At 59.5% G+C, this 57,671-nt stretch carries 53 protein-coding genes (1 of these 53 running past the window's edge); 20 read left to right on the top strand and 33 right to left on the bottom strand.

The genetic code is table 11. The features are described from left to right. A protein-coding gene (locus tag UB23_RS11115) for a sigma-54-dependent transcriptional regulator (RefSeq protein ID WP_045059366.1) crosses the window boundary here: on the top strand, positions 1-488 show its 3' portion. It extends 853 nt beyond the left edge of the window; only the last 488 of its 1,341 coding nucleotides appear in the window; its start codon lies off the left edge, out of view; the stop codon is at positions 486-488. A 59-nt stretch (positions 489-547) separates the two neighbouring features. Here UB23_RS11115 and thiO read toward each other — a convergent pair whose 3' ends face one another. Genes thiO through UB23_RS11080 form a run of 7 tightly spaced genes read right to left on the bottom strand, consistent with a single transcriptional unit; the run spans position 548 to position 7,323 of the window. Beyond that, on the bottom strand, positions 548-1,648 hold the full coding sequence (thiO, locus tag UB23_RS11110; protein ID WP_045059365.1) for a glycine oxidase ThiO: 1,101 nt from the start codon (positions 1,646-1,648) through the stop codon (positions 548-550). 53 nt (positions 1,649-1,701) lie between these two features. Then, positions 1,702-2,106: a type IV pilin protein gene (locus UB23_RS11105; protein WP_045059364.1), complete on the bottom strand. Its 405-nt coding sequence runs from the start codon at positions 2,104-2,106 to the stop codon at positions 1,702-1,704. A gap of 14 nt (positions 2,107-2,120) precedes the next feature. Continuing rightward, on the bottom strand, positions 2,121-5,222 hold the full coding sequence (locus UB23_RS11100) for a pilus assembly protein (protein ID WP_045059363.1): 3,102 nt from the start codon (positions 5,220-5,222) through the stop codon (positions 2,121-2,123). Then, positions 5,209-5,691, bottom strand: a complete 483-nt coding sequence (locus tag UB23_RS11095) for a pilus assembly PilX family protein (protein WP_045059362.1) — start codon at positions 5,689-5,691, stop codon at positions 5,209-5,211. The genes UB23_RS11100 and UB23_RS11095 overlap by 14 nt, the downstream gene beginning before the upstream one ends. 11 nt (positions 5,692-5,702) lie before the next feature. Further along, on the bottom strand, positions 5,703-6,416 hold the full coding sequence (locus UB23_RS11090) for a PilW family protein (RefSeq protein WP_045059361.1): 714 nt from the start codon (positions 6,414-6,416) through the stop codon (positions 5,703-5,705). Further along, positions 6,413-6,859 (bottom strand): type IV pilus modification protein PilV, encoded by a 447-nt coding sequence (gene pilV, locus UB23_RS11085; RefSeq protein ID WP_045059360.1) that lies wholly within the window; start codon positions 6,857-6,859, stop codon positions 6,413-6,415. The genes UB23_RS11090 and pilV overlap by 4 nt, the downstream gene beginning before the upstream one ends. Next, positions 6,856-7,323 carry a GspH/FimT family pseudopilin gene (locus tag UB23_RS11080; RefSeq protein ID WP_045059359.1) on the bottom strand — a complete coding sequence of 156 codons (468 nt, stop codon included), beginning with the start codon at positions 7,321-7,323 and terminating at the stop codon, positions 6,856-6,858. Before UB23_RS11080 ends, pilV begins: the two co-directional genes overlap by 4 nt. Positions 7,324-7,451: 128 nt before the next feature. Between UB23_RS11080 and UB23_RS11075 the strand changes: the two genes are divergently transcribed. Then, the gene (locus tag UB23_RS11075) at positions 7,452-7,994 is read left to right on the top strand and encodes a GspH/FimT family pseudopilin (protein ID WP_045059419.1); all 543 of its coding nucleotides are present in this window, start codon (positions 7,452-7,454) and stop codon (positions 7,992-7,994) included. Here the strand turns inward: UB23_RS11075 and ispH are convergent. The 6 genes from ispH to murJ form a co-directional block, all read right to left on the bottom strand. Beyond that, a complete protein-coding gene (ispH, locus tag UB23_RS11070) occupies positions 7,971-8,918 on the bottom strand; it encodes a 4-hydroxy-3-methylbut-2-enyl diphosphate reductase (RefSeq protein WP_045059418.1) in 948 nt (315 codons plus the stop codon). The genes UB23_RS11075 and ispH overlap by 24 nt on opposite strands. Positions 8,919-9,056: 138 nt before the next feature. Further along, positions 9,057-9,509, bottom strand: a complete 453-nt coding sequence (gene fkpB, locus UB23_RS11065; protein ID WP_045059358.1) for an FKBP-type peptidyl-prolyl cis-trans isomerase — start codon at positions 9,507-9,509, stop codon at positions 9,057-9,059. Further along, the gene (gene lspA / locus UB23_RS11060; RefSeq protein WP_045059357.1) at positions 9,502-10,014 is read right to left on the bottom strand and encodes a signal peptidase II; all 513 of its coding nucleotides are present in this window, start codon (positions 10,012-10,014) and stop codon (positions 9,502-9,504) included. Before lspA ends, fkpB begins: the two co-directional genes overlap by 8 nt. Continuing rightward, positions 10,007-12,838: an isoleucine--tRNA ligase gene (gene ileS, locus UB23_RS11055; RefSeq protein WP_045059356.1), complete on the bottom strand. Its 2,832-nt coding sequence runs from the start codon at positions 12,836-12,838 to the stop codon at positions 10,007-10,009. The genes lspA and ileS overlap by 8 nt, the downstream gene beginning before the upstream one ends. After that, positions 12,839-13,789, bottom strand: coding sequence for a bifunctional riboflavin kinase/FAD synthetase (ribF, locus tag UB23_RS11050; protein ID WP_045059355.1), 951 nt, complete (start codon positions 13,787-13,789; stop codon positions 12,839-12,841). 121 nt (positions 13,790-13,910) lie between these two features. Next, positions 13,911-15,449, bottom strand: coding sequence for a murein biosynthesis integral membrane protein MurJ (gene murJ, locus UB23_RS11045; RefSeq protein WP_045059354.1), 1,539 nt, complete (start codon positions 15,447-15,449; stop codon positions 13,911-13,913). 252 nt (positions 15,450-15,701) lie between these two features. Here murJ and rpsT point away from each other — a divergent pair, with 252 nt between their 5' ends. Then, positions 15,702-15,980: a 30S ribosomal protein S20 gene (gene rpsT, locus UB23_RS11040; protein ID WP_008154937.1), complete on the top strand. Its 279-nt coding sequence runs from the start codon at positions 15,702-15,704 to the stop codon at positions 15,978-15,980. Between the two features lie 171 nt (positions 15,981-16,151). Here the strand turns inward: rpsT and UB23_RS11035 are convergent, their stop codons facing one another. From UB23_RS11035 to rplU, 5 genes are all read right to left on the bottom strand, one after another. Beyond that, on the bottom strand, positions 16,152-16,610 hold the full coding sequence (locus UB23_RS11035; RefSeq protein ID WP_045059353.1) for a CreA family protein: 459 nt from the start codon (positions 16,608-16,610) through the stop codon (positions 16,152-16,154). Between the two features lie 12 nt (positions 16,611-16,622). Beyond that, positions 16,623-17,741 carry a glutamate 5-kinase gene (gene proB, locus UB23_RS11030; protein ID WP_045059352.1) on the bottom strand — a complete coding sequence of 373 codons (1,119 nt, stop codon included), beginning with the start codon at positions 17,739-17,741 and terminating at the stop codon, positions 16,623-16,625. Between the two features lie 137 nt (positions 17,742-17,878). Next, entirely contained in the window at positions 17,879-19,102 is a 1,224-nt protein-coding gene (cgtA, locus tag UB23_RS11025) for an Obg family GTPase CgtA (RefSeq protein WP_045059351.1), read from the bottom strand. Between the two features lie 193 nt (positions 19,103-19,295). Then, positions 19,296-19,553, bottom strand: a complete 258-nt coding sequence (gene rpmA, locus UB23_RS11020; RefSeq protein WP_003176049.1) for a 50S ribosomal protein L27 — start codon at positions 19,551-19,553, stop codon at positions 19,296-19,298. 34 nt (positions 19,554-19,587) lie between these two features. Continuing rightward, entirely contained in the window at positions 19,588-19,902 is a 315-nt protein-coding gene (rplU, locus tag UB23_RS11015; protein ID WP_003176051.1) for a 50S ribosomal protein L21, read from the bottom strand. A gap of 240 nt (positions 19,903-20,142) precedes the next feature. On the opposite strand from rplU, the gene UB23_RS11010 reads away from it, so the two are divergent. From UB23_RS11010 to UB23_RS11000, 3 genes are all read left to right on the top strand, one after another. After that, positions 20,143-21,111: a polyprenyl synthetase family protein gene (locus UB23_RS11010; protein ID WP_045059350.1), complete on the top strand. Its 969-nt coding sequence runs from the start codon at positions 20,143-20,145 to the stop codon at positions 21,109-21,111. Between the two features lie 164 nt (positions 21,112-21,275). After that, positions 21,276-21,617 (top strand): zinc ribbon domain-containing protein YjdM, encoded by a 342-nt coding sequence (locus UB23_RS11005; protein WP_045059349.1) that lies wholly within the window; start codon positions 21,276-21,278, stop codon positions 21,615-21,617. Positions 21,618-21,802: 185 nt separating this feature from the next. Further along, positions 21,803-22,060, top strand: a complete 258-nt coding sequence (locus UB23_RS11000; protein WP_045059348.1) for a PA4570 family protein — start codon at positions 21,803-21,805, stop codon at positions 22,058-22,060. A gap of 129 nt (positions 22,061-22,189) precedes the next feature. On the opposite strand, the gene UB23_RS10995 is transcribed toward UB23_RS11000, so the two are convergent. From UB23_RS10995 to UB23_RS10985, 3 genes are all read right to left on the bottom strand, one after another. Further along, positions 22,190-22,807, bottom strand: a complete 618-nt coding sequence (locus UB23_RS10995; protein WP_045059347.1) for an FKBP-type peptidyl-prolyl cis-trans isomerase — start codon at positions 22,805-22,807, stop codon at positions 22,190-22,192. A 121-nt stretch (positions 22,808-22,928) separates the two neighbouring features. After that, entirely contained in the window at positions 22,929-23,240 is a 312-nt protein-coding gene (locus UB23_RS10990) for a DUF6482 family protein (protein ID WP_045059346.1), read from the bottom strand. 229 nt (positions 23,241-23,469) lie between these two features. Beyond that, complete coding sequence (locus UB23_RS10985) at positions 23,470-23,958, bottom strand: TIGR00645 family protein (RefSeq protein WP_045059345.1); 489 nt, start codon at positions 23,956-23,958, stop codon at positions 23,470-23,472. 159 nt (positions 23,959-24,117) lie between these two features. On the opposite strand from UB23_RS10985, the gene UB23_RS10980 reads away from it, so the two are divergent. After that, positions 24,118-25,947, top strand: a complete 1,830-nt coding sequence (locus UB23_RS10980) for a hypothetical protein (RefSeq protein WP_045059344.1) — start codon at positions 24,118-24,120, stop codon at positions 25,945-25,947. Positions 25,948-25,952: 5 nt separating this feature from the next. On the opposite strand, the gene UB23_RS10975 is transcribed toward UB23_RS10980, so the two are convergent. Together UB23_RS10975 and UB23_RS10970 are read right to left on the bottom strand one after the other, a co-directional pair. After that, the gene (locus tag UB23_RS10975) at positions 25,953-26,294 is read right to left on the bottom strand and encodes a PA4575 family protein (RefSeq protein WP_045059343.1); all 342 of its coding nucleotides are present in this window, start codon (positions 26,292-26,294) and stop codon (positions 25,953-25,955) included. A gap of 317 nt (positions 26,295-26,611) precedes the next feature. Beyond that, positions 26,612-29,050 carry a Lon protease family protein gene (locus UB23_RS10970; protein WP_045059342.1) on the bottom strand — a complete coding sequence of 813 codons (2,439 nt, stop codon included), beginning with the start codon at positions 29,048-29,050 and terminating at the stop codon, positions 26,612-26,614. Between the two features lie 273 nt (positions 29,051-29,323). Here UB23_RS10970 and UB23_RS10965 point away from each other — a divergent pair, with 273 nt between their 5' ends. From UB23_RS10965 to UB23_RS10950, 4 genes are all read left to right on the top strand, one after another. Continuing rightward, positions 29,324-29,812 (top strand): DUF3015 domain-containing protein, encoded by a 489-nt coding sequence (locus UB23_RS10965; RefSeq protein WP_045059341.1) that lies wholly within the window; start codon positions 29,324-29,326, stop codon positions 29,810-29,812. Positions 29,813-29,904: 92 nt separating this feature from the next. Further along, complete coding sequence (locus UB23_RS10960) at positions 29,905-31,758, top strand: Lnb N-terminal periplasmic domain-containing protein (protein WP_045059340.1); 1,854 nt, start codon at positions 29,905-29,907, stop codon at positions 31,756-31,758. A 170-nt stretch (positions 31,759-31,928) separates the two neighbouring features. Further along, complete coding sequence (locus tag UB23_RS10955) at positions 31,929-32,285, top strand: hypothetical protein (RefSeq protein WP_045059339.1); 357 nt, start codon at positions 31,929-31,931, stop codon at positions 32,283-32,285. 70 nt (positions 32,286-32,355) lie between these two features. Further along, entirely contained in the window at positions 32,356-32,850 is a 495-nt protein-coding gene (locus UB23_RS10950; protein ID WP_045059338.1) for a GreA/GreB family elongation factor, read from the top strand. Here the strand turns inward: UB23_RS10950 and gdhA are convergent. Continuing rightward, a complete protein-coding gene (gene gdhA, locus UB23_RS10945) occupies positions 32,847-34,184 on the bottom strand; it encodes an NADP-specific glutamate dehydrogenase (RefSeq protein ID WP_045059337.1) in 1,338 nt (445 codons plus the stop codon). The two genes, UB23_RS10950 and gdhA, sit on opposite strands and share 4 nt — an antisense overlap. Before the next feature lie 370 nt (positions 34,185-34,554). Then, positions 34,555-36,219, bottom strand: a complete 1,665-nt coding sequence (gene ettA, locus UB23_RS10940; RefSeq protein ID WP_045059336.1) for an energy-dependent translational throttle protein EttA — start codon at positions 36,217-36,219, stop codon at positions 34,555-34,557. Between the two features lie 288 nt (positions 36,220-36,507). Between ettA and UB23_RS10935 the strand changes: the two genes are divergently transcribed. The 5 genes from UB23_RS10935 to UB23_RS10915 all read left to right on the top strand — a co-directional run bounded on the left by UB23_RS10935 (position 36,508) and on the right by UB23_RS10915 (position 44,909). Further along, on the top strand, positions 36,508-40,356 hold the full coding sequence (locus tag UB23_RS10935) for a sensor domain-containing protein (protein ID WP_045059335.1): 3,849 nt from the start codon (positions 36,508-36,510) through the stop codon (positions 40,354-40,356). A 241-nt stretch (positions 40,357-40,597) separates the two neighbouring features. Beyond that, positions 40,598-41,851 (top strand): serine hydroxymethyltransferase, encoded by a 1,254-nt coding sequence (gene glyA, locus UB23_RS10930; RefSeq protein ID WP_045059334.1) that lies wholly within the window; start codon positions 40,598-40,600, stop codon positions 41,849-41,851. Positions 41,852-42,108: 257 nt separating this feature from the next. Continuing rightward, positions 42,109-43,422: a C4-dicarboxylate transporter DctA gene (locus tag UB23_RS10925; protein WP_045059333.1), complete on the top strand. Its 1,314-nt coding sequence runs from the start codon at positions 42,109-42,111 to the stop codon at positions 43,420-43,422. Between the two features lie 67 nt (positions 43,423-43,489). Continuing rightward, complete coding sequence (locus tag UB23_RS10920) at positions 43,490-44,194, top strand: FadR/GntR family transcriptional regulator (protein WP_045059332.1); 705 nt, start codon at positions 43,490-43,492, stop codon at positions 44,192-44,194. Between the two features lie 25 nt (positions 44,195-44,219). Continuing rightward, a complete protein-coding gene (locus tag UB23_RS10915) occupies positions 44,220-44,909 on the top strand; it encodes a GntR family transcriptional regulator (protein WP_045059331.1) in 690 nt (229 codons plus the stop codon). Between the two features lie 132 nt (positions 44,910-45,041). Here UB23_RS10915 and yjiA read toward each other — a convergent pair whose 3' ends face one another. The 3 genes from yjiA to UB23_RS10900 form a co-directional block, all read right to left on the bottom strand. Beyond that, the gene (yjiA, locus tag UB23_RS10910; RefSeq protein WP_045059330.1) at positions 45,042-46,013 is read right to left on the bottom strand and encodes a GTPase; all 972 of its coding nucleotides are present in this window, start codon (positions 46,011-46,013) and stop codon (positions 45,042-45,044) included. Positions 46,014-46,148: 135 nt separating this feature from the next. Beyond that, positions 46,149-46,346 (bottom strand): YbdD/YjiX family protein, encoded by a 198-nt coding sequence (locus UB23_RS10905; protein WP_028620750.1) that lies wholly within the window; start codon positions 46,344-46,346, stop codon positions 46,149-46,151. A gap of 15 nt (positions 46,347-46,361) precedes the next feature. Then, positions 46,362-48,428 (bottom strand): carbon starvation CstA family protein, encoded by a 2,067-nt coding sequence (locus UB23_RS10900; protein WP_045059329.1) that lies wholly within the window; start codon positions 48,426-48,428, stop codon positions 46,362-46,364. Positions 48,429-48,587: 159 nt separating this feature from the next. Here UB23_RS10900 and UB23_RS10895 point away from each other — a divergent pair, with 159 nt between their 5' ends. After that, positions 48,588-48,956: a PilZ domain-containing protein gene (locus UB23_RS10895; protein WP_045059328.1), complete on the top strand. Its 369-nt coding sequence runs from the start codon at positions 48,588-48,590 to the stop codon at positions 48,954-48,956. Between the two features lie 32 nt (positions 48,957-48,988). On the opposite strand, the gene radA is transcribed toward UB23_RS10895, so the two are convergent. Next, on the bottom strand, positions 48,989-50,356 hold the full coding sequence (gene radA, locus UB23_RS10890) for a DNA repair protein RadA (RefSeq protein WP_045059327.1): 1,368 nt from the start codon (positions 50,354-50,356) through the stop codon (positions 48,989-48,991). A 427-nt stretch (positions 50,357-50,783) separates the two neighbouring features. On the opposite strand from radA, the gene mscL reads away from it, so the two are divergent. Then, positions 50,784-51,209: a large-conductance mechanosensitive channel protein MscL gene (mscL, locus tag UB23_RS10885; protein ID WP_045059326.1), complete on the top strand. Its 426-nt coding sequence runs from the start codon at positions 50,784-50,786 to the stop codon at positions 51,207-51,209. Between the two features lie 33 nt (positions 51,210-51,242). Here the strand turns inward: mscL and UB23_RS10880 are convergent, their stop codons facing one another. Beyond that, positions 51,243-52,019, bottom strand: coding sequence for a ferredoxin--NADP reductase (locus UB23_RS10880; protein WP_045059325.1), 777 nt, complete (start codon positions 52,017-52,019; stop codon positions 51,243-51,245). Between the two features lie 619 nt (positions 52,020-52,638). Between UB23_RS10880 and UB23_RS10875 the strand changes: the two genes are divergently transcribed. Further along, entirely contained in the window at positions 52,639-53,763 is a 1,125-nt protein-coding gene (locus UB23_RS10875) for a methyltransferase (protein WP_045059324.1), read from the top strand. Between the two features lie 49 nt (positions 53,764-53,812). Here UB23_RS10875 and UB23_RS28445 read toward each other — a convergent pair whose 3' ends face one another. From UB23_RS28445 to UB23_RS10865, 3 genes are all read right to left on the bottom strand, one after another. Further along, complete coding sequence (locus UB23_RS28445; protein WP_082069162.1) at positions 53,813-53,980, bottom strand: DUF2474 domain-containing protein; 168 nt, start codon at positions 53,978-53,980, stop codon at positions 53,813-53,815. Positions 53,981-54,073: 93 nt separating this feature from the next. Next, positions 54,074-55,081 carry a cytochrome d ubiquinol oxidase subunit II gene (gene cydB, locus UB23_RS10870; RefSeq protein WP_045059323.1) on the bottom strand — a complete coding sequence of 336 codons (1,008 nt, stop codon included), beginning with the start codon at positions 55,079-55,081 and terminating at the stop codon, positions 54,074-54,076. A gap of 3 nt (positions 55,082-55,084) precedes the next feature. Further along, the gene (locus UB23_RS10865; protein WP_045059322.1) at positions 55,085-56,518 is read right to left on the bottom strand and encodes a cytochrome ubiquinol oxidase subunit I; all 1,434 of its coding nucleotides are present in this window, start codon (positions 56,516-56,518) and stop codon (positions 55,085-55,087) included. Between the two features lie 483 nt (positions 56,519-57,001). Here UB23_RS10865 and UB23_RS10860 point away from each other — a divergent pair. Then, positions 57,002-57,671, top strand: a 670-nt coding sequence (locus UB23_RS10860) for an MFS transporter (RefSeq protein ID WP_045059321.1), incomplete at its 3' end; no start/stop codon positions are given.

Raw genomic sequence — 57,671 nt, 5'->3', positions numbered from 1 at the left:
CCGCTGAACGCTTTCGCCAGGACCTGTATTACCGCCTCAACGTGATCGAATTGCGGGTGCCAGCGCTGCGCGAACGTCGTGACGACATCGAATCCCTGGCGAGCCATATGCTCAAGCGACTGGCCAGCAACAGCGGCGAGCCAGCGGTGAAACTCCACCCCCACGCGCTGGAAGCCTTGAAGAACTATCGCTTTCCGGGCAACGTCAGGGAACTGGAGAATGTTCTTGAGCGCGCTTACACCTTATGCGAAAACCAGCAGATTGAGTCCAGCGACCTTCGGCTCATGGAGGGCAATTGCACAGCGGATGGAGACTTACCGGACCTGACGCAGATCGACAATCTGGAAGATTACCTGGAAAACGTGGAACGCAAACTCATCCTCCAGGCGCTGGAGGAAACCCGCTGGAACCGCACGGCAGCGGCTCAGCGGCTGAATCTGTCATTCCGCTCGATGCGCTACAGGCTCAAGAAATTGGGGCTGGATTAAAGCAGGAAGATCGCACTCCCCGTAGGAGCTGCCGCAGGCTGCGATCTTTTGATCGTCTGTCAGAGCCGCCCAGTTGGCGCATAGGGCGCCGGATCAATGATCGGCTCGCGCCCCAGCATCACATCCGCAAACAACTGACACGACGCCGGCGCCAGTACCAGGCCGTTGCGATAATGTCCGCAATTGAGCCACAGCCCCTCGAACCCGGGCACCTGGCCAATGTACGGAATACCCTCCGGTGAACCCGGACGCAATCCAGCCCAATGCCCGACGACTTCAGCGTCCGCCAATGCCGGAATCAACTCCACCGCTGAAGCTTTCAGGCTCTGCAGCGCGGTCTCGGTCGGCGTCTTGTCGAAGCCCTCGTGCTCCAGGGTACTGCCGATCAGAATATGCCCATCGCGGCGAGGAATCGCGTATCGCCCTTTGGCCAGCACCATGCTCGGCAAAAAATCGGCAGCGCATTTGTACAAAATCATCTGGCCTTTCACCGGCTCCACCGGCAGCTCAAGCCCGAGGGTCTTGAGCAGATCCCCGCTCCACGCCCCCGCAGTCAGTACCACCTGGTCAGCCGCAATCGCGCCCGCCGAAGTCCGCACGCCCACCACCTGCTCGCCTTCACGAATGAACTCGCGCACCTCGCACTGCTCATGAACAGTCACATTCGGCAATGCCAGCAACGCAGCCTTGAGGGACTTCACCAGCCGCGGATTGCGCACGTTGGCGACATCAGCCATGTAGATCGCCCGGGAAAACCCCGGCCCGAGCACAGGCACGGCATCATGAACCGCCGAGAGGTCCACCGCCCGCAGCGGCCGGTGTTCGCGTAGCGCCCAGGCCAGCGCTTCGGCTTCATCGTCCAGGTCCAGCCAGTACAGGCCGGTGGTGTGCACTTCGGGGTCCACACCAGTGGCCGCGAACAGGCGCGCGCCAAGTTGTGGATAAAAATCCTGTGACCAGTGCGCCAGCGCGGTAACCGCCGGGCTATAACGCCACGGGTACAGCGGCGAAACGATACCGCCACCGGCCCAGGACGCTTCCTGGCCGACATTTGATCGATCCAGCAGTACAACGCTTTGTACTTCAGAGGCGAGATTGAATGCCGTCAGCAGGCCAATCACTCCGCCGCCGACGATCACCACGTGCTGTTGCCTGGTCATGTTCTGATCCAACCATTAGATAGACAGGGGCACAAAACGCACCCGAAAAAAACTCAGCGCCCCCAGCAATCCTTGGTGGTCAGCCCGGCTGCGGCATTTTCCATGCCTCTGGCGCCGGTGTTGGTAATCGTGAAATCCCCACACTTGTCAGTGGCCATCGCCGAACCGACTTTCCGGGTGGCCGTCAGTTTGAAAGTCTGATCGGCCAGGGTGGGCACGATGGTGTAGTAGTCGTTGCCCGCGCTCAAGGTCGCGCCGGTGTACACACTGGTTTTCGAGTTGGAATAGAACCGCTCGAGTATCTGCGCCTGCTCGGAGAGCAAACCTGCCACTTCAGCCCGGCGGCCCTTTTTTACATATTCGGTCAGGCTCGGATAGCCAATGGTGATGACGATACCGATGATCGCAATCACGATCATGATCTCGATCAGGGTAAAACCGCGGTTCGATCTACGCATGCCTGCACTCTCGCTTACTGAATTTGTCGCCACATGATGCGCCGGCTGCCTCCGCCGGCCTTTTCAACCAACGAGGTTGGCGTTCCGCTGGAGTCGTTGACGATCTTGCGGGCGCCCCCGTTGACGATAGCGTTGAGCACCGGTATTCCGCCCGTGAACACCACGCCGCTGGAAATCGCATCCGTGCCGTCCACCAGCCCGTCACCGTTGGTGTCGAGCACAGCATAATTAAGCATCTTACCGTTGAACGCATCCAGTTCGACCAGTTTGCCGGTACCAAAACTGGCACAGGGGTCGGTGGTATCGACGCTGGCGGTGGTGAAGACGATCCGCCCCAGCACCAGGGCCGCCTGGTTGATCACTCGTTCACCGGTCAGCGCGCTGTTGTAGACCAGTGGCAGGTACCAGCCCTTCTCTGCCGGGTAGGTCACTTCCTCCTGGCTGGTGGTGATGAATTGTCCGGCGCTGCCCGAGAATACACTCTGCACCGATTGCTGCTGCAGATTGGCCGGGGTGAACTGTCCTGAACCACCGTCGGCGTCCCATACGGCGTAAAAGGCCTGCAGATCCTTGTTGGTCTTGTCTGCGGTCTCATTGAACTTGCCCGTGCCGAAAAATACCACTTTACCGCCCAGGGCATTGTCGGCCAGCAAGGGTTGCGCAGTGATGGGCTGCAACGTGCCGCCGGCGGTGGTAGCGGTAAACAAAGGCTTGCCGGCAAACGCCACGTTCCACGCATCGCTGCTGGTACTGCTGAGGTCAAACTTCCACAGCCGCCCCTTGAGGTCACCGCCATAAGCGGCCTGTACCACATTCTGCGAGTTGACCTTGAGCTTCACCGAGGACAGCCCGTTGTCATTTCCGGTGCTGTCGGCCACGATTTTCCTGATCAGCGAGCCGTTGCTGAGGTCGATGACGTACAACGCCGCAACCCCTGAGTTGCTCCCGTAACCGTTGGAGATAAACGCCGCCCAGCGGCCATCGTCCAGGCGCGCGACTTCAGGACGAGCGTAGGCATAACCCAGGTCATTAAAAGCATTTGCAGGGGTCGGCGTGGCCGGCGCACTGATCTCCCAGGCCGCCTTGGTCACGTTGCCCGCCGTAGCGTCGAACAGCTGCAGCCCGTAAAACGTCCTGCCGCCCGCCCCGGTTCCGCCCACGGCCATGGTTTTCCAGCCGGAGCCGATTTTGGCGTCGAACACGCCGACCTGGCCGTCTACCAGAAACTTGTGGCTGGTGCCGTTGATGTAGGTGGGATCGGCGATATACCGCAGCGACGGCAGGACGCTGGAGGGCATGTAGGCGTAACGCCGGCTGCCATTGCTGGCGTTACTCGTGGGGCTGGCGTTGATGACGCTGACAAAACCGTCGTTGCCGTTGACCACCAGGCTGGCAGTCATATTGGCAGCCTTATTGGCCAGGTAGGTGCTGTAGCTGCTATCACCGGCCAGGTCGGAAGCCGTTTTCTCCGTAGGCGAGGCCAGCACCAGCGGCGAGTTGATGATGTCGCCGAGCAAAGCGCTGCGTACCTTCAACCCGGCCTTGTTGATGCCTTTGCTCCACTCCACCAGATCGGTGCCCTTGATGGTGGTGGGCAGCCCCTGGTTCAGGACCGCCTGTTGCGCCGTCGAGAAGTTGTTGAACCCCAGGGTCACCGGCACATTGTCCTGGGTATTCCAGGACTGGTAAGTCGGTGCAGTCGCGCCGGGAACTATCGTCTTGTCCGTGCTCCACAGCAACGAGCCAGTATCCACCGCACCCGTGGCAGTGAAGCCAAAGGATTTGATAGTGCCGCGCCAGTCCTTGGGGTCGTAGCTGGTCTGGTAGTACGAAGAACCGATCCCGACCACCGCGCTGCTGGTGGTGCCGCTGCCACCCGAACCGGCCTTGGAGGTGATTTCGCTCAAGGCCGACGACAGCGCAGTGGTCAGGTCGGTGCTATCGGTGGCGAGGTAGTACTTGCCCTGGCCGTACCTTGCCGCGTCTTCCAGCATCTGGTTGGCCGTGGTAAATCCTACGGTGTAGGTGTTCATGTTCTGCCTGGGAAAATCTGCCGAATCCCAGGCTTTTTTCGCCAGATCAACCCCGGTGGAACGCATGTCGATATCAAAGGCGAACTTGGCGATGTCATCCAGAAACAGCGAATCACCCTCGTCGTCACCACCCAGCGGATTGTCACCATCATTGTTGATGCCGTCCCAGTTGGGCAGTCTTGGGCCGCCCTTGGCCGTGGCCTGGGGGTCGTCAGTGGGAAAGGTTCGGTCGAAGGTTGGCAAACCATCGGTGATCACCACACCGTAGTTTTTCTGGCACCGGTACTGGATCGGGCTGGTATAGGTCCTGGAGCCGTTGTAGTACGAACCCAGGCCGCGCATGTAGCGGGTGACTTCGTAGTAGGTTTCCGCCAATGGCGTGTTGGCGACAGCCCGCAAGGCGTCGATGGAATCGGTCAGCGCGTTGAATTTGGCATCCGTGGTCAGATCGTCGATGGGGACGGCGATGTAGCCGCCGTTACCCCGGTTGTTGCTGGTTACGGCGTTGAACGTCGCGAGGCCGATGCGTAGCGTGCGGTTGGCGGTAACCAGCGAAGTCGATACGCTGCGCGCCACGCTGATCCGTGATTCGATGGGAATGGGCGAGCTGGACGTGGAAAAATCCGTTCTCTGGCCGTTGGCCAGGCCTACAACGTAGGCGATGTAATTCGCCGAGTAGCGGGTATCGCCGTTGCCTGCGGGGTCTGGCAGTTTGATGCACAGTGGTGAAACGCTGTTGTTGTAAAACGAGGAGTAGCCGTTCGAACAGCCTGACGTGGATAGGCTCGACAGGAATATCGAATCCCCGGTGATGGCCGTCGAGGCGTAACACACCCCCAGGAACGTGTTGCACTCACGGGCCGGTGTGCGATTGATGTTCGGATCGAAAGCGGCGGCATAGATGATGTTGTTCATGCTCCCCGAGTTATCGATCAGCAACATCACGTTCGGCGCCACCGCGGCCGCACTCAGCAGGGGCGAGTCGGACGGGGTGAAGGCATAGGCCGGAGCCGCCAGGTAAAAACTCACCAGCATGCCGCAGAGTATCTGCCACCAGCCGGCGCGCCGCTCAGTACTTCGCATAGATGCTCTCCACCACACTGCGAATGTTGTCACCGACCACGGCCACGGCCGTGACGCGGTAAAGCGTTGCCGAGGTATTGCTCGGCACATTCACCGCATTCACTGTGGTTCCGATGTTCTGTACTCCGTAGAAGCCACTGCCGGCGGCGATCCAGGTCACTCCTGACGTCGTATTGAACCCGGCGCCAGTCATCAAGGTGGACTCTGCGGGCGGCGCACACTGGATGGTCCCACTGCACACGGCCAAGGTATAGGTGGACAGTTGCACCGCATTTTCGCCCATGCGTAATGCCGCTTCTGCATTCTGGAACGACTGATTGCGCAACGACACGCTGGTGGCCATTTTTTCCTGCAGGGTGGCGCTCTGCATCGAGGAAAGACCAATCAGCGTCAGCAGTAGCAGAAATACCAGGCTGACCAACAGCGCCATACCGCGCTGGGAGCGAGGAACCGCATCGGGAATACTCATCGGCCCCTCTCTCATTGCAGGCGATTGCGCAAGGCGGCAACCACGTTGAAGGTTTGATCACGTACCCTTTTTTCAGGGTCGGTAAGGGTCAACGTCAGGCGCACGCTGCGAATACGCGCCGGGTCAGAGGGGTTACTGCTGTAGCTGGAAGCGGCCACTTCGCTGGCAGAGCTGGCGAGGCCGAAGCTGACGTCGAAGGCACTGACATTGTCCACCAGTACGAATTGGGTGGGCGTACCACCATGTACGCCCATCGTCAGCTGTCCGTTTTTCAGGCTGTAGACAAGTCGCCGGATCGGAAACGCCAACTGCCCCGCTACCGGGGCCTTCGCCTGACTGTAGGCCGTGGCGCTGTTTCGACAATCGGAAATCACTGTCCAGGTGGGCGCTCCACCATTTACGCCGACATCGCCAGTCACCAGCGTGAGCTTGAGGTTGGTGCTGTCCCAGCTGATGGGCGTGATCTGGCTGGCACTGAAGTCGCTCGAAGAACTGGAATCCGTGATGATCCCGAGGCAACCGAACATGCCGACCATGCGAATTTCCTGAATCATTTTGCCCAGCACGAACCGGGCGTCTTCCTGCATGTTGGAGGCGTTGTTCTGACTGACGTAAGTGTTCTTGGCGGCGATAAAAATCTGCGCCACGCCCAGGACAACCACCAGGCTCAACGCGAGGGCGATCAATAGCTCGATCAGGCCAAAACCTTTTTGAGCGCGATTCATGGCGTTGATACCGGGTCGACGGTGGCGCGACTGGTTAATACAAAACTGCGGCGAGTGTTGGTATTGGCGGCGCGTGAGTCATCCCAGGTGATCGTGATGGTGTACACCCGTTGGCTCAAGGCAATGGTACCCGTGGCAGTGGCACCCAAGGCGCTGGCGATGTTGCCGGTGAAGTCGAAAAGGTCCTGATCCCGGGCCACGCTCAGGTTGCCCGAGGTCGGGGGCGTGATCGTATAATCGGCGCCGGAGTTGGCGCGAATGCGGTCCATCATGTCGTAGGCAATGAAGCTCGCCTGGCTGGTCATCCGCGAACTGTCGGTGTACTTCAGGGCATTGAGCTGAATCGCCGCTGCGCCCAATAGCCCCACGGTCAGAATCAACACTGCAACCAGCACCTCGATCAGCGTCATGCCCTCCTGGGCACGCTTGCTCCCTTGCCTCATCCGCAGTTTCCACCCAATAGAATACGTCCGTTCAAACACACATTCAGCGTTCGGCTCTGTGCCCCCAGCACATAAGTGATCGCCACTGCAGTAGCAGGTGCCGCCAGCCCGCCCAGGTTATTGAAACTGATGGCGGTCACTCCTGAGGTTAGCGCCAGACTCGCCCCGCTGCTCATTGCAGGAACAACCCGCAATACATTGGCTGGCGAGCTGGAAATGTCGGAAACCGTCAATTCGCCGGTCCATGCGCCGCCTTTCGGAAGAACCTGAGTGGTAATGCCTCGGTCAATCGCCTCCAGCCTCGCGTAACTCAGGGCCCGTCGCAGGTCCCCAACCTCGGTGTCGGCCTTGGTACGTTGCACTGAACTGGTAAACGCCGGAACGGCCATGGTGATCAGGATCAGAAAAATGGCCAGTGCAACCAGCAACTCGATCAGCGTGAAACCTTTTGTACCACGATCCATCAGTGCCCTCCGTTGCCGTCGGCTATACCTGCTGCTACACGCTAGAACATTCAGCCGCAAGATGTTCGGTTGTTTTGCCTTCACTCGCGCAGGGAATGCGCATGATCACACTCCAGGGACGCAATGACATGCATCAGCGAGGCTTCAGCCTGGTCGAATTGCTTATGGGACTGACGATCGCCGGGATTGTTCTGGCGTTGGTCACCCCGGTGTACGCGACGCTCACCGAGTCAATTTATCGCGAAGAGGCGGCGAAGTCGCTGGTCGGTGGCTTGCGCAGCGCGCGAAGCGAGGCAATCACCCGCAGCCAGACCATCATGATCCACGGTATTAACGGCGATTGGAGCCAGGGATGGCGAATCATTGTCGATGCCAGCAGCCAGGGCTATGAAGACAGCAGCAATCCACTGCTGGTCGAACGTCAGGGTAGCGCAGGTACAAAGGTGGTCGGCAACAAGAATGTCAAAAGCGCGATACGGTTCAGCCATCTTGGCGAACCGCTGCAAGGCGGCTTTCAAGCGGGGACGTTGCATGTGTGCGCGTCACGCGAGCCGGTCAGCCAGTATCAGGTGGTACTGGCCTCAACCGGTCGAGTCAGCCTTCGCAGCAACAAGCTGCAACAGGCCCTCTGCGTCGGCGCAGAAGATTCAGAGCAGGGAGCGGACGCGTAATTCCTTGGGCATGGAGAACGTCACATTCTCCTCACGACCTGCCAATTCGTCGGCACCGGTAGCGCCCCACGCCTCCAACTGCTGGATCACACCGCGCACCAGCACTTCCGGTGCCGAAGCGCCTGCGGTGATGCCTATCCGCTGAACGCCGTCGAACCAGCTTTTTTGCAGGTCCTCGGCGCCGTCGATCAGATAGGCCGGAGTGGCCATGCGTTCAGCCAGTTCACGCAAGCGATTGGAGTTGGAGCTGTTCGGGCTGCCCACGACCAACACCACGTCGCACTCATCGGCCAGTTGTTTGACCGCATCCTGGCGGTTTTGCGTCGCGTAGCAGATATCGTCCTTGCGCGGACCACCGATCGCCGGGAAACGCGCTCGCAGGGCATCGATGACCCGGCTGGTATCGTCCATGGACAAGGTGGTCTGGGTCACGAATGCAAGCTTCCCGGGATCACGCACCTGCAAGTTCGCGACGTCTTCTTCGTCTTCGACCAGGTAGATCGCGCCCCCATTCGTGCCGTCATACTGGCCCATGGTGCCTTCGACTTCCGGGTGCCCGGCGTGGCCAATCAGAATGCACTCACGACCGTCGCGGCTATAACGCGCCACTTCGATGTGAACCTTGGTCACCAGCGGACAAGTGGCATCGAACACTTTCAGGCCACGGCCGGCGGCTTCGGTACGCACAGCCTGGGATACGCCGTGGGCACTGAAGATCACGATGACGTCGTCGGGCACCTGTTCGAGTTCCTCGACGAAAATGGCTCCGCGGGCGCGCAGGTCTTCGACCACGAATTTGTTGTGGACAACTTCGTGGCGCACGTAGATCGGTGGCCCGAAGACTTCCAGGGCGCGATTGACGATTTCAATCGCACGGTCCACACCGGCGCAGAAGCCACGGGGGTTGGCGAGTTTGATTTGCATGCTGTGCCTCGTGTCTTGCCCTGTAGGAGCGAGCTTGCTCGCGAAAAACGAGCAGGCACCGCGTACATCCAGGATGTAAGCGTTATCGTTGACGACCATCGCGAGCAAGCTCGCTCCTACAGAAAGCCGATTTGTTAGTTACAGCGATACGACGCTGATGATCTCGACGTCAAAGGTCAAGGTCTTGCCCGACAGCGGGTGATTGAAGTCGATGGTCACCTGCTCGTCATCGAACTCTTTTACCACGCCTGGCAGTTCGGTATTGGCCGCATCGTTGAAGATCACCAGCAAACCTAGCGACAGGTCCATGTCCTGGAACTGCGAGCGCGGGATGACCTGCACATTCTGCGGGTTTGGCTGGCCAAACGCGTTTTCCGGTGCAATCGCCAGCGTGCGCTTGTCACCAGCCTTGAAGCCGAACAGCGCCGCTTCAAAACCCGGCAACAAATTGCCATCGCCCACCTTGAAGGTCGCCGGGGCTTTGTCGAAGGTGCTGTCGACGGTGTCGCCGTTCTCCAGGCGCAGGGCGAAGTGCAAAGTGACTTCGGTGTTCTGGCGGATGCGTTGCTCAGCCAATACGTGCTCAGTCATGAACGGCTTCTCCGGTCTTTTTACTTTTGAACATATCCAGCGCCAGCATCACGGCACCGACAGTGATGGCACTGTCGGCGAAATTGAATGCAGGGAAGTACCAGCGGTTCTGCCAGTGCACCAGGATGAAATCGATCACATGGCCATAAGCAATGCGGTCATACAAATTGCCCAACGCGCCACCCAGCACCAGTGCCAGGGCGACTGCCAGCCAGGTCTCGTTGCGTCCCAGACGCTTGAGCCACACGACCAGCACTGCACTGACCACGATAGCGATCAGGGCAAACAACCAGCGCTGCCAGCCGGAGCTATCAGCCAGGAAGCTGAACGCCGCGCCAGTGTTGTAGGCCAGGGTCCAGCTGAAGTAATCAGGGATCACCACGATTTGCTGGTACATGCTCAGGGAGCCTTCGAAGTAGAACTTGCTGGCCTGGTCAATCACCAGGACCAGCAAGCTCAACCACAGCCAGCCCAGCCGTCCGAAACGGCCAACGGCGTTAGGCATAGTGACGAACCTCGCCAGCGCCGCTGATGTTATCAACGCAACGGCCACAGATTTCCGGATGCTCCGGGTTCACGCCGACGTCTTCGCGGCAGTGCCAGCAACGGGCGCACTTGGCGAAGGCGGACTTGACGATCTTCAGTTTCAGGCCACTGACTTCGGTGACTACCGCGTCCGCCGGGGCCTGGACAAAAGGCGCCACGCTGGCGGTCGAGGTGATCAGGACGAAGCGCAGTTCGTTGCTCAGTTGGGCCAGGTCTGCGCTCAGCGCGTCTTCGGCAAACAGGGTCACTTCGGCCTGCAGGTTGCCACCGACGGCCTTGGCCGCACGCTGGATTTCCATTTCCTTGTTGACCGCCACCTTCACCGCCATGATCCGCTCCCAGTAGGCGCGACCCAGTTCGACGTTGTCCGGCAGCTCGGTCAGGCCTTCGTACCAGGTGTTGAGCATCACCGATTCGTTGCGCTCGCCCGGCAGGTATTCCCACAGTTCGTCGGCGGTAAACGCGAGAATCGGCGCGATCCAGCGCACCAGCGCTTCGGAGATGTGGTACAGCGCGGTTTGCGCCGAACGACGGGCCTTGCTGTTGGCGCCAGTGGTGTACTGGCGGTCCTTGATGATGTCGAGGTAGAAACCGCCCAGCTCCTGCACGCAGAAGTTGTGGATCTTGGAGTAGACGTTCCAGAAACGGTATTCGCCGTAATGCTCTTGCAGCTCGCGTTGCAGCAGCAAGGTACGGTCCACGGCCCAACGGTCCAGCGCCAGCATGTCTTCGGCCGGGAGGATGTCGGTGGCCGGGTTGAAACCGGTCAGGTTGGAAAGCAGGAAGCGCGCGGTGTTACGGATGCGCCGGTAGGCGTCCGCACTGCGTTGCAGGATCTGCTCGGAAACCGCCATTTCACCCGAGTAATCGGTGGAAGCCACCCACAGGCGCATGATGTCGGCGCCCAGGGTGTCGTTGACCTTTTGCGGCGCGATCACGTTGCCCAGGGATTTGGACATCTTGCGACCGGACTCGTCGACGGTGAAGCCATGGGTCAGCAGCTCGCGGTACGGCGCGTGATTGTCGATGGCGCAACCGGTCAGCAGCGACGAGTGGAACCAGCCACGGTGTTGGTCCGAGCCTTCCAGATACAGGTCGGCACGCGGGCCGCTCTCGTGGCCCATCGGGTGCGAACCGCGCAGGACGTGCCAGTGCGTGGTGCCCGAATCGAACCAGACGTCGAGGGTGTCGCTGATCTTGTCGTACTGCGGCGCTTCATCACCGAGCAACTCGGCAGCGTCCATCTTGAACCAGGCTTCGATACCTTCGACTTCGACGCGCTTGGCGACTTCTTCCATGAGCTCGGAAGTCCGTGGGTGCAGCTCGCCGCTTTCCTTGTTCAGGAAGAACGGGATCGGCACGCCCCAGTTGCGCTGGCGGGAGATGCACCAGTCCGGACGGTTGGCGATCATCGAGTGAAGGCGCGCCTGGCCCCAGGCCGGAACGAACTTTGTTTCCTCGATGGCCTTGATTGCCCGCTTGCGCAGGGTGTCGCCGGTCACTGGCTCTTTGTCCATGCCGATGAACCACTGCGCGGTAGCGCGGTAGATCAGCGGGGTCTTGTGCCGCCAGCAGTGCATGTAGCTGTGTTCGATGATGGTGGTGTGCAGCAGCGCACCGACTTCGGTCAGCTTGTCGACGATTGCCGGGTTGGCCTTCCAGATGAACTGGCCGCCGAAGAATTCCAGCGCCGGAACGTACACGCCGTTGCTCTGAACCGGGTTGAGGATGTCGTCGTTGACCATGCCGTATTTCTTGCAGGTCACGAAGTCGTCCACGCCGTAGGCCGGGGCGGAGTGAACCACGCCGGTGCCAGCGCCCAGTTCCACGTACTCGGCCAGGTAAACGGGCGACAGACGATCGTAGAACGGGTGACGGAAGTTGATCAGTTCCAGTTCTTTACCGGTGGTGGTCGCAATGACCGAACCTTCCAGGCTGTAGCGGGCCAGGCACGACTCGACCAGCTCTTCAGCCAGCACCAGCAGCTTGTCGCCGACGTCGACCAGGGCGTAGTTGAATTCCGGGTGAACGTTAAGCGCCTGGTTGGCCGGGATGGTCCACGGGGTGGTGGTCCAGATCACGATCGAAGCCGGCTTGCCCAACGATGGCAGACCGAAAGCGGCAGCCAACCTGGCTTCATCGGCAATCGGGAACGCCACATCGATGGTCGACGACTTTTTGTTCTCGTACTCGACTTCCGCTTCGGCCAGGGCCGAACCACAGTCGAAGCACCAGTTCACAGGCTTCAAGCCCTTGAACACGAAGCCGCCCTTGACGATTTCAGCGAGGGCGCGGATTTCACCGGCCTCGTTCTTGAAATCCATGGTCTTGTACGGGTTGGCGAAGTCGCCCAGCACGCCCAGACGGATGAATTCGGACTTCTGGCCTTCGATCTGCTCGGTGGCGTAGGCACGGCACAGTTCGCGGGTCTTGTCCGCGCCCAGGTTCTTGCCGTGGGTCACTTCGACTTTGTGCTCGATCGGCAGGCCATGGCAGTCCCAGCCCGGAACGTAAGGCGCGTCGAAGCCCGACAGGGTCTTCGAGCGGATGATCATGTCCTTGAGAATCTTGTTCAGCGCATGACCGATGTGAATCGTGCCGTTGGCGTACGGAGGACCGTCGTGAAGCACGAACTTCGGACGATCCTTGCCAATCTCGCGCAACTTACCGTACAGGCCAATGCTGTCCCAGCGCTGCAGAATTTGCGGTTCGCGCTGAGGCAGGCCGGCCTTCATTGGGAAGGCGGTGTCCGGAAGGTTTAGCGTGGCTTTATAGTCGGTCATTTAAGGCTCTTCATTAGCGATTGGCGCTAGGTGCGACAGGGCACGGGCGGCGGCAACATCCGCATTGATTGCCGTCTTAAGCGCCTCCAGAGAGGCGAAACGCTGCTCTTCACGCAGCTTGTGGTGGAAGACCACCGTCAAACGCCGGTCATACAGATCGCCGGCAAAATCTAAAAGATGAACCTCGAGATGGGCTTTGCCATCCCCCTGGACCGTGGGGCGCACACCGATATTGGCGACGCCGGGCCAGGTTTTGCCGTCGATATCGACATTGACCAGGTACACCCCGGTCAATGGAACACGACGACGCTTGAGCTGAATGTTGGCCGTGGGCGTACCCAGTTGGCGCGCCAGCTTCTGGCCGTGCAAGACCCGCCCGGCGATACGGAACGGCCGGCCGAGCAGCCGTTCAGCCAGGGCGAAATCGGCGGCGGCCAGCGCATTGCGAACCTGGGTGCTGCTGACGCGAATACCTTCAAGCTCCACGGTTTGTGCCGCCTCGACGGTAAAACCGTGAACCAGCCCGGCTTGCTGCAGGAATTCGAAATCGCCGATGCGATCACAGCCAAACCGGAAATCATCGCCGACCTCCAGGTGCTGCACGCCAAGCCCGTCCACCAGGATGGTTTCGACGAACTCGCTGGCGCTGAGCTTGCTCAGCCGCTGGTTAAAGGCCAGGCACAGGACCCGGTCGACGCCTTCGTCGGCCAACAGCTGCAGTTTGTCCCGCAGCCGGGCCAGACGGGCCGGGGCCGTGTCCGGGGCGAAAAACTCCCTGGGCTGCGGCTCGAAAATCACCACGCAGCTGGGCACGCCCAACTCGAGCGCACGCTCACGCAGCCTCGCCAGGATTGCCTGGTGGCCACGGTGAACACCGTCAAAGTTGCCAATAGTGGCGACACAGCCCCGATGCCGGGGGCGCAGGTTGTGGAGGCCTCGAACCAGCTGCATAACGCGCTTCTTGCTCATAAAGTGGTCGATTATAACCACACCCGGCGGCCGACGACAGGCAACACCGTAACCAAAGTCATCAAGCCGACCAAAACACCGGCTCGCCCCTGTTCTTGCGTCCTCAGCTGAGCGCCCTGCGGTTGAAGTCACGCAAACGGAAGCCCAGCACAAACAACATGCCGAAATAAGCGATCACACCGGCGGCGACCAACGCCCCCAGGCGCAGGAAGCGTTCCAGCATATGCCCCTGATCCCAGACCGGCATGAAATGCATGCCCGCCAGCAACACGGCGGACATGACCAGCACGGCCACTACCAGCTTCAGGGCGAACGCCCCCCAACCAGGTTGCGGCTGATACATCTGCTGCTTGCGCAGCTGGTAAAACAGCAGGCCGGCGTTGATGCAGGCGCCGGCGCTGATGGCCAGGGCCAGTCCGGCATGCGCCAACGGCCCGATCAGCACCAAGTTGAACAACTGCGTGATGATCAGGGTAAAAATCGCGATTTTCACCGGGGTACGGATGTTTTGTTGCGCATAAAAGCCCGGCGCCAGCACCTTGATCACAATAATGCCCATTAGACCGACGGAATAGGCGATCAGGGCGCGCTGGGTCATGGACGCATCAAACGCCGTGAACTGGCCATATTGGAACAACGACACGGTCAACGGCTCGGCGAGGATACCCAGCGCCAGGGAGCACGGCAGCACCAGCACGAAGCACAGGCGCAGGCCCCAATCGAGAATCCGCGAATACTCCTGGCGGTCCTTGCTGGCGTATGTCTTGGCCAGGGTTGGCAGCAAAATCGTGCCCAGCGCCACGCCCAGCACACCGGATGGCAACTCCATCAAGCGGTCGGCGTAATACATCCAGGACACCGAACCGGCCACCAGGAACGAGGCGAAGATGGTGTTGATGATCAGCGAGATCTGGCTCACCGACACCCCCAGGATTGCCGGCAACATCTGCTTCATCACCCGCCACACGCCGGTATCGCGCAGGCTCAGGCGCGGCAGCACGAGCATGCCGATCTTTTTCAGGTGCGGCAGTTGATACAGCAACTGCGCCAGGCCACCGACCAGCACTGCCCAGCCGAGCGCCATGACCGGCGGATCGAAGTACGGCGTGAGGAACACCGCAAAGATGATCATGCTGACATTGAGCAGCGTCGGTACGAAAGCCGGCACCGAGAAACGGTTGTAGGTATTGAGAATCGCGCCGGCCAGCGAAGACAACGAGATGAGCAGAATATAGGGGAACGTCACCCGCAAAAGGCTGGTGGTGAGCTCGAATTTTTCCGGGGTGTCGGTGAAACCGGGGGCCGTCGCCCAGATAACCCAGGGCGCGGCGAGCATACCCAAGGCCGTAACCAGCGCCAGCACCAGGGTCAGCAGGCCCGAAACGTAGGCAATGAACGTGCGGGTCGCCTCCTCGCCCTTCTGGCTTTTGTATTCGGCAAGAATTGGCACGAAAGCCTGGGAAAACGCGCCCTCGGCGAAGATCCGGCGCAGCAGATTGGGCAGCTTGAACGCGATAAAGAAGGCATCAGTCGCCATTCCGGCGCCGAATGTGCGTGCGATAAGCGTGTCACGAACGAATCCCAGAACCCGGGAAACCATTGTGATAGAGCTGACGGCGGCCAACGATTTGAGCAGATTCATTGAAAGAGTTTGTGCCTGTCGATAAACAGCAGGCGAACAAAGCGCCTACTTATGCGATACTCCGCGCCGCAGCAGCACAGAGCCAAAGCTCGCGAGTTTACAGGTCAAGCGCCGGAAATAAATATCCCGCCTCTTTATACCTACCACTTAGCGGAACGTTTCAACCGCCCTTGACAAGACATCAACTCATCGGCATGATTCGCGGCCTATTTTGTTTGCTATTTCCTAAAAAGTCTTTCGAGGAGCTCGACGGTGGCCAACACACCTTCCGCCAAAAAACGTGCAAAACAGGCTGAGAAGCGTCGCAGCCACAACGCCAGCCTGCGTTCCATGGTTCGTACCTACATCAAGAATGTAGTTAAGGCCATCGACGCAAAAGACGCTGAAAAAGCTCAAGCTGCTTACGTTCTGGCCGTGCCAGTTATCGACCGTATGGCCGATAAAGGCATCATCCACAAGAACAAGGCTGCTCGTCATAAGAGCCGCCTGAACGGTCACGTCAAGGCTCTGAACCTTGCTGTTGCCGCTTAAGCGATAAGCTTGTTGAAAAACCGACCTCAGGGTCGGTTTTTTATTGCCTGCGATTTGATGGGAGCGCAAAAAAAACTGCAGCAGCGAGCTTGCTCGCGAAGGTCGTCAACTATTACGTGTGCCGCCTGAATGTACGCGGCGCACTCTGGTTTTTCGCGAGCAAGCTCGCTCCTACTGGGCCCACGGCAGGATCGGGATAGCCGTCACCGCATTCTGCGGACTGCCTTCGATCAGGCGATCGCTGTAGACCAGATACACCAGGGTATTGCGCTTCTTGTCGAGGAAACGCACCACCTGCATGGTCTTGAATACCAGCGAGGTGCGCTCCTTGAACACCTCATCGCCATCCTTCAACTCACCCTTGAAGCTGATCGGCCCGACCTGGCGGCAGGCGATAGACGCCTCAGCGCGATCCTCCGCCAATCCCAGCCCACCCTTCACTCCGCCAGTCTTGGCGCGCGACAGGTAGCAAGTCACGCCCTCAACCTTCGGATCATCAAACGCCTCGACGACGATGCGGTCGTTCGGGCCGACGATCTTGAACACCGTCGACACCTGGCCAATCTCTTCGGCCGAGGCCAGCAGCGGCATCGCCAACAGCAGACCCAACAATCCTTTTGCCACACGCATTCGAATATTCCCTCAGACCAGAATCAGGTTATCGCGGTGAACCAGCTCCGGCTCCGCCATGTAACCCAATAGACCGACAATCGCCTCAGACGACTGACCAATGATTTTTTGTGCCTCCAGCGCGCTGTAGTTGGCCAGGCCGCGGGCGATCTCACGACCATCCGGCGCTACGCACACCACCATTTCGCCGCGCCGGAAACTGCCCTGCACCCGCTTGACACCCACCGGCAGCAAACTCTTGTTGCCCTGGGACAAAGCGGTCACCGCACCCGCGTCCAGCACCAGGGTGCCACGGGTTTGCAGATGCCCGGCCAGCCACTGCTTGCGCGCCGCCAGCATGCCGCGCTCAGGTGACAACAACGTGCCAATGCGCTCGCCCGCCTTCAGACGATCCAGCACGCGCTCGATACGCCCGCCAACAATAATGGTGTGAGCACCAGAGCGCGCGGCCAGTCGTGCGGCACGCAACTTGGTTTGCATGCCGCCACGACCCAGGGCACCACCCGTGCCGCCAGCAACCGCATCCAGCGCCGGATCATCGGCCCGCGCCTCGTAGATAAGGTTGGCATCGGGGTTGTTGCGCGGATCAGCGTCGAACATACCGTCGCGATCAGTCAGGATCACCAGCAGATCAGCCTCGACCAGATTGGCCACCAGCGCCGCCAGGGTGTCGTTGTCGCCGAAACGGATTTCATCAGTGACCACGGTGTCGTTTTCATTGATCACCGGGATGACTTTCAGCTCGACCAATGCACGCAAGGTACTGCGGGCGTTGAGGTAGCGCTTGCGGTCGGACAGGTCGTCGTGGGTCAGGAGGATCTGCGCGGTGTGCCTGCCATGCTCGGCGAAGCTCGACTCCCACGCCTGCACCAGGCCCATCTGGCCGATGGCAGCCGCCGCCTGGAGCTCGTGCATGGCACTGGGTCGTACGTTCCAGCCCAGGCGACTCATCCCCGCTGCTACCGCCCCTGAGGACACCAGCACCAGCTCAACGCCAGCCTCATGCAAAGCCACCATCTGCTCGACCCAGACACCCATTGCCGCGCGATCCAGGCCCTTGCCATCCGCCGTCAGCAAAGCGCTGCCGATCTTCACGACCCAACGCTGCGCACCTGTCACCTTGCTCCGCATCATCTTCAACCTTAGCTTGAGGACAGCGCGACCTGGCACTGCCCGTGACGTTATTCGTGGTTATTCGTGACCAACAATCGATTTCCAGATACTAAAACGCCGCTCGATTGAGCGGCGTTCAAGTTTATAGCAACAGATCAGTCGCGCACGTAAATGATTTCCGGACCGTCTTCATCATCCACGTCTTCTTCGTCCCAATCATCGTCACCGATATCATGGACCGACTTCACGCCGCTGCGACGCAGGGCGCGCTGGTCATCCAGAGCCTGCAGCTGGGCACGGGCTTCGTCTTCGATGCGCTGATCGAGCTCGGCCAGCTCTTCCTTGTAGGCTGGATCATTGGCCAGACGATCTGCACGATCTTCCATGTAACGCATGATGTCATGGCAAAGGCGCTCGGTGCCCAGCTTGGAAATGGCGGAAATCACGTAAACCGGACCCGTCCACTCCAGGCGATCAACGATCTCCTTGACGCGCTCATCATGCTCCTCTTCAAGAATCTGGTCGCACTTGTTCAGCACCAGCCAGCGATCACGCTCCGCCAGGGACGGGCTGAATTTGGTCAGCTCGCTGACGATCACTTCAGCAGCATCCGGAGCACTGGCGTCATCCAGCGGCGCCATGTCCACGAGATGCAGCAGCAGACGGGTACGCGACAAGTGCTTGAGGAAGCGAATCCCCAGGCCAGCACCGTCGGAAGCACCTTCGATCAGACCCGGAATGTCCGCAACCACAAAACTTTTCCAGCGATCGACACTGACCACACCCAGGTTCGGTACCAGCGTGGTGAACGGGTAGTCGGCGACTTTCGGCTTGGCGGCCGAAACCGAGCGGATGAAAGTACTTTTGCCAGCATTCGGCAGACCCAGCAGGCCCACGTCAGCCAACACCTTCATCTCCAGCTTCAGGTCACGCGCCTCACCCGGCTTGCCCGGAGTGGTCTGGCGCGGAGCACGGTTGGTACTGGATTTGAAACGGGTGTTACCCAGACCGTGCCAGCCACCATGAGCCACCAGCAGTTTCTGGCCAGCCTTGGTCAGGTCGCCAATGACTTCCTGGGTCGCCGAATCGATAACCGTCGTGCCTACCGGAACGCGCAGCACCAGCTCTTCACCTTTCTTGCCGGTGCAGTCGGTGCTGCCACCATTGGAGCCACGCTCAGCATCGAAGTGGCGGGTGTAGCGGTAGTCCACCAGGGTGTTGAGGTTTTCGTCGGCGACCATGTAGACCGAGCCGCCATCACCACCGTCACCGCCGTTAGGACCACCATTCTCAATGAATTTTTCGCGACGGAAGCTCATGCAACCGTTGCCGCCGTCACCGGCCTTTACTCGAATCGATACTTCATCAACAAACTTCATAACAAAACGCCTCTCGTCATGCGGACGAGCCGAAAAAATCCAGACATAAGACTCTTGCAAAAATGAGCGCAGCGACCTCAATCAACGACCGCAAATCCAGCGCTGGAGCTCATTACAAACAGCTTTGCAAGAGACTCACCCCACAAACGAAAAAGCCCCGTCGCGAGACAGGGCTTTTCCAGCGATCGCGCAATTAAGCGGCGACAACGCTCACGTAACGGCGGTTGAAAGCGCCCTTTACTTCAAACTTGATCACGCCTTCGATTTTCGCGAAGAGGGTGTGATCCTTACCCATGCCAACGCCATAACCGGCGTGGAATTGGGTGCCGCGCTGACGCACGATGATGTTGCCCGGAATGATCTTCTGGCCGCCATACATCTTCACGCCAAGGCGTTTGGCTTCTGAGTCGCGACCGTTACGGGTACTACCACCAGCTTTTTTGTGTGCCATGAGTCAATTCTCCTAGTGAGGAATTAGGCTGAAATTAAGCCTGAATACCGGTGATTTTGATCTCGGTGTACCACTGGCGGTGGCCCATACGCTTCATGTGGTGCTTACGACGACGGAACTTGATGATACGGACTTTATCGTGACGACCTTGGGAGATCACTTCAGCCACAACGGTAGCGCCAGCAACAACTGGAGCGCCGATATTCACGTCGTCGCCATTGGCAACCAACAGAACGCGATCAAAAGTAACGGATTCGCCGGTAGCGATTTCCAGTTTTTCGATCTTCAGGTATTCACCTGGAGCAACTTTGTACTGCTTGCCACCAGTAACGATTACTGCATAAGACATGGTATTTCTCCGATAATCCTGCTCACCCAGCTCTTTATAAGAAGAGGTATTGGCTGGCATGGCTGCATTGGGCTGGAAGGCCCGATTGCAATTGCGTAAGGCAGGTGCTGCCCAGGAAGTTCAGGGTGCGCGATTGTACGCAAGCTGCCGGGCTGATGCAAGAGGCCGTCCATCGTGCCTTGACACCCGCCGACGTGGGTCCTAGCATGCCGCGCAACCCTTCTGGAGCAACTGTCGCTGATGCAACCCCAAGCTTTCTACCGCGCGGTGGCGGACGATTTTAGCGCCGTCGACGGCATCATCAAGAAGCAGCTGACTTCCCGAGTGCCGCTGGTATCGAAAATCGGCGATTACATTACCTCGGCTGGAGGCAAACGCCTGCGGCCTTTATTGGTGTTGCTGTGTGGCAAGGCCCTCGGTCGCGAAGGCGATGACATGCGTCTGCTGGCCGCGACCATCGAGTTCCTGCACACCGCCACACTGCTGCACGACGACGTGGTCGACATGTCCGGCATGCGCCGTGGCCGCTCGACCGCCAACGCCATGTGGGGCAACGCCCCGAGTGTTCTGGTGGGCGACTTCCTGTATTCGCGCTCCTTCGAAATGATGGTCGAACTGGGCTCCATGCCGGTGATGAAAATCCTTTCGCAAGCGACCCGCATCATCGCCGAAGGCGAAGTGTTGCAGCTGTCGAAGGTCCGCGACGCCAGCACCACCGAAGAAACCTACATGGAAGTCATCCGCGGCAAGACCGCCATGCTCTTCGAGGCCTCGACCCACAGCGCTGCGGCCCTGGCAGGTGCGACACCGGAGCAGAGCGAAGCCCTGCGCACTTTCGGTGATCACCTGGGGGTTGCCTTCCAGCTGGTCGACGACCTGCTCGACTACAAGGGCGATGCCGAGACCCTGGGCAAGAACGTCGGCGACGACCTCGCTGAAGGCAAGCCGACCCTGCCGCTGATCTACACCATGCGCGAAGGTACGCCGGAACAGGCGGCCCTGGTACGCAAGGCGATCCAGAAAGGCGGTATCGAAGACCTGGAAAGCATCCGAGAAGCAGTGGAGGCGTCGGGCTCGCTGGAATACACAGCGCAACTCGCACGGGACTACGTAGCCCGCGCGATCAAATGCCTCGAGGCGCTGCCAGCCAGCGAATACCGCGATGCATTGGTTGAGCTGAGCGAGTTTGCGGTAGCCCGCACGCATTAAAGGCAAACGCAAAATCAAAAGATCGCAGCCTTCGGCAGCTCCTACAGGTGTACACAAAACCCTGTAGGAGCTGCCGAAGGTTGCGATCTTTTGCCGTGACACCTCTTCGAACAAAACCCTATATAATGTGCGACTTTTAGCGATCCTCAATCCAAGGAGCCCTAGTGAGCACGTTGCCACCCTGCCCGAAATGCAATTCCGAATACACCTACGAAGACGGCGCGCAGCTGATCTGCCCTGAGTGTGCCCACGAGTGGTCGACTGGCGGCGAAATCGAAGTGGCGGCCGATGACACCGTGAAGAAAGATTCGGTCGGCAACGTCCTGCAGGACGGCGATACCATCACCGTGATCAAGGACCTCAAGGTGAAGGGCACTTCGCTGGTGGTCAAGGTCGGCACCAAGGTCAAGAACATCCGCCTGTGCGATGGCGACCACGATATCGATTGCAAGATCGACGGCATTGGCCCGATGAAACTCAAATCCGAGTTCGTCAGAAAAGTCTGATCCTGCTGTAGCCCATCCTGCGCTCTGCGCCGGATGGCGCCCCCCCCCCCGCGATGGCCAGGCGCCAGCCGTATTGACCTTACGCAATCTTTACCCGAAAAAAAGCGCAAACCGCCAATAGGTCCTTGCTATTTAATGAATAAGAATTATTCTCATTGAATCCCAAATCAATGGAGATGAGACTGATGACTTATTTGATCGATGCCTGGCTTGACCGTCCACACCCTTACCTCAGGATCCTGCATCGGGAAACCGGTGAAGTCTGTGCGGTGCTTGAAGAAGAAGCCCTGAACGAACTGCAGGACCAGGGGGATCTGGACGTCAACGGCCTGAGTTCCAGCGAACCGGTCGTACTCAAGGAGCTGGTGCGTAACCTGTTTCTGTTCTGCTACGCCCGGGCATTGCGCCCTGCGCATGAGCTGCAACACAAGATCGAAATATGACCTGTACGATAAAAACTGTGGAAGCCAGCCTGCTGGCGATGGTGTCAACTCGGTCTTGAACAAAACCCGGTCGCCCCATCGCCAGCAGGCTGGCTCCCACATTAGCCTGTCACAGGGACAGGCATAGGCTTACAGAACGTCGAGCAGCTCGACGTCGAACACCAGAACGCTGTGCGGCGCAATGCTGCCAACGCCTTGAGCGCCGTAAGCCAATTCGCTCGGCACGTACAGACGCCATTTGCTGCCAGCGTTCATCAGTTGCAGGGCTTCGGTCCAGCCAGCGATCACGCCGCCAACCGGGAATTCTGCAGGCTGGCCGCGCTCGTAGGAGCTGTCGAACACAGTGCCGTCGATCAAGGTGCCGTGGTAGTGAGTACGAACCTGATCTTCACGGGTTGGCTTGGCGCCTTCGCCCTGGGTCAGCACTTCGAATTGCAGGCCCGAAGCCAGGGTGGTGATGCCGTCACGCTTGGCGTTTTCAGCCAGGAAGGCCAGGCCTTCGCCTGCTGCAGCTTCAGCCTTGGCAGCGGCTTCAGCTTGCATGATTTCGCGAATGACCTTGAAGCTGGCGGACATTTCTTCCTGGCCTACACGGCTTTCCTTGCCAGAAAAGGCGTCGGTCAGACCTGCCAGGATCGCGTCCAGGTTAACGCCCGGTGGCGGGTTGTCGCGCAGCTGGTCGCCCAGCTGACGGCCGATACCGTAGCTGACGCGGGTTTCGTCGGTGGACAGATTTACTTCGGACATGACACTGCTCCGCTGTGCGGACGGCCCCGGAACATGCCGTGCGTACACAGCGCGTCCCGGAGCGCCCGGAACCAAAAGGGCCAGCAGACTAGCACAGTTGCCAATCGGTTGATTAGAGCCCTCAGCCCTGCCAGGCAGAACGGAAAGCGATCGGCACCTTCAGGCTCTCCTCGGCACTGGCGCCCAGGCCGCACATTTCGTCATGTACCGAGGTGTGCACCAGGTTGAATGGCAAGGTGGGAAAAGCATGCAGCACTTCACGGGCATGCTCCACCGAGCGCAGATGAAGCACTTTGCCGTGGGCATCACTCAAGGGATAGGCTGCGCCGTGCATGCGCGCCTCCAACAGGTAGATGCCGCCTTCAAGGGAAATCAGGTTCAGCTCATCGACCTTGTGGGCGATGGCAAAGGCATTAAGCTCTTGCAGGTTCATTGATGCACCTCGAACGGTGGCGGGCCAGGACCTTTACAGGGATAGGCTTCGTCGCTTCAAAGCACAAGCCAAAAACCACACCGCTCGTCCGGTTCACTGCCTGAGACTGCAGGAGCGAGCTCGCTCCGGGCGGCGTTCCGACGGAGAACTCAAGGCCCGCGCTCATTCAGAACTCCCGCGTTATCGTTGAAGTCCATCGCGAGCAAGCTCGCTCCCACAGTGGCCGTGATCAGTGCTTGGTGAGCTTGTCGAGGTAACCCATGGCGAAGGCCGACACCACGAAAGTCATGTGAATGATCACGTACCACTTCAGGTGCTCGGGATCGACGTTCTTGGCGTCCATGAAGATCCGCAGCAGGTGGATCGAGGAAATCGCCACGATCGACGCTGCCACTTTCATCTTCAGCGAAGACGAGTCCATGGTGCCCAGCCAGTTGAGCTTCTCTTTGTGGTCGTCGATGTCCAGTTGGGAAACGAAGTTCTCGTACCCGGAAATCATCACCATCACCAGCAGGCCACCCACCAGCGCCATGTCGATCAGCGACAGCAGCACCAGGATCACATCCGATTCGGCCATTGAGAACACGCTGGGAATGACGTGGAAGACCTCCTGAAAGAATTTCAACCCCAAAGCCAGCAATCCCAACGACAAGCCAAAATAGATCGGCGCCAGCAGCCAGCGCGAGGCGTACATTGCATTTTCGATAAAGCGTTCCATTAAATCTCACACCTGGGCTGAAATGGTCGCGAGTATAACAGTCCGCTGTTACACCCAGAAACAGGCGGAAAATCCACAACCTGCACATATGTGACAAGTTTTTTCTGCTAGTGTCGAAACAATTGACAGCTCAGCGACATCGGACAGGAAGACGGGAAAATGGATGTGCGATTGCCTTTGACGGGCGCCGGAATGTGCCTGGCTTTACTGATGAGCGCCTGCTCGCCCAGCGATGAAAAAGCCCAGGTCAGCCTCGAAGAGAAAACGGCCCGGTTCGAAAAGTCCCTGGACGCCATCGAAGATCCCAAACTCAAGGATGCCGTCGCCGAATTGGGTGGCTCGCTGTTATTGCTCGAACGTGCGCAACTCAAGCTCGACAGCAAGCCGCTGGAAACCGAATACAGCGACGATGCGCTCGCCGTGCTCAAGCACTACCCCACGCCTCAGGCGCTGGTCGACACCTACATCAACGGCCTGTTCGTGCTGCACAAGGATTCCAGCTCCGACTACCTGACCGACCTGCAGCCGGTGTTCCCCTTCAATTTCAACATTCCGGATACCTTTGTGTTCCCCCATGGCGTGGAATGGCTGTCGGTGACACTGAGCAACAAACGCGTCATCGGGTTCCAGCCGGAGTGGTCGGAGACCGATCCCGGCATCCAGTTGAGCCCCTCGAGCTCCAACCTGACCAATCCCGATGACCTGACCGTCACCTACCCCTTCATCGATGGCCTTGACGTCGACAACAAACACCAGCCTCAGCCCGTCAGCCTGCAGGGCAAAGTGGAAGTTATCGCGCCGCGTCGTTTGTACAGCTTCAATCTGACCAAAAAGGACGTCGGCCAGACTCGCAGTAACGACAACCTCAGCGTCAAACTGTTGAAGCTTGAAAAAAATTACGCCGAAATCGAGTTCAGCAATAGCGCCCCAATGGCTGCCGAGGTAGCTGACACGCCCCTGAATCCATTGATCGTCCAGGCCAGGGACAGCACCGGGCAGTTTCTCTCGCGTTCGGGCTCGATCAACGAAACGGCCGAGCAAATTGCGTTTTATCAAAAGCAATTGGCGTTATTGCAGCAGCAGAAAACCTGGAGCGAGGCCTTCGAGAAACAACTCGAATCGCAGCAGCGGGCCTTTGAGAAGCAGCAAACCAGGCATTACTCGAAGGTCTATTTCAACGGGCCGATCGACGCCCTGGAAGTTAGCGTACTGGATTTCTCCACCGCCACAGTGACCCGCAAGGACCTCGATTTGCCGGTACGCCGGTTCGATCCTCGCACCACGGAAAAAACCATCCAGACCCTTGAGCTACCAGTGGTGGTGTACGACGACCAGGCTGCGAACTGGCTCAAAGGCGCGACCCTCAGTGAAGACCAACTGAAAAAAGGCGTGAGCATTCGTCAGTCGGTCGATGACCCGAGCGCCGCGCAGATCGAGTTCGATCACAGGAGAAGTTTTAACGACGAACTGCTGGGCAGCTCCTTCAACCCCGGTGACAGCCCGGTCAGCTTCTTCACCGAAGACGCCAGTGGCAAACGTGACGAGCCGATCGAATTGCCACCCGAAGCGTTCCAGGTCGATCCTCTGCGCGGCACCATCACCTATGACCTGAACCTGTTCCCGCAGACGCCTGCCTATGCCGTAGGCTCGATCCCGCTGTTCCTGGCCAGCATCGAGAAGAAAACCCTGGACGCTGGTCAACTGCCCAAGGGCCTGGAGCTCAAAGGCAATGCCCTGCTGGTCGACCTGAAGGCATTCCCGGAGCAGGACTGGCGTTTCTACGCCCGGGACGACAGTGGTAATTACCTGAAGGAAATACTTGCGGTGAGTCACGATGCGAGCCCGGAGGGCCCGGCTTTGACGGGCGTGCACTACTTCTATGGCCGGCCTGCCCGCCTGGAAACCTATCAGCGGATCGACCTCACCACCGTGCAATATGGGTTTGAGGTCAAGCTCGACAAGGCTGATACCGCCAGCCCTGATCAATAGCCCACTCAGTGATCCGGGCGGAACTCGAAACCGGCCAGGTTGCGCGTGCGTCCGCCATTGATTTCCCGCAGTTGGGCTTGCAAGTGCAGGCACCAGATTTGCGGGTCGTCGGCCAGTTGATAACCATGCAAGGTCAGGCTTTCAACGATAGTGTCGAGGATTGATTCAGCCACAAATGGGCCATGGAAAGGTCCCTGTGCCTTGATGGCAGAAGGTTGTTCGCCCGCCATTCCGGCAGCAAACAGCAAGGTCCACATGCCCTTGTCTCCCGCCAGGGGGCGCACGGCGCATTCGATACGGGTCACAAGGCCCAGGCATTGTCGGGTGAGGCAGAGGTTGCGCGACATGGCGGCGACCCTCGGTAGATCCGGTATTCAGCCTCCATCAGAAGACTGTTTCGATCCAGTGATACTGTCGATATCCTTGACCTGAGAATAGAAGAAAAGTCTGGAAAGCATGCCAGGTAGAACCACAAGGCGCCGAATGGTCATTGTGTGAATATTGGCGCCAGAGTGATGGCACTTTGCACAGTTTAATCGGATGCACAGGTGGGAGCGAGGCTGCTCGCGATGGCGGTGTGTCATCCAAAATATCAGCTGGTTGACACTCCGTCATCGCGAGCAGGCTCGCTCCCACAGGTAAGTGGTGAAACCTCAGGGGCCTATCAGGCCGGCTTGGCCTCCACCAAGGCTTCCTGCGCCGCTTCTTTCTCCGCCTCCCTCATGTCCTCTTCGCTGATCATTTCCGCAATCACCCGCAGGCGCTCCACTACCCGGGCGTTGACGCTGCCCTCCGGGAACTCGCCATTCTCGTCCGGTGCACCGGCTGGCTCGCCGACCAGCAGGCTCAGGGCCTCATCGGCCTGGCGCACTGCGTACACATGGAACTGCCCGGCGCGCACCGCCGCCAGGACCTTCTCATCGAGCATCAGCGTGGCCACGTTGGCCTGCGGAATGATCGCACCTTGTTCACCCGTCAGGCCGCGGGCCTCGCAGAGTCGGAAAAAGCCCTCGATCTTCTCGTTGACCCCGCCTACCGCCTGCACTTCACCGAACTGGTTGATCGAGCCGGTGATCGCAAAGCACTGCTTGAGCGGTGTTTTCGACAACGCCGAAATCAGCGTGCAAGCCTCGCCCAACGACGCGCTGTCACCGTCCACATAACCGTAGGACTGCTCCAGCGCGATGCTCGCGGAAATCGCCAGCGGAAATTCCTGGGCGTAGCGGCTGCCGAGGTAACCGGTCAGGATCATCACGCCCTTGGAGTGAATCGGCTGGCCCAGATTGACCTCACGCTCGATGTCGACGATGCCGCTGCCACCCGGGTAAACCGTGGCAGAAATACGCGCTGGCACACCGAAGGCCGAATCGCCGACTTCCAGCACCGTCAGGCCGTTGCACTTGCCCACGGCCGCGCCATCGGTGTCGATCAGGATGATTCCGGCCAGCATGTCATCGAGGATTCGCGCCGAGACCCGCCCGGTTCGGGTGGCCTTGGCCTTGAGGGCTCGTTCGATATGCCCGGCGTCGGTCATTTCATCCGCCGCCAGGTGACGAATGAAATCCGCCTCGCTGACCAGCTGGAACAGGTCGCCGATGCGCGCCGACAAGCGCCCCTGGTGTTCAGCCAGACGCGCGCTGTAGGTCGCCAGGCGCGCCACCGCATCGGCAGTCAAGGGCGCCATGCCCTCTTCCGAGGTGCGGGTTTTCAGCAGTTGGGCAAACTGTTCCAGGCTTTCGTCGACCATCGGAATGTCTTCGTCGAAATCCACCAGCACGCGGAACATCTCCTGGAAGTCTGGATCGAGGTCCTGCAGCGTGTAGTACAGCTGCCGAGCCCCGATGATGACGACCTTGACCTGCAGCGGGATGTTTTGCGGGGTCAGCGTCACGGTGGCCAGGCGGCCCAGCTCACCCAGTGGCGATTCCATCTTCAGCTTGCGCGACTGCAGGGCACGCTTGAGCGCATCCCATACGAATGGCTCGCTAAGCATTTTCTCCGCTTCCAGGATGAGAAAACCGCCGTTCGCGCGGTGCAGTGCACCCGGACGCAGCTGCCGATAGGTGGTGTAGAGCGCGCCCTGGTCAGTGCTGTACTCGATGCGCCCGAACAGGTTTTCATAAGTCGGGTGCGGCTCGAACACCACCGGTGCGCCGCCGCTGGCCGAATGACCGACCACCAGGCTCGGGGCGTATTGTTCTTCCAGCATCTTGCGGGCGACAGCGTCGATCTTGCTGTCGTCGACCAATTGCTCGACAACCGTTTTCAGCAGGTAGACCTGCATCGCCTGCAGGTAACCGCAGACCGCCGCGTTCTCGGCATACTTCTCCGACAACGGTGACAGCAATGGCTGCAAGGCCAGGGTGATGGTTTCTTCATTAAGGTGGCGCAGTTGATTGCTCGACTCACGCTTCCATTGCGGCAGGCTGGCGAGCTCTTCGTTGAGCCGTTCCTCTAGGCCGGAAATGTCATCGTGAAAACGCTCGCGATCGGCTTCGGGCAGTTGGGCGAACTCTGCTTCGTCCAGGGCCTTACCATCCCCCATCGGGGTGAACGCAATGTTGCTGGCGTCGCGGTACAGCGCGACGTCCTTCTCCAGCGCCAGGCGCTCAATGATATCCAGCGCCTTGTCGTAGCGCTGGTTGAATGCACGGTCGATGGCACTTTTCTTTTGCTGATAGGACGGGTGTTCAAACACCGCAGGGAACGTCGCCACCAGATTGTCGATCAAGGTGTTGATATCGCCGATAAACGCGCCGGCGGTGCCTGAAGGCAGTTCCAGGGCCCGGGGTTCGCGCGGCTCGTCGAAATTATTGACATAGACCCAGTCTGCCGGGGTCTGCAGGCGTTTGCCTTCGGCTTTCAGGTAGCGTTTGACGAACGAGAACCGGCCAGTGCCGGGCTCACCCATGACAAATACGTTGTAGCCGGGGCGTGGCATGGCCACGCCGAACTGCAATGCTTCGACCGCACGTTCCTGGCCAAGCACACCGCGAAAGGGCTCCAGATCATTGGTGGTAGAGAAGCTGAACTGTTCAGCGGAAAACGGACGGGTCAGCGCTTCGGGCGCTAGACGCAAGCTGGCAGCAACAGGATCAGGCATCGGGCTTCCTTACATCAGGCGGGGCAGATAGCGGCATTCTGGCGCTGCCTCCACCCCACTTGCAAGGCGCGCCTTCAGTCAAAGCATAGCCAAACCGCCATCGTCAGGCTGGCCGGGGCTAAATCGATGTTTTGACGAATATTTAGCAAAAAGTAACGGAACCCTTGGAACGTGCCTAAACTCCAAATTGCGCGGCTGGAACAATAACCGGCCCACTGGCGCCAGATCGGGCCAGACCCTGTCCATTGGTATGCACATAAAGAGAACAAAGCTATGAAACGGATTCTTCTCGGTACTCTCTTCACCGCTGTATCCATCAACGCCATGGCTCAGGCGCCAGGCGGTCCGGATTGCGGTTGGGGCAACATGCTGTTCGAAGGTCAGCGTGGCACCCCGGCTCACTTCCTGGCATCCACCACCAACGGCACTTCCGGTAACGCAACGTTCGGTATGACATCGGGTACCAACGGTTGCTCGACTAACGCGTCGCTGACCTATGGCGGCAAATCCTGGCTGGCCATGAATGGCATGATGAATGAGTTGTCCGAAGACATGGCTAAAGGCAACGGCGAAGCGCTGACGACCTATGCCGTGGTACTGGGCGTGGCGCCGGAAGATCGTGAGCATTTCGCAGCAGTTACCCACGAGCACTTCCAGCAGATCTTCAGCAAGGCTGATGTAACCGCTGAAGACGTGCATACCAACACCCTGTCCGTTATCAAGAACGATGCTCGCCTGGCCAAATACGCCACTCAAGCATAAGCTCGACCCACCCGCTCCTCTTGGGGGGCGGGTTTTATTTTTTGGACCTGCGCCCCCTTGGGTCTTTGTTTCTTTCCATTAAGTTGCCCACTATGCTCAAACGCCTTGCCTGGTTGGCGCTCTGTGCCTGCGCCCCGCTGTCCGCCGCGCCAAACATCGACTCTGAACGTTTGCAGCAACTGGCTAACGACCCATTCTGGATCTCCCTGGGCCACTACGAAACTGCCAAGCTCGGTGGCTGGCGCAGCTATGTCAGTGACCGGAAGTTTTTCCTCGCGCCGGACGGCAACGAACATCCGGACCGCGAACTGGCCGCCACTGTGCAGGCCTTGTACGCCCCGGCAAGCAAAGGCGAACAACACGCACAATGCATCTACCCGGCACGCACCCGCTGGCTCAAGGCGCAACTGAACCTGACGGACTTGCCGGCCCCGCAATGTGCTGAATTCAAGCAATGGTTCAAGGACGTTTCCCCCGACAGTGCGGTGATGATCTTTCCAGCGGCCTACCTGAACAGCCCGTCGTCGATGTTTGGTCACACCCTGCTGCGCATTGACCAGGCTGGCGTGCAGAGCGACAAGACTTCACTACTCAGTTATGCGATCAACTTCGGCGCCTACATCGAAGGTTCCGACAACAGCATCCTTTACGCCTGGAAAGGCCTTATGGGGGGCTACCCGGGGCTGTTTGCGCTGGTGCCCTACCAGGAAAAGCTCTCGGAATACCGCAGCCTGGAGAACCGCGACCTGTGGGAATACCGGCTGAACCTGACCCAGGCAGAAACAGCGCGCATGGTCGAGCACGTCTGGGAACTGAAACAGATCCAGTTCGACTATTTTTTCTTCGACGAAAACTGCTCCTATCGCTTGCTTGAGCTGCTGCAAGTGGCGCGACCGAGCCTGCGCCTGACCGAACAATTCCCCCTCACGGCCATCCCTACCGACACCGTCAAGGCCGTGAAAGAGGCCGGCCTGGTCGAGTCCATCCAGTATCGTCCGTCCAGGGAGCGTGAGCTGCTGAGCCGTGCCGAGCCGCTGACTGATGAAGAGCAACAATGGGTACTGAAAGTCAGCGCCGATCAGAAGCAGCTTCAGAGCGCAGATTTCAAGGCACTGCCGCGCGATCGCCAGGCGCTGGTCATCGACGCCGCGTATCGCCTGGAACGTTACCGCGCCAACGGCCAGGAACGTGACCCTGAGCGCTCCCAGCGCAGTTTCGAACTGCTGCGGGCGATCAATCAGAACCCGGCGCCGGCGCTTGATATTGCGCGACCGGGCCTGCCCGAGGACGGTCATGAATCGCGCACCTGGCAGGCCGGCATCGGCACTCGGGGCGATGAAGCCTTCGCCGAGTACGGCTTGCGCATGGCCTACCATGACCTCAACGACAACGCCGAAAGCTTCCCCCTGGGCGCGCAGATCGAAATTCTGCAGATGAAATTGCGCCAGTACGAAGGCAACCGCTGGCAGTTCCAGCAGTTGGACCTGGCGACGATTCGCTCGCTGACCCCGCGCAACGAGCTGCTGCAACCATTGTCCTGGCAAGTCACCGGCGGCCTGGAACGCGTTCCGGGCAAGCACGATGACGAGAACCTGGTCAGTCACGTCAACGGTGGCGGCGGCGGGACATGGCAATTGAGCGAAGACATGCTCGGGTTTGTCATGGGTACCGTGCGGGTTGAGCACAACAATGACTTCGCCGAATTCATCGCCCCCGCCGCCGGATTTAATACCGGGGTGCTGTGGAAAAACCCGCTGGGTAATTTCAGCCTGGAAACCAAAGGCGATTTTTTCACCAATGGCGAGGTGCGGCGCAGTGTGAGCTTGAATCAGCAGTGGGAGCTGTCGCGAAACCTGGGGCTGCGCCTGAGTGCGCAGCGCGAGTTCAGCCACATGGCATCGCCTGAGAATGAGGTGATGCTTGAAGTGAAGTGGTATCACTACTAGATCAAAAGATCGCAGCCTTCGGCAGCTCCTACATTCGATCGCGCACACCTGTAGGTGCTGCCGAAGGCTCGAGCCGCGTTCGGACGATCTTTTGATCTTCCTTTCACATCCCGACAACGAATCGATTTCTAGACTGACTGCATAGGCCGTCGAACGGTCAGGAGTCTGAGATGTGGCGTTGCGCAGGTATGTTGGGATTGCTGCTGTTGTGCGCGGGTTGCCAGTCGACCCACGAAGACCTGATCGCCAAGGGCTATCCGCCGGCCTTCGCCGACGGTTTCGATGACGGTTGCGTCAGTGGTCGCCAGGCGGCCGGGGCGATGACCGGTGAATTTCGCAAAAACGTCCCGCGCTATCTCAAGGACCCGCACTATGCCGAAGGCTGGAGCGATGGCTTTCGCCAGTGCCAGGCGATGCTGGAAAATCAGGATCGCGCAGACTATCGCAGCCACCATTGGGATGACCGCGATAAGGCCTGGCAACAGCAGAAGGACCAGGATGCAGCGCGCGCCTATCGCTCGCAATGAGTCGCTCACGGGCATCCGTCGAAACTAAATGCCTGAGACCATGGCCCAAACCCTATTACGGGAGAAAACCATGAGTCGCGCCTTCGTCAATGAAGATAACGCCGCTGCGCAAGCCGATCAGCCTGTCGAACGGCAGGTCAGCGCGCAGCCCAACTACGTCACACCCACTGGACTGATCCAGTTGCAGGCCAAGGTTGCCGAACTGCAGCAGCAGCTAAGCGCTGAGTCGGCCAAGGGAGAACAGCCGGACAAGCAGCGCCAGGCGGATCTGCAACGGGATTTACGCTATTTCAACCAGCGCGTGCTCAGCGCGCAAGTGATCACACCCGCGAGCTCGACGCAAAAGGTGCAGATTGGCAGTCGAGTGACGTTTGCCGACGAGCACAACGCCGAACAGACCGTCCAGCTGGTGGGCGAGGATCAGGCGGACGCATCGGCGGGCCTGATCAACTGGGGCTCGCCGCTGGGCCGGGCGCTGCTTGGGGCGCAACTCGGGGATGAGGTGCTGTGGCAACGCCCGGCCGGCGATCAACTGATCGAGATCATCCGCATCGAACCGGCTTAGACCACACCTTGGGCGAGCATGGCATCGGCGACTTTGACGAAGCCGGCGATGTTTGCCCCTTTGACGTAGTTGATCCGACCATCCTCTTCGCCGTAGTGCACGCAAGCGTGGTGAATCGACTGCATGATGGCGTGCAGTTTGCTGTCCACCTCGCCGCCGGTCCACAGCAGGCGCATGGCGTTCTGCGACATTTCCAGGCCACTTACGGCGACGCCGCCTGCGTTGGACGCCTTGCCTGGCGCAAACAGAATCCCTGCCTCGATGAACAGGTCCACAGCTTCCAGCGTGGTCGGCATGTTGGCGCCTTCGGCCACGCAGATGCAGCCGTTGCGCAGCAATGCGCGGGCGGCCTCGGCATCGAGTTCATTCTGCGTTGCGCATGGCAGCGCGATGTCGCAGGCCAGATCCCATGGGCTCTGACCGGCGCGGAACTCCAGGCCAAAGCGCGCAGCCAACTCAGTGATTCGCCCGCGCTGGACGTTTTTCAGTTCCAGTACCGCCAGCCATTGCTCTTCAGTCAAACCGGCTTCGCAGTACAGCGTGCCCTCGGAGTCCGACAGCGAAATGACCTGGCCGCCCAGGTCCATGACCTTGCGGGCCGCGTACTGCGCGACGTTGCCAGAACCCGAGATCGCCACGCGCTTGCCTTCGACGGTTGCGCCTTGGCGCTTGAGCATTTCCTCGGCGAAATAGACACAGCCGAAACCGGTGGCTTCGGGCCGAATCAGGCTGCCGCCGTAGCTCGGGCCCTTGCCTGTGAGCACGCTGGTGAACTGGTTGCTCAGGCGCTTGTATTGACCGAACAAAAAGCCAATCTCCCGGGCACCGACGCCGATATCGCCCGCCGGCACGTCAACGTCTGCACCGATGTGCCGGTACAGTTCGCTCATGAAGGACTGGCAGAAGCGCATGACTTCAGCATCGCTTTTGCCTTTGGGGTCGAAGTCCGAGCCGCCCTTGCCGCCCCCCATGGGCAACGAGGTCAGAGAGTTCTTGAATGTCTGTTCGAACGCGAGGAATTTCAGCACGCCCAGGTTCACTGACGGATGGAAGCGCAGACCGCCCTTGTACGGACCGATGGCACTGTTCATCTGGATGCGGAAGCCCCGATTGACCTGCACCTTGCCGTGATCGTCGACCCATGACACACGAAACACCACCGCCCGCTCCGGCTCACAGATACGCTCCAGGATGCCGGAAGTCAGGTAGCGCGGATTGGCTTCCAGAAACGGCCAGAGGCTGCGCAAGACTTCTTCCACAGCCTGATGAAACTCGGGCTGGTCGGGGTCACGTTTTTTCAGGCGGGCAAGGAAGGATTCAACGGATTCGATCATGGAAAGTCTCGGCAAATTTATTGTCGTTGGAGAGATTGAGCCGGACTTTAACAAACGAATCGCGCACAGGAACAGCGCAACATGTCGCCTTTATGAAATTAAATGGTGCACAGGATATAAATAAGCCTGTTTTTCGGCCGATTTTGCACCTGAATAGGGAGATCGACTCGACGCAATGCACCAACAGTTATACCGCCATCGCTAGCAGGCTAGCTCCCACAGGGGATGGGTGGTGAATCGAGATTTATTGCCTGCACAAGACTTTGTGGGAGCTGGCCTGCCGGCGATGAATTCCACTCGGGACCCCTGAAAAACAGAGCAAAAAAAACGGAGCCTGAAGGCTCCGTTGTTTCATGCAACCAACCCAGAATCAGGCCAGTTTCTTGTGCCGTACACGATGCGGCTGGGCAGCTGCTTCGCCGAGACGCTTTTTACGATCGGCTTCGTACTCGGTGTAGTTACCTTCGAAGAACACTGCTTGCGAGTCATCTTCGTACGCCAGGATGTGCGTCGCCACGCGGTCCAGGAACCACCGATCGTGAGAGATCACAATGGCGGCGCCCGGGAAGTCCAGCAGGGCCTCTTCCAGGGAGCGCAGGGTTTCAACGTCGAGGTCGTTGGACGGTTCGTCGAGCAGCAGGACGTTGCCGCCCTCCTTCAGGGTCAGGGCCAGGTGCAGGCGACCGCGCTCACCACCGGACAGGTCCTTGACGAACTTCTGCTGATCGCCACCCTTGAAGTTGAAGCGACCCACGTAGGTACGCGACGGGATCTCGTAGTTGCCGATGCGGATCTGGTCGGAACCGTCGGAGATTTGCTGGAATACCGTCTTGCTGCCATCCAGGTCCTCACGGCTCTGGTCAACGCAAGCCAGTTGCACGGTTTCGCCGACTTCGATGGTGCCCGAATCCGGAGTCTCCTTGCCCATCAACATGCGGAACAGCGTGGATTTACCCGCGCCGTTACCGCCGATCACACCCACGATGGCGCCTTTGGGCATGGAGAACGACAGGTTGTCGATCAGCACGCGATCGCCGTAACCCTTGGAGACGTTCTTGAACTCGATGACCTTGTCACCCAGGCGCGGACCGGCCGGGATGTAGATCTCGTTGGTTTCGCTACGCTTCTGGAATTCCTGCGACTGCATTTCTTCGAAGCGTTGCAGACGAGCCTTGGACTTGGACTGGCGGGCCTTGGCGCCTTTGCGCACCCACTCCAGTTCTTCCTTCATGGCTTTTTCATGGGCCGACTGCTGCTTGGATTCTGCAGCCAGACGATTGGACTTGGCTTCAAGCCAGCCCGAATAGTTGCCCTCGTACGGGATACCGGCGCCGCGGTCGAGTTCGAGAATCCAGCCGGCAACGTTGTCCAGGAAGTACCGGTCGTGCGTGATCGCTACCACGGTGCCCGGGAAGTCATGGAGGAAGTGCTCCAGCCAGGCGACGGAATCGGCGTCCAGGTGGTTGGTCGGTTCGTCCAGCAGCAACATGTCCGGAGCCGACAACAGCAGACGGCACAGCGCCACACGACGTTTTTCACCACCGGAGAGGAATTCGACCTTGGCGTCCCAGGCGGGCAAACGCAGTGCATCGGCCGCCACTTCCAGCTGACGATCCAGGTTGTGACCATCGCTGGCCTGCAGAATCGCCTCGAGCTTGGCCTGTTCAGCAGCCAGCTTGTCAAAGTCGGCATCTTCCTCGGCGTAAGCGGCGTAGACCTCGTCCAGGCGAGCCTGGGCGTTCTTGATCACGCTGACCGCTTCCTCGACCACTTCGCGCACAGTCTTGGTCGGATCCAGGATCGGTTCCTGCGGCAGGTAGCCGATGTTCAGTTCCGGCATCGGTCGGGCTTCGCCCTCGAATTCGGTGTCGACGCCCGCCATGATTTTCAGCAGCGTGGACTTACCCGAACCGTTGAGGCCGAGCACGCCGATCTTGGCGCCAGGGAAGAAAGACAGCGAAATGTTTTTCAGGATTTCCCGCTTCGGCGGAACAACTTTTCCCAGCCGATGCATGGTGAAGACGTATTGAGCCATGGAGAACCTTGGGTCAGTGACAGATGAATGATTGGAGCGCGGGCGAGGCCCGGCCAGACCGTGCGCGCTGACCGCTTGATAGGGACCAATGCGTGCGCGCTGAAGAAAGTCTGATTCTAGGAGCTGGAACGCTCCCACGTAACCGGCAAAGCTACCTTAATGATGGATGGCAGTCCAGCCGAGCGGGACTGGCACTTTGCCACAACTCAAGGCATGCTAGCCGCCCTTCGGGCGTCCGGCTTATAGTGCGCGTCGCGCCAGCCCAGCCCTTGCGCAGGATTACACAGCTTGACTAACGTGCCTCCACCGTCTTCTGTGAACGATGCCCGTTCTGCGGCCGGCTCTCCCCTGCGCGGGACGTTAAAAGGTGGGCTGGCCACACTCGTACTACTGCTGCTGGCCCTTCTCTTCTGGCAACTGCTCGACCAACTGCGCGAAACCCAGAAGAACCAGCGCCAGTACACCATCGACTTCACCGCCGACCTGGCTTCTCAAATCAGCCTGAATATGGCGCTGAACGCGCAGATCGCCCTGAACCTGCTGCCGATCGTCGAGCAGCCACAGACTCACGAAGAACAGCAGGCGCTGCTGCGCAAAATCCAGCAATCACTGCCCGATGTACGCAGCCTGGCACTGCTCAGTCCGTCTGGAAAAGTGCTCAGCGACAGCGCCGTGGACAGTAACGATGCCGACTACCTGAGCCAGCTGGTTCAGCGCAGCCGCGCCCAGGCGCATTATTTCAGCAATGCCGACGACGGCTCGGTGGTCCATTTGCTGCTGCACCAGCCCAGCGGCAGCACTCGCGGTTACTGGGCGCTGCGCCTGTCTCCGGCCTTCTTCGCATCGCTGGCCAAGCAGAATGAGGCCGGCATCCGCCCACTGTGGCTGGTGGAAAACCGCATCAATCGGCAAATTGTCAGCCGCGATAACGCCGTGCCGGTGTCGGAGCCAAGTGAACTGACGGCAGAAGACCTGGCCAACAGCGTATTGACGGTGCCTCTGAGCAGCAGCGACTGGCAACTGCGCGGGCTGTTCGACCGTCAGCGCGTGATCGAGCATCTGTTGCCCGCATTCATCGGCAAATGCCTGCTCGGGCTGGCCTTTTCCCTGCTGCCCTTCATCGCGCTGCTGAACATGCGCCGCCGCCAGCGCCAGTTGCATGAGGGTCGTCGACGCTATCAGGACATCTTCGAAGGCACCGGGGTCGCCCTGTGCGTACTGGATCTGTCCGGGCTCAAGAGTGCATTCGACAAGGCCCGCATCCTTGACACCGAACAGTTGCAAAGCTGGCTGGCAGTGCCAACGCAATGTGAACAGCTGCTGCGCGAAATGCGCATCACCGAAGTCAACGAGGTAGCCCTGCTGCTACTGGACGTCAATGCCCCGGAGGAGGCCTGGAAACGCCTGATCGACGGTAATCCACTGACCAGCTCGGCCATCGGCCTGCCGATACTCGAAGCCGTGTTGCAGCGGCACAAACAGCTCGAACTGGAGATCCGCCTGCAGGACGCCAGCGGCCGTGATCAGCACTTGTGGCTGGTGCTGCGCCTGCCCGAGGACCAGAGCGACTATAAGGCAGTGATCCTGAGCATCACCGACGTTACCAGCCGCAAGCTTATCGAGCTGTCACTGCTGGAACGTGAAGGATTCTGGTCCGATGTGGTACGCACGGTTCCGGATCACCTGTATGTGCAAGACGTCATCAGCCAGCGAATGATCTTCAGCAACCACCATCTGGGCCAGACCCTCGGCTACAACCGTACCGAGCTGCACCAGATGGGCGATTACTTCTGGGAAGTCCTGCTGCACGCCGATGATGCCGACTTGTATCATCGATCGCGCCAGACCCAGCGCCACGGCGGTTACAGCCAGCTGATGCAATGCCAGTTGCGCTTTCGCCACCGGGACGGCAAATGGCGCCGGTTCGAAGTGCGCGAACAAGCCCTGGCGCGGGACAAACATGACCAGGTCACGCGCATCATCGGCGTGGCCAAGGACATCACCGAGCAGATCGAAGCCAGCGAATCCCTGCGCGACAGCGAGCAGCGTTATCGCATGCTCGCCGAAAGCATCAGCGACGTGATTTTTTCCACCGACAGCGCAATGGCACTCAATTACGTCAGCCCCTCGGTGCATGCCGTGCTGGGCTATGACGTCGAATGGATCTTCCAGAACGGCTGGCAATCGACCATTGCCAACCCGCAGCAACTGACCGGTATCTACAGCCTGATGGACCGGATCAGCAAGGCGCTGAACAAACCTGACAGACTGGCGCTGTTGCGCGACCAGGTGCAAACCCAACTGTTCCTGTTCGACTGCCTGCGCGCCGACGGTCGCAAGGTCCCCATCGAGCTGCGCCTGGTGCTGGTCTGGGACGACCAGGGAGCCTTCGAAGGCGTGCTGGGGGTCGGTCGCGACATCAGTCAGCAACGCCGCGCCGAGAAAGATCTGCGCATGGCGGCGACGGTGTTCGAGCACTCGACCTCGGCAATACTGATCACCGACCCAGCCGGTTACATCGTGCAGGCCAACGAAGCCTTCAGCCGCGTCAGCGGTTACGCGGTCGAACAAGTGCTCGACCAGTTGCCGAACATGCTGACCGTGGACGAGCAACAGGACGCGCACCTGCGCTACGTGCTCAAACAGCTTAACGAGCACAGCACCTGGGAAGGCGAAGTGTGGCTCAAGCGGCGTAACGGCGAGCATTACCCGGCCTGGGTCGGCATCACCGCCGTGCTGGATGACGAAGGCGACCTGGCCAGCTATGTGTGCTTCTTCAGCGACATCAGCGAGCGCAAGGCCAGCGAACAGCGAATCCATCGCCTCGCCTACTACGACGCCCTGACTCACCTGCCCAACCGCACGCTGTTCCAGGATCGCCTGCACACCGCTCTGCAATCGGCGGAACGGCAGAAAGGCTGGGTGGTGCTGATGTTCCTCGACCTCGACCGGTTCAAGCCGATCAACGACTCCCTGGGCCATGCGGCCGGCGATCGCATGCTCAAGGAAATGGCCACGCGCCTGCTCGGCTGCGTCGACGATGATGACACTGTGGCCCGCATGGGCGGCGACGAGTTCACCTTGCTCCTGCAACCGCGGGCCAACCGCGAGATGGCGTTGAACCGGGCGATTCATGTGGCCGAACAGATTCTTGGCAGCCTGGTGAAACCCTTCGTGCTTGAAGGCCGGGAGTTTTTCGTCACCGCCAGTATCGGCATCGCCCTGAGCCCGCAAGACGGCAACGAGCTCAGTCAGCTGATGAAAAACGCCGACACCGCGATGTACCACGCCAAGGAGCGCGGCAAGAACAACTTCCAGTTCTATCAGGCCGACATGAACGCCAGTGCCCTGGAGCGCCTGGAGCTCGAGAGCGATTTGCGCCATGCCCTGGAGCAAGACGAATTCGTGTTGTATTACCAGCCGCAGTTCAGCGGCGACGGCAAGCGCCTGACGGGCGCCGAAGCCTTGCTGCGCTGGCGCCACCCTCGACGCGGGCTGGTACCGCCGGGAGATTTCATTCCGGTGCTCGAGGAGCTTGGCCTGGTGGTTGATGTCGGCGACTGGGTCATCAGCGAAGCCTGCCGCCAGCTCAAGTCCTGGCACCTGGCCAAGGTTCGCGTGCCAAAAGTGTCGGTGAATATCTCGGCGCGGCAGTTCTCCGACGGCCAACTGGGCACGCGCATCGCCAACATCCTCAAGGAAACCGGCCTGCCCCCGGCGTGCCTGGAGCTGGAACTGACCGAGAGTATTCTGATGCGCGAAGTCAGCGAGGCGATGCAGATCCTCGACGGCTTGAAAAATCTCGGCCTGAGCATTGCGGTCGACGACTTCGGCACTGGCTATTCATCGCTTAACTACCTCAAGCAATTCCCGATCGACGTGCTGAAAATTGACCGCACGTTTGTCGATGGCCTGCCCTCCGGCGAACAGGACGCCCAGATTGCCCGGGCAATCATCGCCATGGCCCACAGCCTCAACCTGGCGGTGATCGCCGAAGGCGTGGAAACCCAGGAGCAGCTGGATTTCCTGCGTGAGCATGGGTGCGATGAAGTTCAAGGGTATTTGTTCGGGAGGCCGATGCCGGCCAGCGGGTTTGAGGCGCAGTTCGGGCGCGAGGCGTTGTTCGAGTTCGACTGAGATTTTTGCAGGGAGGCCATCGCCAGCAGGCTGGCTCCCACAAGAATTTGTGGTCGGTCAGGAAGTTTGCAGGCTATCGCAATTACTGTGGGAGCCAGCCTGCTGGCGATGGGGGCCGCACGATCACCGCTGATCCCGTCATGAAGCCCACTTGTCTGCGACATGATGTCCTTTCATATGCCATCTAAAACTCGTTAGGTTAGAATGCCCCCCTTTTCTGCCCCGATCCTTGAGGACCGCCATGTTCAGCCGTGATTTGACTATTGCCAAGTACGACGCCGATCTCTTTGCCGCCATGGAGCAAGAAGCTCAGCGCCAGGAAGAGCACATTGAGCTGATCGCTTCGGAAAACTACACCAGCCCTGCGGTGATGGAAGCTCAAGGCTCGGTACTGACCAACAAGTACGCCGAAGGCTACCCGGGCAAGCGCTACTACGGTGGCTGCGAGTTCGTCGACGTGGTCGAGCAGCTTGCTATCGATCGCGCCAAGGAACTGTTCGGCGCTGATTACGCCAACGTTCAGCCACACGCCGGTTCGCAAGCCAACAGCGCCGTTTACCTGGCTCTGCTGCAAGCGGGCGATACCATCCTGGGCATGAGCCTGGCACACGGTGGTCACCTGACCCACGGCGCCAGCGTTTCTTCCTCCGGCAAGCTGTACAACGCCGTTCAGTACGGCATCGACGCCAATGGCCTGATCGACTACGACGAAGTCGAGCGCCTGGCCGTTGAACACAAGCCGAAAATGATCGTGGCCGGTTTCTCCGCCTACTCGCAGATCCTCGACTTCCCGCGTTTCCGCGAGATCGCCGACAAGGTTGGCGCCTACCTGTTCGTTGACATGGCTCACGTGGCCGGTCTGGTCGCCGCTGGCGTCTACCCGAACCCGGTGCCATTCGCCGACGTGGTGACCACCACCACGCACAAGACCCTGCGTGGTCCACGTGGCGGCCTGATCCTGGCTCGCGCCAACGCCGACATCGAGAAGAAGCTCAACTCCGCGGTGTTCCCGGGCGCCCAGGGTGGCCCGCTGGAGCACGTGATCGCCGCTAAGGCGATTTGCTTCAAGGAAGCGTTGCAGCCTGAGTTCAAGACCTACCAGCAACAAGTGGTGAAGAACGCCAAGGCCATGGCCGGCGTTTTCATCGAGCGCGGTTTTGACGTGGTATCGGGCGGTACTGAAAACCACCTGTTCCTGCTGTCGCTGATCAAGCAGGAAATCTCCGGTAAAGATGCCGACGCCGCTTTGGGCAAGGCTTTCATCACCGTGAACAAGAACTCCGTGCCTAACGATCCACGCTCCCCGTTCGTCACTTCCGGCCTGCGCTTCGGCACTCCGGCCGTGACCACTCGCGGCTTCAAGGAAGCTGAGTGCAAGGAACTGGCCGGCTGGATCTGCGACATCCTGGCAGACCTGAACAACGAAGCGGTGATCGACTCCGTTCGTGAGAAGGTCAAGGCCATCTGCAAGAAGCTGCCGGTGTACGGCGCTTAATTGCGACGTTAAACCCGCAGGATGAAAAACCGGCCAAGTGATTGGCCGGTTTTTTTTCGCCCCCGATATGCCACCGTAGCGCGGCTTACGCCGCTGGTCAGACCGGTCATGCCAATTCTAGTCAGCACACTTGAAATTCAGGAAAAACCCAGCGTAGACTGCGCCTGCACTGGACATACCGGTAAGACCACAATAATTAAGTCCTGAATCTGAGCGCCCAAGCGCCGGCAGCCAGGACACCGACCAGGATTCCTCCCATGCTCAGATGGTGCTCGCGTTCAATCTTCCTCCAAGTGGTTCTCGGACTGGTGCTCGGCATCGTCTGCGGGCTGACCCTCCCTGAATACTCTGCACAGCTCAAACCGCTGGGCGATGGTTTCATCAAACTGATCAAGATGCTCATCGGCCTGATCGTGTTCTGCGTGGTGGTCAGTGGCATCAGCGGTGCCGGCGACCTGAAGAAGGTCGGGCGCATTGGCCTCAAATCGGTGATCTACTTCGAAATCCTGACCACCATCGCCTTGGTCATCGGCCTGGTATTCGCCTTCAGCACCGGCATTGGCAGCGGCGCCAACATTCACCTGGATCAGCTTTCCGCCGCCGACATGGGTGACATCGCCCAGCGCGGCGAGCATATGCACACCACCACGCAGTTCCTGATGGACCTGATTCCCACGTCGGTGGTAGGTGCCTTTGCCGACAACAACATCCTGCAAGTGCTGCTGTTCTCGGTTCTGTTTGGCAGCGCACTCAACCTGGTGGGTGAAGCGGCGTCGGGCATCTCCCGGCTGATCAACGAGCTGAGCCATGTGATCTTTCGCATCATGGGCATGATCGTGCGCCTGGCGCCGATCGGCGTGTTCGGCGCCATCGCGTTCACCACCAGCAAATACGGCCTGGACTCCCTGCAGCATCTGGGCAGCCTGGTGGGTTTGTTCTACCTGACCTGCGTGGCCTTCGTCTCGCTGATCCTCGGCCTGGTGATGCGCGTGTCCGGCCTGCGGATGTGGCCTCTGCTCAAGTACCTGCGTGAAGAACTGCTGATCGTCATGGGCACCGCATCCTCCGACGCCGTACTGCCGCAGATCATGCGCAAGCTCGAGCACCTGGGCATCGGCAGCTCGACGGTAGGGCTGGTGATCCCTACGGGTTACTCGTTCAACCTCGACGGTTTCTCGATCTACCTGACCCTCGCCATCGTCTTTATTGCCAACGCGACCGGCACGCCACTGGCAATGACCGATCTGCTGACGATTCTGCTGGTCTCGCTGATCACCTCCAAAGGTGCCCACGGGATACCCGGCTCGGCGCTGGTGATCCTGGCGGCGACACTCACGGCGATCCCGGCGATTCCGGTGGTGGGTCTGGTGCTCGTCCTCGCGGTCGACTGGTTCATGGGGATCGGCCGAGCGCTGACCAACCTGATCGGCAATTGTGTGGCAACAGTGGCCATTGCCCGCTGGGAAAAAGACATCGATATCCAGCGCGCAAACAAGGTGCTTTCCGGCCAGGTGGGTTATACCTTCCAGCCGAGAAAACCAGTCGGTCCCGCGCACCAGCAGGAATTTTGAATCACTGCCGTGCCCGCCCAGGGGCGGGCACGGTCATCAAACGTTTTGAATGCTCATGGAGCGAACAGTGATTACCTCGTCGACCGTTGTGAACTCAGTCGTGGAAAAACTTCGGGCCGCTCTGGCCCGCGGCCAGTGGCGCTCCGGCGAAATGCTCCCGGGGCAACGGGAACTGGCAGAACAATTGGGCATCAGCCGCCCGAGTTTGCGTGAGGCCGTCATCGTCCTGGAAACGCTAGGTCTGGTGCGGTCCATGCCGGGCAAGGGTGTTGTGGTCCTGGAGGCTAATCTCAGCGACAGCCAGTCCCATGACAGTGCGGTGGCGGGGGCGAGCCTGGAAGACGTGCTGCAACTGCGCTACACCCTTGAGCCGTTCATTGTCGGGCTGGTCGCGCAGTCCATCAGCAGCAAGGAAGTCGGGCAGTTGCGTCTCACGCTGATGGACATGCGCGAAGCCCTGGAAGCCAACGACAGCGAAGCCGGGGTGAATGCCTACATCGCGTTCCATGAAGAGCTGTTCACCCTGACGTCGAATCCGATTTTCCAGAGTGTGGTGCAGCAAACCAGCAACGCCCTCAAGCAAAGCGCCGAGGTGCTGCGCAATTCCCCGGAACACCTGGCCGAACGTCTCGAAGAGAACGAAGCCGTGGTGCGGGCGATCCGCAGCAAGAACAGCGCCCAGGCCAGTGCCGAGATGCGTCGTCACATTCTTCGGGAAGGTCAGCGCATGGGCATCGAATTGAATATTCCAGACGACAACCTTCGCAGTTGAACACGCCTGGAACTGGAGACCGGCCATGAACAGCTTCGCTTCACCTCAGAATCTCGGCGCCCTGCCCTGCGCCCTGCCGCTCAATGATCTTTATGCGCGGGTGTTCGATGCCATTCTCGACCAGCGCATCAATGCGGGCAGTCGGTTTACTGAAGACAGCCTGGCGCAAATGTTCAGCGCCCGTCGCAGCGACATTCGTGGTGTGCTGAGCGGCCTTTCGCATCAGCAGATCATTATTCTGCGGCCCAATCATCGGCCTCGGGTCGCTTTGCTCGATCGCGAACAGATCCGCCAGACTTTGCATGCACGGCGGTTGACGGAAACCACGCTGGTGCAACTCGCCTGTCGGAACAGTGGCCTCCAGGATTTCAAACGGTTGCACGCGCTGCTCGAACAGGAGCACAGCTGTACCGAACAGGCTCCAGCTATTCGGCTGTCAGGAGAGTTTCATTTGCTGTTGGCAGAGATGGCGGGGAATGCACCTTTGGCGCATTTCCTGGGCAGTCTGGTGCCCTTGACCTCGCTGGCGATTGCACAGGCTGATGCACACCCAGCGAATTGTTGCGATTGGCAGGCACATCAGGGAATCCTGGACGCGGTGGAGTGCGGGAATGAAACGATGGCGACGACACTGCTGAACCGACACCTGGATCAACTGGAGGAGCTTTTGATGAACATGCCCTCCATGACCGGCCGCAATCGCGCTGCCGGTTAGGCCGCCTTCGCGAGCGAGCCCGCTCCTGCAGGGGATGCGTGCATGACCCAAAGCTTGTGGCAGACACAGGTCAGAACGTGGGAGCGGGCTTGCTCGCGAACAGGCCCGCAAACACGCTGAAGATCACTGTGTTTACTCCGCCGCCACCCGCGCAAATCCTTCCCGAATCTTCTCTTCCGGCAGATCATCCGCAATAAAGACGATCACGCTTTCGCGCGGCTCACCAGGCGCCCACTCGGTGTCCCAGTCGAAGCCATACAACTTCAGCACCCCTTGAAACACCATCCGCCGCGGTTCGCCGGCGATGCTCAAAACGCCTTTGTAACGCAGCAATTGCTTGCCATGCGCTTCCAGCAGTTCATTCATGAACTCGCTGAGCTTGTCGATATCCAGCGGCTTGTCGGTCCGCAGGACCAGGCTGGAAATGCGGTCGATGGAGGGGGCCTTGCTCACCGGGCGCAGGCTCAAGCCACTGCCGAGGTCGGCATTGAGATTGAAGCCCCGGACGTCGAGCAGTTCAGCCAGGTCGATCTTGCCGTGGTCGACCAGGCGAATGGGTGCACGACGATTGATGCGGGTCAGGCGCTCGCTCAACGCGGTGAAAGTTGCCTCGTCCACGAGGTCTCGCTTGCTCACCAGCAGACGGTCGGCAAACCCGATTTGCGCCTGGGCGATAGTCTGGGCCAGGTGCGTATCGGCGTGGGCTGCATCCACCAGGGTGATAATGCCGTCGAGAATGTAGCGCTCGCGCAGCTCTTCATCGATGAAGAAAGTTTGCGCCACAGGTGCCGGGTCGGCGAGCCCGGTGCATTCGATCACCAGGCGGTCGAAGGCGATCTCGCCACTGTCCAGGCGTTCAAGCAGCAGGAACAGGGCTTTGGTCAGATCGGTGTGGATAGTGCAGCAGACGCAGCCGTTGGACAGCGTCATCACTTGCACCGGCTCCTCGCCCAGCAGCTGGGTGTCGATGCCGGCATCGCTGAATTCGTTCTCGATCACGGCGATTTTCAGACCGTGCTCGGTTTTGAGCAGGTGGCGCAAAAGTGTGGTCTTCCCGGCGCCGAGGAAGCCGCTGAGGATGGTGACTGGGATAGGGGCTGACAAAATAAGGTCTCCCGGACTCGAAAAAAACTGTAGGAGCAAGGCCTGCCCGCGATGGCGTCCGAAAGATCGCCATCGCGGGCAGGCCTTGCTCCCACAGTGTGTGTGTGTGTGTGTGTGTTGCCTAGACCCTGTGCATCAACAGCACTTCGGCCCACCCTTGCCGCCGTAACGCGCTTCCTGACGTTCCCTGAAGAACATCTCGTAGCTCATCACCGGCTTGTCCGGGTGATTGGTTTGCATATGCTCGACGTAGTTGTCGTAGTCGGGCATGCCGACCATCAGGCGCGCGGCCTGACCGAGGTATTTACCGAGGCGACTCAGGTCATTGAACATGTTTGCAATCCTCGATTACGCATCCGGCAGGGCCTGGAATGGCGCTTCTTTATCCGTACGTTCCTTTTTACCCCAGGCGGCAATACCGACCTTGATGGCATAGAACAGGATGCTGAATACCACGAACAGGAACAATGCCGTCAGCGTTGCGTTGGTGTATGCGTTGTAGATCACGTGCTGCATCTGGTTGATGTCCTTGGCTGGTGCGAGGATCTGGCCGTTGGCCAACGCATCGCTGTATTTTTTCGCCAGGGACAGGAAACCGATCGCCGGGTTGGCATCGAACAGCTTGATGAAACCTGCGGTCACGGTGCAGATCAGCAGCCAGACCGCTGGCAGCATGGTCACCCAGATGTAGCGTTGACGTTTCATTTTAATCAACACGACCGTCGCCAGCATCAGCGCGATACCCGCCAGCATCTGGTTGGAGATACCGAACAGCGGCCACAGGGTGTTGATGCCGCCCAGTGGATCGATCACGCCCTGGTACAGCAGATACCCCCACATCGCCACACAGCCGGCGGTGGCAATCAGATTGGCGGTCCAGGACTCGGTGCGCTTCAGTGCCGGCACGAATGAGCCGAGCAGATCCTGCAGCATGAAGCGTCCGGCACGGGTACCGGCATCCACGGCCGTCAGGATGAACAGCGCCTCGAAGAGGATCGCGAAGTGGTACCAGAACGCCATGGTGTTTTCACCTGGCAGCACACTGTGCAGGATTTGCGCGATACCCACCGCGAGGGTCGGCGCACCACCGGCACGTGCCAGGATGGTGGTTTCACCAATGTCCTTGGCTACCGCCTGCAAGGCTTCCGGCGTGATCGCAAAACCCCAGCTGCTGACGGTTTGCGCGACGGTGACCACATCCGAACCGACGATGGCCGCCGGGCTGTTCATGGCGAAGTACACACCCGGTTCGATCACCGACGCGGCAACCATCGCCATGATTGCCACGAAGGATTCCATCAGCATGCCGCCGTAACCGATGTAGCGGGCATGGCTTTCATTCGCCAACAGCTTCGGCGTGGTGCCGGAAGAGATCAGCGCGTGGAAACCCGAGACCGCGCCACAGGCAATGGTGATGAACAGGAACGGGAACAGACCGCCCTTCCACACCGGGCCGGTGCCATCGATGAACTGGGTCAATGCCGGCATTTTCAGATCCGGCATGGTGACCAGGATGCCGATTGCCAAGGCAATGATGGTGCCGATCTTCAGGAAGGTCGACAGGTAGTCACGGGGTGCCAGGATCAGCCACACCGGCAGCACCGCAGCGACAAAACCGTAACCAATCAGCATCCAGGTAATCTGGATCCCGGTGAAGGTAAACGCCTTGGCCCAGAACGGATCGGCAGCAATCTGCCCGCCGAGCCAGATCGACCCCAGCAGCAACAGCACGCCGATGATGGAAATTTCACCGATGCGACCGGGGCGGATGTAGCGCATGTAGATGCCCATGAACATCGCAATCGGGATGGTCGCCATCACCGTGAAGATGCCCCAAGGGCTCTCGGCCAGGGCCTTGACCACGATCAGCGCCAGCACCGCGAGGATGATGATCATGATCAGGAAGCAGCCGAACAGTGCGATGGTTCCCGGTATGCGGCCCATCTCTTCACGGACCATATCCCCCAGGGAGCGGCCGTTACGACGGGTGGACAGGAACAGGATCATGAAGTCCTGCACCGCACCGGCCAGCACCACCCCGGCGATCAGCCACAGGGTACCGGGCAAATAGCCCATCTGCGCCGCCAGGACTGGACCGACCAAAGGCCCCGCGCCGGCGATGGCCGCGAAGTGGTGACCAAACAGGATGTGTTTGTTGGTAGGGACGTAGTCCAGACCGTCATTGTTGAGTACGGCGGGGGTGGCCCGTCGCGGGTCAAGCTGCATCACATTGTTAGCGATGAACAGGCTGTAGTAACGGTACGCGACCAGATAGATGGCCACTGCCGCGACCACAATCCACAAGGCGTTGATCGCCTCACCTCGACGCAATGCCACTACGCCCAGGGCGCACGCTCCTACGATCGCCAGCAGCAGCCAGGGTATGTGGCGTAGCAGGCTATTATTATTTTTCATTTTATGATTCCAGCCAGGGTGGACAAGAAAGACAGCCACCCCGAGTTTAGCTGGCCTGACGGCAAAGGCCATACCCCGACATTGGTCTAGAGCCATGTCCCTGCTGGCGGCCGCGCACCCTGCGGGTCTATAGTCAGCAAACATTTCGAGGAACGCGCCATGAGCCAGCAACCCGCCGAACGCCGCCGCTTCACACGTATTGCGTTCGATGCCAGAACCGAGCTGGGCCAAGGGCAGTCCATATGGCCAGTAAAGCTGATCGATCTTTCACTCAAGGGGCTGCTGATCGAGCGTCCGGAGCCATGGCTGGGTGATGCGCAGCAGGATTTTTCCGTCGAAATTCACCTGACCGATGAGGTCGAGATCAAGATGGATGTGCAGCTCACCCATCAGGAGCGCGGCCAACTGGGGTTTGTCTGCCGCCACATCAGCCTGGAATCCATCGAGCGCCTGCGGCGGTTGATCGAGTTCAACCTGGGAGACCCGCAGGAGCTGGAGCGGGAGCTGGGCGCACTGATCGAAGTCTGACGCTCCCACAGGGAAGACCCAACTGCCAAAAATCACTCGAACAACGCATCCAACGCCTGCTCCAGCCGCGTCACTGCAATAATCTGCAACCCTGCCGGTGCTTCCTTGGGCGCATTCCCCTTGGGCACGATGGCGCGTTTGAAGCCATGCTTGGCCGCTTCCTTCAAGCGTTCCTGACCGCTGGGCACCGGACGTACTTCACCGGACAACCCAACTTCACCGAACACCAGCAGGTCATGGGGCAAGGGACGATTGCGCAAGCTGGACATCACCGCCGCCATCAGCGCCAGGTCCGACGCGGTTTCCAGCACTTTCACGCCGCCTACCACGTTGAGGAACACATCCTGGTCGTGGGTTGGAATACCACCATGGCGGTGCAGCACGGCGAGCAACATTGCGAGCCTATTCTGATCCAGGCCCAGGGTTACCCGGCGCGGGTTAGCCAGATGGCTGTCGTCTACCAGCGCCTGGACTTCCACCAGCATCGGCCGGGTGCCTTCCCACGTCGCCATGACCACGCTGCCCGGTACTTCTTCCTGGGCACGCGTGAGAAAAATCGCCGAAGGGTTGGAGACTTCCTTGAGCCCTTTGTCCGTCATACCGAACACGCCCAGTTCATTGACCGCGCCAAAGCGGTTCTTCACTGCACGCAACAGCCGCAGGCGGCCATCGGATTCGCCCTCGAAATACAGCACGGTGTCGACCATGTGCTCGAGCACCCGCGGCCCCGCCAGCGCGCCTTCCTTGGTGACGTGGCCGACCAGGAAGATCGCCGTGCCGCTCTGCTTGGCATAACGCACCAGCAACGCCGCGCTCTCCCGGACCTGGGACACACCACCCGGGGCCGACTGCAGCTGCTCGGTGAAAATCGTCTGGATCGAGTCGATTACCATGACCTTGGGCTTTTCCACCCGCGCCGTGGCGATGATGGTTTCGATGCAGGTCTCGGTCATCACGCGTAGCTGGTCCTGGGGTAATCCCAGGCGCCGGGCACGCATGGCCACTTGCTGCTGCGATTCCTCACCGGTGACATACAGCGCCGGCATGCTCTTGGCCAGATTGCACAGGGTCTGCAGGAGGATGGTCGACTTGCCGATCCCCGGGTCACCGCCGATCAGCACCACCGAACCGTCGACCAGACCACCGCCCAGGACTCGATCGAGTTCACTGGAGGCAGTGGAGAACCGCGGGATTTCTTCAACGCTGACTTCGGCCAGCGTCTTGATTTGCGCTTGCTGGCCAGTCCAGCCGGTGCGACCGCTGGGAGGTGCCGCCCCACCGCTCTCGACCATGGTTTCAGTCAAGGTGTTCCAAGCGCCGCACTCGCCGCACTGTCCGGCCCACTTGGGGAAAGTTGAGCCGCACTCGGTGCAGCCGTACATGCGTTTGGCCTTGGCCATCTTGACTCCCGGCAAAAACCGGGATGATAGCGCAGCTGGAACGGATACGCGCGCAGCAATACGGAACAGTCGAGAGCCTTAGTTGCCTTTGGACAAGTTACCCGACTGCCATCCAACTGCGATCTATTAACTTGTACCAGACCTCCTGATCAGTATCCGCCGCGTCCTAATTAATACTCGAAACATCAGCACCATCGCCAACAAGGAAAATCACCATCTACTAACCCAACATGCACTTTCAGAAGTAACTCACTGAAACAGTAGTTCGCTAAAACACGCCGAGCGCCCAACAATCATGAGGTTTTTGTAAACTTTTCGCCGGCAGCCGGGTCGACTGCTGGCAAGCTCTAAAGCAGCCGTTTCGAGCAAAAACCGAATTGCTGAATTACACTGCGGCTACCAACCAATCCGTACAAGGAATCAACCAATGGGCGTGATCAGTGAGTTCAAGGCCTTCGCGGTCAAGGGAAATGTGGTCGACATGGCGGTCGGCATCATCATCGGTGCGGCCTTTGGCAAGATCGTTTCGTCGTTCGTCGGCGACGTGATCATGCCGCCGCTCGGCCTGTTGATCGGGGGTGTTGATTTCAGTGACCTGGCCGTCACCCTGAAGGCTGGAGAGGGAACCACCCCGGCCGTGATGCTGGCCTACGGCAAGTTCATTCAGAGCGTGATCGACTTCATCATCGTCGCCTTCGCGATCTTCATGGGTGTGAAAGCCATCAACCGCCTCAAGCGCGAAGAAGCCGTTGCCCCGACCGTGCCGCCTGTTCCGACCAAGGAAGAAGTGTTGCTGGGGGAAATTCGCGACCTCCTGAAGGTGCAGAACGAGCGGCCGCGGAACCTGGAATAACCAGAAAAACGGCGCCTTTTCGGCGCCGTTTTCTCACCAGTAGGTTTCCACCGCCACTTGCCCGGGGCGGCGGCTGAGACTCAGGTGCATGCCCCTGCGCTTCAGCAGTTGACGCGTGTCATCGATCATTTGCGGGTTGCCGCACAGCATCACCCTCGAATGTTCCGGCGTGAGAGTCAGCCCCGCCGCGCCCTCCAGGTCGCCGTTTTCTATCAGTGTGGTGATTCGTCCATTCATGGCACCCGCGTGAGACTCGCGCGTGACAATGGGGATGAACTGCAGCTTGTGCGCATGCTCGGCCAGGTAGTCGCGCTGCGCCAGCCCGGCGATCAGCTCCTGATACGCCAACTCTGCAGCTTCTCGCACGCTGTAGACCAGGATGATGCGTTCGAACCGCTCCCACACCTCAAAGTCCTGCAGGATCGACAGGAACGGCGCGACGCCGGTACCGGTGGCCAGTAACCAAAGGTCACGGCCGTCCACAAAACGATCGAGTGTGAGGTAACCGAATGCCTGGCGATCTATCAGCAGCGAGTCTCCTTTGACCAGCCGGCTCAGCTCGCTGGTGAATTCGCCATTGGGCACCACGATGGAAAAGAATTCGAGAAACTCGTCATGGGGCGAGGAGACCATCGAATACGCACGCCACACCGTGCTGCCGTCGGCTTTGGTAACGCCCAGGCGCGCAAACTGGCCCGCGCGAAAGCGGAACCCGGGATCCCTTGTAGTGCGCAAGGTGAACAGGTTCGGCGTCAGGGGCTGAACGTCGAGCAAGGTCTGGCGGGTAAATTTTTCTGCACTGGCAGTCATGGGTCGCTCCATTAAACAGAGGCTTGCAGTTTCCCGCAAAAACGCAAAATTAAACACCGACGATGGGTAATGGCTTTAAACGGAGCACCAACAGAATGTTTAACCGGTTCGTTAGTCACGCCTCGTATTAAACGCAGCATCTAAACCTCCTTTGCACAATCCAAATTGTCTTAGAACCAACCGTTTGAAATATGTGTAATTGCGCCGACATAATAGTGAAACTTCTGAGGTAATAATCCTACACCCTACACCCTGCAACGTGCTGGACCTCGGCTACCCCACAAGCTGGGACTAGATGCGATAAGGAAAGAGCAGAAGACCGTGACCCAATAGTGGCATATTGAAATTGCGCAATGTTACCCATGGCAAGAACCGTGGAGCTTTTTTCCCGCAGTCCATGGTCATGGGACACTGATTGCAGGGAGTACTGCGGGGTTTCTCGCGCCTTCCGCTGTTCGTTGAAAAATGCCGCGAGTAATCCTTAAGAAAAAAAAGTACCATTTGCGGTCCTTCCTGAGTGATGACATGCCCTCCCGCATGACGCAGTGCACTCGGCCGGATCAGCCCGCAACAGGCCCTTGGCGGCGGGAACCCCGTTGATTACCAAGAGCCACACTCCATGCCTTTGCTCGAAACACCCTTCGCCCGCCTCGACCTGATCCGCCAACCCGAACAGTCGAATGAACCGCTGCAGGCATTTGATGCCGCCGACGAGTACTTGCTCAATCACCTGGCGCAGCTGCAACCGGCCGCTCAGACGCGGGTTCTGGTGCTTAATGACAGCTTTGGGGCACTGGCTGCGAGCCTGGCCGGTAAAGTTCAGGTCACCAGCAGTGGCGACTCGTTCCTGGCATTCCAGGGCTTGGAAAAAAATCTGGTCCGCAATGGCCATGCCTTCGATGCAGTGCCGACAGTACCCGCTCATCAGTCTTTTGCCGGCCCGTTCGATCAGGTGTTGATCCGGGTCCCGAAAACCCTGGCCCTGCTGGAAGAGCAACTGATCCGCCTGCAAGGGCAACTGGCGCCCGGCGCCCAGGTGGTGGCCGCCGCCATGATCAAGCATCTGCCCCGCGCTGCGGGTGATCTGCTCGAACGTTACATTGGCCCGGTACAGGCCTCGCTGGCGGTCAAGAAGGCCCGGTTGTTGATCGCCACTGCCGAACCCAAGCCTGCGGCGGTGTCGCCCTACCCGACCCGTTATCAGCTGGATGCACCGGCCATCGAGTTGCTCAATCACGCCAACGTGTTCTGCCGCGAAGGCCTCGACATCGGCACCCGGGCTTTTCTTGCGCACTTGCCGAACAATCTCGGCACAGCGCGGGTCGCAGACCTGGGCTGTGGCAATGGCGTGCTGGCGATCGCCAGCGCGCTGCAGAACCCTGAGGCGCACTACACGCTGGTCGACGAGTCGTTCATGGCGGTGCAATCGGCGAGCGAAAACTGGCGCGCAGCGCTAGGTGACCGGGAAGTCCTGGTGCGCGCCGGTGATGGCCTGGCCGAACAGGTCGCGCAGTCGCTGGATGTAGTGCTGTGCAACCCACCGTTCCACCAGCAGCAAGTCGTCGGCGACTTCCTCGCCTGGCGCATGTTCCAACAGGCCCGTGAAGCGCTGGTGGTCGGTGGTGCGCTGTACATCGTGGGCAACCGTCACCTGGGCTATCACAGCAAACTCGCGCGGCTGTTTCGCGGCGTCGAACAGGTGGCGGCGACGCCGAAGTTCGTGATTCTCAAAGCTCGAAAATAATCCAGACGAAAAAAACCTCCCTTTCAGGAGGTTTTTTTATGCGCCCATCTCAATGCGTGCTCAGGCCTGCTGCGTTCATGAACATGCGCATCAGGCTGGCGACGATGAACAATGCGCCGACGCTGCCGACCCAGATCATTGCCAGCCAGCCAAGGCGTTGCCATAGCGGCTTCTTCTCTGCGGCTTCGATTTCATGTAGCGAATGTTTACCGGCCATGACTTTCTACCCTCCTATTAAGGTTGATGGCGCCTGTATCGACGCCATCGCGAGCAAGCTTTGCTCCCACAGGCTTTTCACACGCGCGCAGCCCTAGTGATAGCCATCTTCGTGGGTGACCTTGCCGCGGAACACGTAATAGCTCCAGAACGTGTACCCCAGGATGAAAGGAATAATGAACAGCGTACCCACCAGCATGAAGCCCTGGCTCTGCGGCGGTGCGGCAGCGTCCCAGATCGAGATCGACGGTGGCACGATGTTCGGCCACAGGCTGATTCCAAGACCGCTGTAGCCCAGGAAAATCAGGACCAGCGTCAGCAGGAAGGGCATGTAGTTGGCATTGCGCGCCACGGCACGAATCAGTCCGTACATCGTTACCAGCACCAGGATCGGCACCGGCAGGAACCAGAACAGGTTTGGCAACGTGAACCAGCGCGAGGCAATTTCCGGATGCGCCAGCGGCGTCCAGATACTGACGATACCGATCACCGCCAGCAGCACGAAAGCCAAGGGACGCGCGAGGTTATGCATCTGCTCCTGCAACTTGCCCTCGGTCTTCATGATCAGCCAGGTGCAACCGAGCAACGCATAGGCCACGACCAGTGCGGCGCCACAGAACAGGGTGAACGGAGTCAGCCAGTCCAGCGAGCCACCGGCGAATTGCCGGTTAACCACCGGTAACCCATCGATGAACGCGCCGAGTGCCCCCCCCGGGAAGAAGGTGGCCGCCCCCGAACCGCCGATGAACGCCTTGTCCCAGAGGTGGCGCTTGTCATCCTTGGCCTTGAAGCGAAACTCGAACGCCACGCCGCGGAAGATCAGGCCGATCAACATGAATATCAGCGGCAGGTACAGCGCCGACAACACCACTGAGTACGCCAGGGGAAAGGCGCCGAACAAGGCGGCCCCGCCCAGGACCAGCCATGTTTCGTTGCCGTCCCAGACCGGTGCAACGGTGTTCATCATGACATCGCGGTCGGTCTTGCCCGGGATAAAGGGGAAGAGAATGCCGATTCCCAGGTCGAACCCGTCCATGACCACATACATCATGATGCCGAAGATGATGATCACGGCCCAGATCAGCGGAAGATCAATACCCATGACTCAAATCTCCTTGGTCAGGCTGTGGTCGTTGTCGGCACTGTCGTCAGCTGCCGACAGCGGACGCGCCGGGGTGCGCTGCTTGCCAGGACCACCGTCGTTGGTTTCCTTGCCTTCGTCGATCTTCGGCCCTTTGCGCACCAGGCGCATCATGTAGCCAAGGCCGGCACCGAACAGGGCGAAATACACCACGACGAACATGATCAGGGTAATGCTCATCTGCATGAAGCTGTGGTTTGAGGAAGCATCCGCCGTGCGCATCAATCCGTAGACCACCCAAGGCTGGCGGCCGATTTCCGTGGTAAACCAACCCGCAAGGATCGCGACCAGACCCGAAGGCCCCATCCACAGTGCCAGATAGAGGAACGGACGCGAGGTGTACAGCCTGTCGCGCTTGCGCAGCCACAGGCTCCACAAGCCGGTGAAGATCATCAGGAAACCCAGGCCGACCATGATCCGGAACGACCAGAACACGATGGTTGAATTGGGCCGATCTTCAGGCGGAAAATCCTTGAGCGCCGGGACCTGTTTGTCCAGCGAATGGGTGAGAATCAGGCTGCCCAGATAGGGAATTTCGACCGCATATTTGGTTTTTTCAGCTTTCATGTCCGGCCAGCCGAACAGGATCAGCGGGGTCGGTTCATCGCCATGGTTTTCCCAGTGACCTTCAATTGCCGCAATTTTCGCCGGCTGGTGCTTGAGCGTATTCAGGCCATGGAAATCGCCGATCACGGCCTGGATGGGCGCAACGATCAACGCCATCCACATGGCCATCGACAGCATGGTGCGAATGGCCGGGTTGTCCTTGCCCCGCAGCAAGTGCCAGGCAGCCGAGGAACCGACGAAAAACGCCGTCGCGACGAACGCTGCCGTTGCCATGTGCGCCAGGCGGTACGGGAATGACGGGTTGAAGATGACCGCAAACCAGTCAGTGGGAATCACCTGGCCGTTGATGATTTCAAAGCCCTGGGGAGTCTGCATCCAGCTGTTGGATGCAAGGATCCAGAACGTTGAGATCAGCGTGCCAATGGCCACCATCACCGTTGAAAAGAAGTGCAGGTTGCGTCCGACCTTGTTCCAGCCGAACAGCATGACCCCGAGGAAGCCGGCTTCCAGAAAGAAGGCGGTGAGCACTTCGTACGTCAGCAACGGGCCCGTCACGGCACCGGCGAAGTCCGAGAAACGACTCCAGTTGGTGCCGAACTGATAAGCCATGACCAGCCCGGAGACCACGCCCATACCGAAGTTGACGGCAAAGATCTTCGACCAGAAGTGGTACAGATCGCGGTAAGTGTCGTTTTTGGTTTTCAGCCACAAGCCTTCAAGCACCGCCAGGTAACTCGCCAGGCCGATGGTGATGGCCGGGAACAGAATGTGGAATGAAATGGTGAACGCGAACTGAATTCGGGCGAGATCAAGCGCCTCCAAACCGAACATAAGTCTTCCTCTGTCAGGTAATTCCGGCTGAAGGCCTGCGGCCTGCACCCACTGCCCCCACGGATATGGAGTGTGGCGAATTCAAATTCGTTCTTTTTTTACCTGCATCACACGTAGGGAGTCTGGCCAATTGGCCGCCGGATCATCTCCACGAAAGGTTTTGATCTGGATCAAGCATGATTGAAAGAGTAGTCCCATTTTTGCAGGTAACCGGTGTGGTCTTTTGCCGCGTGACAGGTTGCCTCACAGGCATGGCAATCAGCCGTAACACATTCGTGGCGGGAGTGAGCCTGCTCGCGATAGCGGTTAGCCCCTTCACTTTGTCTTCTACTGACACACAGTCATCGCGAGCAGGCTCGCTCCCACATGAATTTGACCGCCTGAGCGATCGGTGTCTAGCTAACTAATTTTTCCGGACCTGCAACTTCTGGTTACAGGTTGGTGATAGTCTCGACGTTATCCCCGTTCAAGATCCGCCGCCAGATGCCCAGCCAACCGCCCTTGCTGTTACGTCACCATCGCCCGTTCATCGCGTTCTGGCTGGCCCGGATCTTTACCGCCAGCGGCTTCCAGATGCTGACCGTGGCCATCGGCTGGAATCTTTACCAGCTCACCGGCAACGTACTTGACCTCGGCCTCGTGGGCCTGGTGGAGTTTGCCCCGCGGGTGCTGTTCATGTTGCACACCGGGCACGTCGCCGATCGCTACGACCGGCGCAAGGTGGCCGCACTCTGTCAGTCGTTGCAGGCATTGATCGCCCTGGCGCTGGCGATCAGCAGTGCGACCGGGCATGTCACCCGGGAAATGATCTTCATCCTGGCGTTCCTGCTGGGCGCCGCCCGCTCCTTCGAGATGCCCACGACCCAGGCGCTGCTGCCAAGCATCGTGCCCAGCGCGCTGTTTCCCCGCGCGGTGGCCGCAGCCCAGTCGGCGCAGCAATCGGCAACCATCGTCGCTCCCGCGCTGGGCGGCTTGCTGTATGCGTTCGGCAGCGTCTGGGTCTATGGCCCAACAGTCATCCTGTACATCATTGCCTGCGCCCTGATGCTCAACCTGCCGGCCCGGCAGACTCCACTGAACAAGGGCAAGGCGACACTCGACTCGTTATTGGCGGGGATTTGTTCTGTCTCTTTTAAACATCTCCCAGCCCCCC

This window comes from Pseudomonas sp. ES3-33, assembly GCF_000952175.1.
In the GTDB taxonomy this organism is placed as follows: domain Bacteria; phylum Pseudomonadota; class Gammaproteobacteria; order Pseudomonadales; family Pseudomonadaceae; genus Aquipseudomonas; species Aquipseudomonas gregormendelii.
The sequence above is the reverse complement of the archived record's forward strand: the minus strand, read 5'-3'. Positions and strand labels throughout refer to the sequence as shown.

Bases quoted from the DNA above. Each gene is read 5' to 3' on its own strand.
- UB23_RS11105 (WP_045059364.1), bottom strand. From the start codon at position 2,106: ATGCGTAGATCGAACCGCGGTTTTACCCTGATCGAGATCATGATCGTG.
- UB23_RS10900 (WP_045059329.1), bottom strand. From the start codon at position 48,428: ATGAAAAATAATAATAGCCTGCTACGCCACATACCCTGGCTGCTGCTG.
- proB (WP_045059352.1), bottom strand. From the start codon at position 17,741: ATGCGGAGCAAGGTGACAGGTGCGCAGCGTTGGGTCGTGAAGATCGGC.
- ileS (WP_045059356.1), bottom strand. From the start codon at position 12,838: ATGACCGACTATAAAGCCACGCTAAACCTTCCGGACACCGCCTTCCCA.
- UB23_RS11000 (WP_045059348.1), top strand. From the start codon at position 21,803: ATGACTTATTTGATCGATGCCTGGCTTGACCGTCCACACCCTTACCTC.
- UB23_RS11075 (WP_045059419.1), top strand. From the start codon at position 7,452: ATGCATCAGCGAGGCTTCAGCCTGGTCGAATTGCTTATGGGACTGACG.
- thiO (WP_045059365.1), bottom strand. From the start codon at position 1,648: ATGACCAGGCAACAGCACGTGGTGATCGTCGGCGGCGGAGTGATTGGC.
- UB23_RS10965 (WP_045059341.1), top strand. From the start codon at position 29,324: ATGAAACGGATTCTTCTCGGTACTCTCTTCACCGCTGTATCCATCAAC.
- rplU (WP_003176051.1), bottom strand. From the start codon at position 19,902: ATGTCTTATGCAGTAATCGTTACTGGTGGCAAGCAGTACAAAGTTGCT.
- gdhA (WP_045059337.1), bottom strand. From the start codon at position 34,184: ATGATCGAATCCGTTGAATCCTTCCTTGCCCGCCTGAAAAAACGTGAC.
- UB23_RS10865 (WP_045059322.1), bottom strand. From the start codon at position 56,518: ATGTTCGGTTTGGAGGCGCTTGATCTCGCCCGAATTCAGTTCGCGTTC.
- UB23_RS28445 (WP_082069162.1), bottom strand. From the start codon at position 53,980: ATGGCCGGTAAACATTCGCTACATGAAATCGAAGCCGCAGAGAAGAAG.
- UB23_RS10980 (WP_045059344.1), top strand. From the start codon at position 24,118: ATGGATGTGCGATTGCCTTTGACGGGCGCCGGAATGTGCCTGGCTTTA.
- UB23_RS10880 (WP_045059325.1), bottom strand. From the start codon at position 52,019: ATGACTGCCAGTGCAGAAAAATTTACCCGCCAGACCTTGCTCGACGTT.
- ettA (WP_045059336.1), bottom strand. From the start codon at position 36,219: ATGGCTCAATACGTCTTCACCATGCATCGGCTGGGAAAAGTTGTTCCG.
- rpmA (WP_003176049.1), bottom strand. From the start codon at position 19,553: ATGGCACACAAAAAAGCTGGTGGTAGTACCCGTAACGGTCGCGACTCA.
- UB23_RS10960 (WP_045059340.1), top strand. From the start codon at position 29,905: ATGCTCAAACGCCTTGCCTGGTTGGCGCTCTGTGCCTGCGCCCCGCTG.
- cydB (WP_045059323.1), bottom strand. From the start codon at position 55,081: ATGGGTATTGATCTTCCGCTGATCTGGGCCGTGATCATCATCTTCGGC.
- UB23_RS10995 (WP_045059347.1), bottom strand. From the start codon at position 22,807: ATGTCCGAAGTAAATCTGTCCACCGACGAAACCCGCGTCAGCTACGGT.
- UB23_RS10875 (WP_045059324.1), top strand. From the start codon at position 52,639: ATGCCTTTGCTCGAAACACCCTTCGCCCGCCTCGACCTGATCCGCCAA.
- UB23_RS10925 (WP_045059333.1), top strand. From the start codon at position 42,109: ATGCTCAGATGGTGCTCGCGTTCAATCTTCCTCCAAGTGGTTCTCGGA.
- UB23_RS10985 (WP_045059345.1), bottom strand. From the start codon at position 23,958: ATGGAACGCTTTATCGAAAATGCAATGTACGCCTCGCGCTGGCTGCTG.
- UB23_RS11090 (WP_045059361.1), bottom strand. From the start codon at position 6,416: ATGAATCGCGCTCAAAAAGGTTTTGGCCTGATCGAGCTATTGATCGCC.
- UB23_RS10975 (WP_045059343.1), bottom strand. From the start codon at position 26,294: ATGTCGCGCAACCTCTGCCTCACCCGACAATGCCTGGGCCTTGTGACC.
- cgtA (WP_045059351.1), bottom strand. From the start codon at position 19,102: ATGAAGTTTGTTGATGAAGTATCGATTCGAGTAAAGGCCGGTGACGGC.
- UB23_RS10905 (WP_028620750.1), bottom strand. From the start codon at position 46,346: ATGTTCAATGACCTGAGTCGCCTCGGTAAATACCTCGGTCAGGCCGCG.
- UB23_RS10955 (WP_045059339.1), top strand. From the start codon at position 31,929: ATGTGGCGTTGCGCAGGTATGTTGGGATTGCTGCTGTTGTGCGCGGGT.
- glyA (WP_045059334.1), top strand. From the start codon at position 40,598: ATGTTCAGCCGTGATTTGACTATTGCCAAGTACGACGCCGATCTCTTT.
- fkpB (WP_045059358.1), bottom strand. From the start codon at position 9,509: ATGACTGAGCACGTATTGGCTGAGCAACGCATCCGCCAGAACACCGAA.
- ispH (WP_045059418.1), bottom strand. From the start codon at position 8,918: ATGCAAATCAAACTCGCCAACCCCCGTGGCTTCTGCGCCGGTGTGGAC.
- mscL (WP_045059326.1), top strand. From the start codon at position 50,784: ATGGGCGTGATCAGTGAGTTCAAGGCCTTCGCGGTCAAGGGAAATGTG.
- ribF (WP_045059355.1), bottom strand. From the start codon at position 13,789: ATGCAGCTGGTTCGAGGCCTCCACAACCTGCGCCCCCGGCATCGGGGC.
- UB23_RS10970 (WP_045059342.1), bottom strand. From the start codon at position 29,050: ATGCCTGATCCTGTTGCTGCCAGCTTGCGTCTAGCGCCCGAAGCGCTG.
- lspA (WP_045059357.1), bottom strand. From the start codon at position 10,014: ATGCCTAACGCCGTTGGCCGTTTCGGACGGCTGGGCTGGCTGTGGTTG.
- pilV (WP_045059360.1), bottom strand. From the start codon at position 6,859: ATGAGGCAAGGGAGCAAGCGTGCCCAGGAGGGCATGACGCTGATCGAG.
- UB23_RS11010 (WP_045059350.1), top strand. From the start codon at position 20,143: ATGCAACCCCAAGCTTTCTACCGCGCGGTGGCGGACGATTTTAGCGCC.
- UB23_RS10950 (WP_045059338.1), top strand. From the start codon at position 32,356: ATGAGTCGCGCCTTCGTCAATGAAGATAACGCCGCTGCGCAAGCCGAT.
- murJ (WP_045059354.1), bottom strand. From the start codon at position 15,449: ATGAATCTGCTCAAATCGTTGGCCGCCGTCAGCTCTATCACAATGGTT.
- UB23_RS10915 (WP_045059331.1), top strand. From the start codon at position 44,220: ATGAACAGCTTCGCTTCACCTCAGAATCTCGGCGCCCTGCCCTGCGCC.
- UB23_RS11035 (WP_045059353.1), bottom strand. From the start codon at position 16,610: ATGCGTGTGGCAAAAGGATTGTTGGGTCTGCTGTTGGCGATGCCGCTG.
- UB23_RS10990 (WP_045059346.1), bottom strand. From the start codon at position 23,240: ATGAACCTGCAAGAGCTTAATGCCTTTGCCATCGCCCACAAGGTCGAT.
- UB23_RS11100 (WP_045059363.1), bottom strand. From the start codon at position 5,222: ATGCGAAGTACTGAGCGGCGCGCCGGCTGGTGGCAGATACTCTGCGGC.
- UB23_RS10895 (WP_045059328.1), top strand. From the start codon at position 48,588: ATGAGCCAGCAACCCGCCGAACGCCGCCGCTTCACACGTATTGCGTTC.
- UB23_RS11080 (WP_045059359.1), bottom strand. From the start codon at position 7,323: ATGGATCGTGGTACAAAAGGTTTCACGCTGATCGAGTTGCTGGTTGCA.
- radA (WP_045059327.1), bottom strand. From the start codon at position 50,356: ATGGCCAAGGCCAAACGCATGTACGGCTGCACCGAGTGCGGCTCAACT.
- UB23_RS11095 (WP_045059362.1), bottom strand. From the start codon at position 5,691: ATGAGTATTCCCGATGCGGTTCCTCGCTCCCAGCGCGGTATGGCGCTG.